Annotated in this window: 50 protein-coding genes (2 of these 50 running past the window's edge); 24 read left to right on the top strand and 26 right to left on the bottom strand. The window is 46.6% G+C overall.

The genetic code is table 11. The annotated features are described in order from the left end of the window. Positions 1-150: the end of a pyruvate kinase gene (gene pyk / locus CLV42_RS14505; RefSeq protein WP_211303457.1), read on the top strand. 1,341 nt of this gene lie to the left of the window's left edge; only the last 150 of its 1,491 coding nucleotides appear in the window; the start codon falls outside the window, past its left edge; it ends in the stop codon at positions 148-150. A gap of 81 nt (positions 151-231) precedes the next feature. On the opposite strand, the gene CLV42_RS14500 is transcribed toward pyk, so the two are convergent. Next, complete coding sequence (locus tag CLV42_RS14500; protein WP_106602645.1) at positions 232-3,078, bottom strand: TonB-dependent receptor; 2,847 nt, start codon at positions 3,076-3,078, stop codon at positions 232-234. A 471-nt stretch (positions 3,079-3,549) separates the two neighbouring features. Between CLV42_RS14500 and CLV42_RS14495 the strand changes: the two genes are divergently transcribed. The 4 genes from CLV42_RS14495 to CLV42_RS14480 all read left to right on the top strand — a co-directional run bounded on the left by CLV42_RS14495 (position 3,550) and on the right by CLV42_RS14480 (position 7,599). After that, a complete protein-coding gene (locus tag CLV42_RS14495; RefSeq protein WP_106602644.1) occupies positions 3,550-4,554 on the top strand; it encodes a helix-turn-helix transcriptional regulator in 1,005 nt (334 codons plus the stop codon). A 105-nt stretch (positions 4,555-4,659) separates the two neighbouring features. Further along, positions 4,660-6,018: an NAD-dependent succinate-semialdehyde dehydrogenase gene (locus CLV42_RS14490; RefSeq protein WP_106602643.1), complete on the top strand. Its 1,359-nt coding sequence runs from the start codon at positions 4,660-4,662 to the stop codon at positions 6,016-6,018. 48 nt (positions 6,019-6,066) lie between these two features. Then, positions 6,067-7,008, top strand: coding sequence for a type I pantothenate kinase (gene coaA / locus CLV42_RS14485; RefSeq protein WP_106602642.1), 942 nt, complete (start codon positions 6,067-6,069; stop codon positions 7,006-7,008). 15 nt (positions 7,009-7,023) lie between these two features. Then, positions 7,024-7,599 (top strand): Crp/Fnr family transcriptional regulator, encoded by a 576-nt coding sequence (locus tag CLV42_RS14480; RefSeq protein WP_106602641.1) that lies wholly within the window; start codon positions 7,024-7,026, stop codon positions 7,597-7,599. On the opposite strand, the gene CLV42_RS14475 is transcribed toward CLV42_RS14480, so the two are convergent. After that, positions 7,592-8,038 (bottom strand): DoxX family protein, encoded by a 447-nt coding sequence (locus CLV42_RS14475; protein ID WP_106602640.1) that lies wholly within the window; start codon positions 8,036-8,038, stop codon positions 7,592-7,594. The two genes, CLV42_RS14480 and CLV42_RS14475, sit on opposite strands and share 8 nt — an antisense overlap. A 174-nt stretch (positions 8,039-8,212) precedes the next feature. Between CLV42_RS14475 and CLV42_RS14470 the strand changes: the two genes are divergently transcribed. Then, positions 8,213-8,746, top strand: a complete 534-nt coding sequence (locus CLV42_RS14470; protein WP_106602881.1) for a YceI family protein — start codon at positions 8,213-8,215, stop codon at positions 8,744-8,746. 8 nt (positions 8,747-8,754) lie between these two features. Continuing rightward, a complete protein-coding gene (locus CLV42_RS14465) occupies positions 8,755-9,141 on the top strand; it encodes a hypothetical protein (RefSeq protein ID WP_106602639.1) in 387 nt (128 codons plus the stop codon). 78 nt (positions 9,142-9,219) lie between these two features. Here the strand turns inward: CLV42_RS14465 and tssD (CLV42_RS14460) are convergent, their stop codons facing one another. From tssD (CLV42_RS14460) to CLV42_RS14440, 5 genes are all read right to left on the bottom strand, one after another. Beyond that, positions 9,220-9,606, bottom strand: coding sequence for a type VI secretion system tube protein TssD (tssD, locus tag CLV42_RS14460; protein ID WP_106602638.1), 387 nt, complete (start codon positions 9,604-9,606; stop codon positions 9,220-9,222). A 115-nt stretch (positions 9,607-9,721) separates the two neighbouring features. Next, positions 9,722-10,234: a type VI secretion system TssO gene (gene tssO, locus CLV42_RS14455; protein ID WP_106602637.1), complete on the bottom strand. Its 513-nt coding sequence runs from the start codon at positions 10,232-10,234 to the stop codon at positions 9,722-9,724. 22 nt (positions 10,235-10,256) lie between these two features. Further along, a complete protein-coding gene (locus CLV42_RS14450; RefSeq protein WP_106602636.1) occupies positions 10,257-11,432 on the bottom strand; it encodes a hypothetical protein in 1,176 nt (391 codons plus the stop codon). 74 nt (positions 11,433-11,506) lie between these two features. Next, the gene (locus tag CLV42_RS14445) at positions 11,507-12,373 is read right to left on the bottom strand and encodes a TssN family type VI secretion system protein (protein WP_106602635.1); all 867 of its coding nucleotides are present in this window, start codon (positions 12,371-12,373) and stop codon (positions 11,507-11,509) included. Between the two features lie 74 nt (positions 12,374-12,447). Continuing rightward, entirely contained in the window at positions 12,448-13,401 is a 954-nt protein-coding gene (locus CLV42_RS14440; protein ID WP_106602634.1) for a type VI secretion system baseplate subunit TssG, read from the bottom strand. 147 nt (positions 13,402-13,548) lie between these two features. Here CLV42_RS14440 and CLV42_RS14435 point away from each other — a divergent pair, with 147 nt between their 5' ends. Genes CLV42_RS14435 through CLV42_RS14425 form a run of 3 tightly spaced genes read left to right on the top strand, consistent with a single transcriptional unit; the run spans position 13,549 to position 16,911 of the window. Beyond that, on the top strand, positions 13,549-14,619 hold the full coding sequence (locus CLV42_RS14435; protein ID WP_106602633.1) for a PKD domain-containing protein: 1,071 nt from the start codon (positions 13,549-13,551) through the stop codon (positions 14,617-14,619). 17 nt (positions 14,620-14,636) lie between these two features. Next, positions 14,637-15,068, top strand: a complete 432-nt coding sequence (locus CLV42_RS14430; RefSeq protein WP_106602632.1) for a GPW/gp25 family protein — start codon at positions 14,637-14,639, stop codon at positions 15,066-15,068. Between the two features lie 10 nt (positions 15,069-15,078). Beyond that, a complete protein-coding gene (locus CLV42_RS14425; protein WP_106602631.1) occupies positions 15,079-16,911 on the top strand; it encodes a type VI secretion system baseplate subunit TssF in 1,833 nt (610 codons plus the stop codon). 77 nt (positions 16,912-16,988) lie between these two features. Here the strand turns inward: CLV42_RS14425 and CLV42_RS14420 are convergent, their stop codons facing one another. The 5 genes from CLV42_RS14420 to CLV42_RS14400 all read right to left on the bottom strand — a co-directional run bounded on the left by CLV42_RS14420 (position 16,989) and on the right by CLV42_RS14400 (position 23,370). Beyond that, positions 16,989-18,041 carry a transglycosylase SLT domain-containing protein gene (locus CLV42_RS14420; RefSeq protein ID WP_146154387.1) on the bottom strand — a complete coding sequence of 351 codons (1,053 nt, stop codon included), beginning with the start codon at positions 18,039-18,041 and terminating at the stop codon, positions 16,989-16,991. Positions 18,042-18,053: 12 nt separating this feature from the next. Next, entirely contained in the window at positions 18,054-18,926 is an 873-nt protein-coding gene (locus CLV42_RS14415; RefSeq protein WP_106602629.1) for a hypothetical protein, read from the bottom strand. Between the two features lie 92 nt (positions 18,927-19,018). Then, a complete protein-coding gene (locus CLV42_RS14410; RefSeq protein ID WP_106602628.1) occupies positions 19,019-20,392 on the bottom strand; it encodes a DUF5458 family protein in 1,374 nt (457 codons plus the stop codon). A gap of 23 nt (positions 20,393-20,415) precedes the next feature. Then, complete coding sequence (locus tag CLV42_RS14405; RefSeq protein WP_106602627.1) at positions 20,416-20,862, bottom strand: hypothetical protein; 447 nt, start codon at positions 20,860-20,862, stop codon at positions 20,416-20,418. Between the two features lie 54 nt (positions 20,863-20,916). Next, complete coding sequence (locus CLV42_RS14400) at positions 20,917-23,370, bottom strand: AAA family ATPase (RefSeq protein WP_106602626.1); 2,454 nt, start codon at positions 23,368-23,370, stop codon at positions 20,917-20,919. Between the two features lie 1,008 nt (positions 23,371-24,378). On the opposite strand from CLV42_RS14400, the gene tssD (CLV42_RS14395) reads away from it, so the two are divergent. The 7 genes from tssD (CLV42_RS14395) to CLV42_RS14365 all read left to right on the top strand — a co-directional run bounded on the left by tssD (CLV42_RS14395) (position 24,379) and on the right by CLV42_RS14365 (position 34,528). Then, positions 24,379-24,771 (top strand): type VI secretion system tube protein TssD, encoded by a 393-nt coding sequence (gene tssD, locus CLV42_RS14395; protein WP_106602880.1) that lies wholly within the window; start codon positions 24,379-24,381, stop codon positions 24,769-24,771. An 84-nt stretch (positions 24,772-24,855) separates the two neighbouring features. Next, positions 24,856-25,353 carry a type VI secretion system amidase effector protein Tae4 gene (locus CLV42_RS14390; protein ID WP_170117515.1) on the top strand — a complete coding sequence of 166 codons (498 nt, stop codon included), beginning with the start codon at positions 24,856-24,858 and terminating at the stop codon, positions 25,351-25,353. Positions 25,354-25,360: 7 nt separating this feature from the next. Continuing rightward, positions 25,361-26,170 carry a hypothetical protein gene (locus CLV42_RS14385; protein WP_106602625.1) on the top strand — a complete coding sequence of 270 codons (810 nt, stop codon included), beginning with the start codon at positions 25,361-25,363 and terminating at the stop codon, positions 26,168-26,170. Positions 26,171-26,243: 73 nt separating this feature from the next. Next, positions 26,244-28,097 (top strand): type VI secretion system Vgr family protein, encoded by a 1,854-nt coding sequence (locus CLV42_RS14380; protein ID WP_106602624.1) that lies wholly within the window; start codon positions 26,244-26,246, stop codon positions 28,095-28,097. Between the two features lie 9 nt (positions 28,098-28,106). Then, positions 28,107-29,489 (top strand): hypothetical protein, encoded by a 1,383-nt coding sequence (locus CLV42_RS14375; RefSeq protein ID WP_106602623.1) that lies wholly within the window; start codon positions 28,107-28,109, stop codon positions 29,487-29,489. A 5-nt stretch (positions 29,490-29,494) separates the two neighbouring features. Beyond that, a complete protein-coding gene (locus CLV42_RS14370) occupies positions 29,495-33,592 on the top strand; it encodes a DUF6531 domain-containing protein (protein ID WP_106602622.1) in 4,098 nt (1,365 codons plus the stop codon). 9 nt (positions 33,593-33,601) lie between these two features. After that, positions 33,602-34,528, top strand: coding sequence for a hypothetical protein (locus tag CLV42_RS14365; RefSeq protein WP_106602621.1), 927 nt, complete (start codon positions 33,602-33,604; stop codon positions 34,526-34,528). Between the two features lie 162 nt (positions 34,529-34,690). On the opposite strand, the gene CLV42_RS14360 is transcribed toward CLV42_RS14365, so the two are convergent. Continuing rightward, on the bottom strand, positions 34,691-35,554 hold the full coding sequence (locus CLV42_RS14360; RefSeq protein ID WP_106602620.1) for a DUF1266 domain-containing protein: 864 nt from the start codon (positions 35,552-35,554) through the stop codon (positions 34,691-34,693). 335 nt (positions 35,555-35,889) lie between these two features. Here CLV42_RS14360 and CLV42_RS14355 point away from each other — a divergent pair, with 335 nt between their 5' ends. Next, the gene (locus tag CLV42_RS14355) at positions 35,890-36,528 is read left to right on the top strand and encodes a peroxiredoxin family protein (RefSeq protein WP_106602619.1); all 639 of its coding nucleotides are present in this window, start codon (positions 35,890-35,892) and stop codon (positions 36,526-36,528) included. Between the two features lie 81 nt (positions 36,529-36,609). Then, positions 36,610-36,903 carry a hypothetical protein gene (locus CLV42_RS14350; protein ID WP_106602618.1) on the top strand — a complete coding sequence of 98 codons (294 nt, stop codon included), beginning with the start codon at positions 36,610-36,612 and terminating at the stop codon, positions 36,901-36,903. Here the strand turns inward: CLV42_RS14350 and CLV42_RS14345 are convergent. The 3 genes from CLV42_RS14345 to dnaK all read right to left on the bottom strand — a co-directional run bounded on the left by CLV42_RS14345 (position 36,875) and on the right by dnaK (position 41,188). Further along, entirely contained in the window at positions 36,875-38,155 is a 1,281-nt protein-coding gene (locus CLV42_RS14345; protein WP_170117514.1) for a DUF6807 domain-containing protein, read from the bottom strand. The genes CLV42_RS14350 and CLV42_RS14345 overlap by 29 nt on opposite strands. A 30-nt stretch (positions 38,156-38,185) precedes the next feature. Beyond that, positions 38,186-39,196, bottom strand: a complete 1,011-nt coding sequence (locus tag CLV42_RS14340; RefSeq protein ID WP_106602616.1) for a dipeptide epimerase — start codon at positions 39,194-39,196, stop codon at positions 38,186-38,188. Between the two features lie 87 nt (positions 39,197-39,283). Then, positions 39,284-41,188, bottom strand: a complete 1,905-nt coding sequence (gene dnaK / locus CLV42_RS14335) for a molecular chaperone DnaK (protein ID WP_106602615.1) — start codon at positions 41,186-41,188, stop codon at positions 39,284-39,286. Positions 41,189-41,469: 281 nt separating this feature from the next. Here dnaK and CLV42_RS14330 point away from each other — a divergent pair, with 281 nt between their 5' ends. Together CLV42_RS14330 and CLV42_RS14325 are read left to right on the top strand one after the other, a co-directional pair. Beyond that, positions 41,470-42,813, top strand: coding sequence for an OmpA family protein (locus tag CLV42_RS14330; RefSeq protein WP_106602614.1), 1,344 nt, complete (start codon positions 41,470-41,472; stop codon positions 42,811-42,813). Positions 42,814-42,954: 141 nt separating this feature from the next. Then, positions 42,955-44,883 carry an arginine--tRNA ligase gene (locus tag CLV42_RS14325; protein ID WP_106602613.1) on the top strand — a complete coding sequence of 643 codons (1,929 nt, stop codon included), beginning with the start codon at positions 42,955-42,957 and terminating at the stop codon, positions 44,881-44,883. 74 nt (positions 44,884-44,957) lie between these two features. Here the strand turns inward: CLV42_RS14325 and CLV42_RS14320 are convergent, their stop codons facing one another. The 5 genes from CLV42_RS14320 to CLV42_RS14300 form a co-directional block, all read right to left on the bottom strand. Further along, entirely contained in the window at positions 44,958-45,590 is a 633-nt protein-coding gene (locus CLV42_RS14320) for a tetratricopeptide repeat protein (RefSeq protein ID WP_170117513.1), read from the bottom strand. A 94-nt stretch (positions 45,591-45,684) separates the two neighbouring features. After that, on the bottom strand, positions 45,685-46,170 hold the full coding sequence (cdd, locus tag CLV42_RS14315; RefSeq protein WP_106602611.1) for a cytidine deaminase: 486 nt from the start codon (positions 46,168-46,170) through the stop codon (positions 45,685-45,687). Positions 46,171-46,302: 132 nt separating this feature from the next. Next, a complete protein-coding gene (lepB, locus tag CLV42_RS14310) occupies positions 46,303-47,484 on the bottom strand; it encodes a signal peptidase I (protein ID WP_106602610.1) in 1,182 nt (393 codons plus the stop codon). Between the two features lie 157 nt (positions 47,485-47,641). Beyond that, positions 47,642-48,298: an alpha/beta fold hydrolase gene (locus CLV42_RS14305; RefSeq protein ID WP_106602609.1), complete on the bottom strand. Its 657-nt coding sequence runs from the start codon at positions 48,296-48,298 to the stop codon at positions 47,642-47,644. A gap of 54 nt (positions 48,299-48,352) precedes the next feature. Further along, positions 48,353-49,537, bottom strand: coding sequence for a sigma-54-dependent transcriptional regulator (locus CLV42_RS14300; protein WP_106602608.1), 1,185 nt, complete (start codon positions 49,535-49,537; stop codon positions 48,353-48,355). 190 nt (positions 49,538-49,727) lie between these two features. Between CLV42_RS14300 and CLV42_RS14295 the strand changes: the two genes are divergently transcribed. Both CLV42_RS14295 and cysM read left to right on the top strand, forming a co-directional pair. Beyond that, positions 49,728-50,543 carry a serine O-acetyltransferase gene (locus CLV42_RS14295; RefSeq protein ID WP_106602607.1) on the top strand — a complete coding sequence of 272 codons (816 nt, stop codon included), beginning with the start codon at positions 49,728-49,730 and terminating at the stop codon, positions 50,541-50,543. Further along, positions 50,544-51,428 (top strand): cysteine synthase CysM, encoded by an 885-nt coding sequence (gene cysM / locus CLV42_RS14290; RefSeq protein WP_106602606.1) that lies wholly within the window; start codon positions 50,544-50,546, stop codon positions 51,426-51,428. Between the two features lie 58 nt (positions 51,429-51,486). Here the strand turns inward: cysM and CLV42_RS14285 are convergent, their stop codons facing one another. Beyond that, positions 51,487-52,470: a pyruvate dehydrogenase complex E1 component subunit beta gene (locus CLV42_RS14285; protein ID WP_106602605.1), complete on the bottom strand. Its 984-nt coding sequence runs from the start codon at positions 52,468-52,470 to the stop codon at positions 51,487-51,489. A 186-nt stretch (positions 52,471-52,656) separates the two neighbouring features. On the opposite strand from CLV42_RS14285, the gene CLV42_RS14280 reads away from it, so the two are divergent. Beyond that, positions 52,657-53,295, top strand: a complete 639-nt coding sequence (locus CLV42_RS14280; protein ID WP_106602604.1) for a hypothetical protein — start codon at positions 52,657-52,659, stop codon at positions 53,293-53,295. 66 nt (positions 53,296-53,361) lie between these two features. On the opposite strand, the gene CLV42_RS14275 is transcribed toward CLV42_RS14280, so the two are convergent. From CLV42_RS14275 to CLV42_RS14260, 4 genes are all read right to left on the bottom strand, one after another. Next, the gene (locus CLV42_RS14275; protein ID WP_106602603.1) at positions 53,362-54,537 is read right to left on the bottom strand and encodes an acetyl-CoA C-acyltransferase; all 1,176 of its coding nucleotides are present in this window, start codon (positions 54,535-54,537) and stop codon (positions 53,362-53,364) included. A gap of 98 nt (positions 54,538-54,635) precedes the next feature. Then, positions 54,636-55,322: a DUF3575 domain-containing protein gene (locus tag CLV42_RS14270; RefSeq protein ID WP_106602602.1), complete on the bottom strand. Its 687-nt coding sequence runs from the start codon at positions 55,320-55,322 to the stop codon at positions 54,636-54,638. Continuing rightward, positions 55,322-56,521 carry a hypothetical protein gene (locus CLV42_RS14265; protein ID WP_106602601.1) on the bottom strand — a complete coding sequence of 400 codons (1,200 nt, stop codon included), beginning with the start codon at positions 56,519-56,521 and terminating at the stop codon, positions 55,322-55,324. The genes CLV42_RS14270 and CLV42_RS14265 overlap by 1 nt, the downstream gene beginning before the upstream one ends. 196 nt (positions 56,522-56,717) lie before the next feature. After that, positions 56,718-57,671: the 3' portion of a RagB/SusD family nutrient uptake outer membrane protein gene (locus tag CLV42_RS14260; protein WP_106602600.1), read on the bottom strand. It continues 627 nt past the right edge of the window; 954 of the gene's 1,581 nt are visible here — the last part of the coding sequence; its start codon lies off the right edge, out of view; its stop codon occupies positions 56,718-56,720.

The following is a 57,671-nucleotide window of genomic DNA, read 5'->3' as shown; positions in this document are numbered from 1 at the left end:
AGCCTGGATGGCATCATCTCTGACCAGATCAACATCCTGAAAGAAAGAGGCTTTGTGAAACCTGCTGACATTGTGGTAAATACCGGCAGCACTCCAGTAGCAGAACACCTGCCTACCAATACGATCAAAATCTCTACCGTTGCTGAATAAGCATGAACGGAACAACATTATAGTATAAATAAAAAGGTCTCGTATTAAACGAGACCTTTTTATTTATACTTACATCATCCATTATAATGTCAACACAAAACGTGTAAAGAGACGGATACCATTGAAGCCCATCTGCACAGCATCCCATGCGCCACCGCTCTCACTGTCGTAAGCTGATAACCTGGCTCCGTTCGCCACTCCGAGTGAAGGGTGTACGTTGAAGATATTATCAGCACCGACGAACCAGTTAAGCTGTTTGGTGATCTTATAATTTACAGCCAGGTCGGTTACTGCCTTGCCTTTATATTTGAATAGTTCAGGCACCAGTTTATCAGGATCGCTGTCCAGGCCTACTACCGGGTTAATACCTGAACCGGCCAGGTCTCCGCTCCAGCCATAACCATACAGTTCTACCTTACCGAAATAGGTCACGTGCGCACTTACACCAAATTTATTGATACCATAATCCAGGTTCAGGCCAATCTTCACCGGAGGTGCAGAAGCCAGTACAAAGCGTTCTTCACGGTCGCTGAAGAAAGACTTTCTATGCAGATAGGAATCATTCAGTCGTTCCGGTACATTGATCTTGTCGATCTTCATGTGCTGGAAATTGGCTGCCAGTAGAGCCCTGAAACGCTGATTGCCCCAACGTTTGTTATAGTCGATCACCACGTCGATACCAGTGTTGGTGGTATTTACGGCGTTAGCGAAGAACTGCGCATTATCGATATGTAATGAGTTCAAAGTATTGTACAGTTCCTGAGACAGGGTGGTATCGCTGGCGCTGAACTGACCGGACAATACGATTCTGTCTTTTACCTTCACCAGGTATCCATCCACAGTGACAGACAGTGCGTTCACTGGTTTCCAGGTGAAGCCCAGACTGGCGTTCACTGACTTCTCCTGCTTCAGATCAGGAATGCCGGCTGCCCTGGTAATACTGTTTGTATTCGGAGCAATCTTCACCTCTGTAATGAGACCTCCCTGTACGTTGGTATACTGGGAGCTAAAGTTGATCTGTTGCAGTGAAGGAGCGCGGAAACCCGTGCTGACAGAACCACGGATGTTAAAATTGGAAGTTACTTTATAGCGGGTGGCAAACTTATAATTGCTGGTGAAACCGAAGTCGCTGTAGTTCTCAGCACGTACTGCTGCACCTATCAACCATTTGCTGGTTACGTCCAGTTCTGCATCCACAAAACCGGCCACATTGGAACGGTTTGCATTTACTTCATCAGAAGGGCGGTAGCCAGGGAAGCCTTGTGCACCTGTGGCCTTAAAGAAGGTAGGATCATAGTTTCTATAGGATGCTTCCTCTCCCGCATAGATCGTGTATTTCTCATACCTGTATTCAGCACCCAGGGCCAGATGCAGGCCTGCGGCCACACCAGTTATCTCCTTACCCACGGTCAGGTTAGCGGTATTCTGCAGGAAAGAGAATCCTCCATCGTCGAAATGAGTAGGCGTGTTGGCCCCCAGAGAAGCGTTGAAGGTTTTATCGCCAAAGAAGTGGAAATTGTTACGGCCCAGGGCATTACTCAGATCCCAGGTCCAGCCGTTGCCAAATTCCCCCTTGATGCCAGCAGCTGCAGACCAGTCATCGATCTTGTTCTGAATATGTGGATCAAACACAGTATCGTTAGCTGCACCACCGGGAGATGTAACCGGGTACATGATATCCTGATAGAAGATCAGCTTCCCGTTCGCATCTGTAGGGAAACGGTCAGGGTGTCCGCTGGAACTTGGATTATTTCCGTTGAAATGCCTGGTGTAGGCATAGGCATCAGAAAATTTATGGTTATACCCGCCAAAGGCATAAAAAGTGGTGCGTCCGTCTGCGAAAGGCAGCTCCAGGTTCAGCATACCACCGCCGGTAGTTTTGGAGGCGTCCCCATATGATCTTCTTACCACGTTAATCGGTAAGGCATCTGCATGGGCCATATTCGTATCCAGCACCTGGCGGAAGGTTTTACCCTGTTTCAGAAAGTTGCCGGAGAAGTTCAGAAAGCCACCGTGTTTGCCCAAAGACACCCCGTAATTCAGTCCCACAGAAACAGCATTACCGTCGATCGCGCCGTTATTCCTGTATTGGTTCAATTCCTTACCGAAGTAAGTATTGTACTTGTGATCATAATATCCGGCATAACCAGCATTTACATACAGGTGATTCACATCTTTCTTAAGAATGATATTGATCACACCTGCGATGGCATCTGAACCATACTGGGCGGAAGCTCCATCACGGAGTATTTCCACACGGTCGATAGCCGCTTCGGGAATGGCGTTCAGGTCAGTGCCGGAGTTACCGCGGCCACGGGTACCATATACCGCTACGAAGGCTGTCTGGTGGCGGCGTTTACCATTTACCAGTACGAGGGTCTGATCTGGTCCCAGTCCACGGAGGGTGGCGAGGTCAATCTGATCGGCGCCATCGCTACCACTCTGTTTGTTATAATTAAAGGAAGGTGCAGATACGTTGAGCAGGGCTGTCAGGTCCATCTTGGCAGTAGGATAAGCCGCCTGGCTGAGGGAGATAACATCTACCGGAACAGGTGTCTCGATCTTTGCCCGGCCTCCGGAACGGGTACCTACCAGCACCACCTGGGTCAGCTCTGATACCGTGGATACCAGCTGGATATCCACGTGTGTACGACCGTTTATAGGAAAAGATAATTGTCTGAAACCAATAGCACTTAGTTCCAGTACATCATCTGTTTTTGCTTCAATGGAAAAGGTACCGTCCTTGCCTGTCAACGTACCGGTACCGCCTTGTTTTACTCTCACAGTAATCCCTTCCAGCGGTACTGCTGTGGTGGCATCGGTGACTTTACCGGTTATTTTTTGCTTCTGAGCATATACCGCCACTAGTGGTACATACAGAAATAGCAATAAGAATACACTACGAATTAGATTCCTGGTTGACTTCATTTGTGTTTGGTTTGGGTTATTGTTAAATATAACCTATTTCAAGCATATAGATAAATTGAGTGTTATTCTACTCAAGTATTATCAACTGAGCGTGACAACATTCATATCTCATCTATTCATTATAAAATATCTCTCAGATATTAACATCTATCCATGTATACTTGTTTAAAACTCGAGCAGATAGAATATTCCGGACCAGATCAACCAATCGTTAACGAGTTATTAACTATTGGCAATAAACAAAAGAATAATTTTAGAATCAGATAGTTATTCATACTATAATGTGAATGTTTACCAAATCAAAATAACAATATCCCTGTCTTGTTATCCTGTTAAGGCTACCGCCGCCTTTACATCACAAGAAGGTTGTTACCTACAGCTGATACATGTTATGTATATCCCGATGATGTTCATACCAGCATAATGCGGGTTAAATGTCGCGCGATTTTATCACCCTAAAACCAACCCAACATGTTTTTGTTTTCAGCAACCTCCGTTGAATTCTTTAAGGACATATTTTTTGTTTCAGATGTCCCCCGGAGATTCTCCGGCGCTATTATCCGACATTCCACTATGACGCTGCATGGCGATGCACAGAAGACTGTTTTCCTTCAGAAAATGGAAGCAGGTTTATTTGAAATATTTGAACACCAGGTAATATGTGAGGCGCTTGAAACAGAGGTATTACCTACTCCGCTGAAGCCATCTCTTCACCTGCATATTTCACTCGACAACAATGATGTGGATGCGTTTGTAAATGGTACAGACAGCGTGGAGCTGAGAAAGGAAGAAGTGAACCTCTTTTACCTGCAATCGATCAATGTTGCGATTATTCCGCAAGGCAAACATTGTTTTTTTCACATCAGTTTCAGGAATGATACCTTATTCCGCCTGTTAAAACAAGCGCCATTCAAACGGCTGTCTTACAATGTCAGAAAGAAGGTACGGGAAGCAATAGAAAACAAGGGAGGCATGATCAACGCGCCCCGCCAGGTAATGTTGAATGCCTATTTCATGATGCTGGTACAGGATATCCGGCATTGCCGTTTTAACGAAGAAGCCACTGCCTGTTACCGGGAGAAAAAGTGTATGTTGATGCTCGAACATTTTATATGGCAGCTGTTACCTCAAAAGGGGAATAAGATAGAACTGACTACTCATGACGTTATTGTACTGGACCGTGTGAAAGAATATATCAAATGGAATATACACAGGCCGCTTACTTTAAAGGCGCTGTGTCAGCAGTTCAACATCAGCACTAACTTTCTCGTCAAGGGCTTTCACCAGTTAAACGCTGTTTCCGTTACTCATTTCATACATCTTTACCGTATGGAAAGCGCTGCTAAATTGCTGGCTGAGGACGACATACCGTTGAACAGTGTCCCACTATTAACCGGATACACCTCTTTCAAATCCTTCACTGCTGCTTTCAGAAAGTACTTTAATTGCAGCCCTTTAGCGTTTTGTCATCCGTAATAATTTCCACACATCATCCATTCAACCGGAGATGCTTTATAAACGTTACATTTACGCTGTTGCATATGGCATATATGTTGTCTGCAATCGTGTAAATTGTTTTATATGAGCACCTTCAGAAGTATCAATCCGTATAATCAGGAAACAATAGCTGAATATGCCGCGCATTCAGAAGCTGATATTGAACAGCGGCTCGCGTGGGGGCACCAGGCATACCAGCATTTATCGCATGCCAGCCTGGAGGAACGTTGTAAATGGATGCTGGCACTGGCGGGTTTACTGAAGACGAATGTAGAAGAGCATGCGGGCATCATTAGCCGGGAAATGGGGAAAACCTTTAAGGAAGCAAAAGCCGAGGTCCTGAAGTGCGCCACATCTGCTGAATATTATGTAGCACATATTGCTGAGATGCTGCAACCCAAACTCATCACTTCGGATGCACAGCAAAGCTATATATCATATGAGCCGAAAGGCATCATTCTGGCTATCATGCCCTGGAATTTCCCCTACTGGCAGGTGTTCCGTTTTGCCATCCCGAACCTGCTGGCCGGTAACAGCGCCCTGCTGAAGCATGCCAGCAATGTAAGTGGCTGTGCCCTGGCGATGGAAGACCTCTTCCTGGCGGCAGGGTTCCCGGAAGGTGCTTTCCAGGCATTACTGGTCAATTCAAAGAATATTGAACCCGTTATAGCAGATCCCCGGGTCCAGGGAGTTACCCTCACAGGCAGTACCGGCGCCGGAATGAGTGTCGGCGCACTGGCAGGGAAATATATTAAAAAATCCGTCCTGGAGCTGGGCGGCAGCGACCCATTTATTGTGCTGAAAGACGCCAACCTGGACGAAGCAGCAAAAATAGCGGTGAAGGCCCGTATGCAGAATGCAGGCCAATCCTGTATTGCCGCCAAGCGCTGGATCGTGGAGGAAGCCATACTCGGCGACTTTACCGACAGGGTAAGCAATATCCTCGGCCATATGCGCCAGGGAGATCCTTTTGACCCCGAGACTGACCTCGGCCCTATGGCGCGGCCTGACCTGGCGGCAGAACTGGCCCAGCAACTGAAGCAGACCGTTTCCCAGGGCGCCAGTTTAGCATTGGGTGGCCAGCACCAGGAAGCCAACTTCATTCCTACCCTGCTCACCGGTGTACAGCCCGGCATGACCGCCTTTGAAGAGGAAACCTTCGGTCCCCTGGCAGTGATCATCAAAGCAGCCAATGAAAACCAAGCCATCCAGCTGGCTAACCAGACACCTTTCGGACTGGGGGCCTCACTCTGGACCACCGATCTTGATAAAGCCAGGCGGCTGGCCCGGCAGATAGAGAGCGGAAATGTATTCATCAATGCCATGGTACGTTCAGACGCCCGTTTGCCCTTTGGAGGGGTGAAACAGTCCGGTTACGGCAGGGAACTGTCCCTTGAAGGCACACATGAATTTTTGAATGTTAAAACGGTTTATATAGCTTAGCAGCCTGAAAAGACAGGTAACAACACGTAAACTGGCAACAAAATCTTCATGACGAGGAATAATTATGCTCCCTATATTACAATCAGCAGGGAAGAATGGGCGAAAAGGAGTGACGATCCCATGTTACACTTACTCAATGACATTGATACGTTGCAGGGGCTGAATGAGCCGCTGACAATGGACGAGATCACCCAGATTTATGTACCGCTTTCCCGCTTGCTGAACCTGTATGTGAGCAGTGCGCAGCGACTCCATGCTGCCACAAACAGCTTTCTGGGCAGTCAGTTCCTGAAGGTACCTTTCATTATCGGCATAGCCGGTAGTGTGGCTGTGGGCAAAAGCACAACAGCCCGCGTGCTGCAACGTTTGTTGTCGGCCTGGCCTAACCATCCCAAAGTTGACCTGGTCACTACGGATGGGTTCCTTTACCCCAACCGGGTACTGGAACAAAGGGGTATTATGAACCGTAAAGGCTTTCCTGAGAGCTATGATATCCGCGGGTTGATACAATTCCTCGCCAATGTTAAATCTGCCAGGGAAAGAGTTTCCGCCCCTGTATACAGTCACCTGGAATACGACATCCTGCCTAACCAGCTGCAATGGATAGAATCTCCTGATATCGTGATCGTTGAAGGCGTGAATGTATTGCAGGTAAGACCAAGACAGCAGCAGCGCGAGCCTATGATCTTCGTTTCTGACTTCTTTGACTTTTCCATCTATGTAGATGCGGAACTGGAGGACCTGCAACAATGGTACATCGCCAGGTTCAAGTCCCTGCGGCAGACCGCTTTCCGGAACCCGGACTCCTATTTCCACCGGTATGCGCATCTATCAGATACAGAATCAGAAGAATTTGCGACCAACATCTGGAATGAGATCAACAAGCCCAACCTGGAACTGAACATTATGCCCACCCGTTTCAGGGCCAGCCTGATACTGGAAAAGGGCAGCCATCACTTTGTACAGTCGCTGAAACTAAGAAGGATCTGATTTAAAATAGAGAAGATGCCAGATATCAACGAGGTAAAACAAGCCATATTACAGCTTGACAAACATTCGGGAGATAACTGGCATTTATTTGAGCCGTTACTGCAGCCTGTGGCGTTCAGTAACGGCTCTTTTCTTGCGCATATGGGCAGGGTCTCTTCTGCCATCTATTTTATTTCGTCGGGTATTGTAAGGGTATTCACGGTACACCAGGACAAGGAAGTATCCCTCGATTTCGCATTTCCAGGGCAGTTTTCGACTGCTTACGCCTCTTTTATTACCCAGCAGCCCTCTATCGTATCTTTACAGGCTATAACGCCTGTAAATGGCTTTGCTTTCTATCATGCCGATCTGCAGGAGCTCTACCAGAGAAGTCATGCAGCAGAACATACCGGCCGTTTGCTGGCGGAATACCAGTACGTTCGTAAATATCAGCGGGAACTGGCCTTTTTGCAATACAGCGCCAAAGAGCGGTATCTTCAGCTGCTGGCAGAACATCCGCAGGTGGTGCAGCTAATTCCAGTGAAATATATAGCCTCTTATTTGGGTATTGAACCCGAAAGCCTGAGCCGTATCAGAAGAGGGCTTACCTAACACACCACCACACCCACGCAACATAAACAGGTTGAAAGGCCAGCCGGCTCCAGGTATACCAGGCTTTTGCCGGTAATCCGCCGGGAGCGGGTAATTGTTTTACCGCCACATAGATATTCGCCGGAAATAGCAGGATCAGTAGTCCAATTAACCCCCATGCAGCATACATGTTGACCCCGGGGATCAATAATCCTATTCCTAACGCTATTTCGAGTACGCCACTGATCAGTACCAGCTCCAGGGCATATGGCAGCCAGCCCTCGATCATATACGTCAGTTTCCGCGGTGTTACAAGGTGCATGACGCCTATCAGTATAAACATGACAGCAGCGGCCACCTGTGCATCGTGCTGCCATTGCTGGAGCCAGGGTACGTTAAATAAGTGGCCAGCCAGTAGTGATAATAATCCTATTGATAAGAGTCCGGAAAGGAATGCCATCGTCTTGATTTTGACACAAAGTTCCCATAAAACCTGTCCCGGCGGACTAACATTTGTTAGCTTTTATTTACCTTCCGGTAGAACTTATTAACATTTATTTATAGGTATCGTTTTTGCAGTAGAGTAATTATCCGATTACTTTTGAACCACACAATCACACTAATGAACACTACAATGAAAAAAGTATTTTACCCGTTTGCAGCTGCCATCATCCTGCTGGCTTCCGCTTTCACATTTGCTTCCTCGCAAAACTGGAAGATAGCAGAGGGGCACTCCATTAAGTTTTCCGGCTCCGGCGCTAACGGTATCTTTAAAGATCTGAAAGGACAGGTGATATTTGATGAAAAGAACCTGGCCACTTCCAAATTTGATGTGACCATCGATGTAACGTCTATCAATACCGGTAATGGCTTAAAGAATACGCATGCAAAAGGCAGTAAATGGCTTGATGCATCAAAATATCCTACCATCCATTTCATTGCATCGAAAGTGAACAAAACCGCCGCAGGTTATGAAGCACAGGGTGAACTGGAATTACATGGTGTAAAGAAACCATTCACCGTTCCATTTACTTTCACAAGAAATGGCAACGGAGGTACTTTTAATGGTAACTTTGATGTAAACCGTGTCGAATTTGGTATCGGTGAAGCTGGCGGCAGGGTTGATGACGTATTCAAATTAAATGTAAGCGTTCCTGTTACCCAATAAGCAATTACATGTTTAAGAAATATTTCCTCAACGGATTGGCAGCAGGCATCTTCTCAGGGCTTGCTGCTTTTTTTTATTACCGCGTCTACGTCGCGGCACTGGAGGTTGCCTACAACAGTATTGTATCACCAGCCAGTATATTCAGTGCATCTCTATTCGCAGGAATGCTGATTGCATTATTCTGTTTTGGTATCGACAAACTATTCAAAAAGGAAATGGAAACGCTGACCAGCCTTCTCCTCACCGGTGGTGTGCTTGTCAGCATTATCATTCCTTTTATGATCAGTCTTCCCTTAGATGTGGACCATCCTGAATTGTTTCCAGGTTTAGTTGTACCCATGCAGTTATTTCCTGTACTCGGCTGGTTTATGTTCAAACCGGTGTTCAGGAATTGATACTATAAAAACCAAAAAGCCCCCGCGTTATCCGCGAGGGCCATGGCATAATTTCGTTTAGCTAACAAATCATACCACTCATACCCATTCATTGATATGGGTGCCACTGCCCATGCTCAACTCCCGGGCAGAAATGGTGAATGCAACGGTCATCGGGCTCTTGTCATCCGCGTCGAAAGACTCTTCAAACTTTACCAGATAACCTTCTTTAAAATTGAGCTTTTTCAACTCTGCATCAGAGTCTCTCTTGAAGAATGTAACGGTGCCATCTTTTCTTTCAAAGTTGTTCACCATCCATTCAAAGAGATCTGTTTCACCAGTTGATTCAACAATGAGACGTATACGACCACCGCGGGTTATTGATGAGGGGCGGCCGGTAGCGTCTACTTCTTGGGTGAGGTCATAGCTGCAATGTTTTACTACCATTTTTTTGCCAGCTACTTCAAAGACTGATTTGAAGGACATGATGGGTTAAATGTTTAAGGTTTGCAATAAAGAACTAATAAATGAAGCTAACTATTTATGTATTTATCTATGTTTCAAATTTAAAGTAATCCCTTAATACAACCAAAAATTTAACTCATCGTGATCTCATTATCTGTCTGTTATAATCAAGTTCATTCCTTGTCGTTTCCAGTTCCCTGTTAAGGTCTGCAATCTTCTCTTTCAGTTCTGCAATAGTCTGTTGTGCATTCTGTAAACCTCTCATTTGTTGTTTACCCTGTTGAATGGACAATAAATTCTGAATAATATTATTGTACAGGCCGTAGTGCGTCACCGTTTCTTTAGGAATTGTATTACGCATATTCACAAGGTCCTGCGCAATGACCTGGTCCATGTAATTGGCATTCTGATTAGGCAGATTAATGGAATCAAGATTATTCTTCACCTTATCCATCTTCTGCAGGAATTCCGCCTGAAAAGCCTGTTCCTGGCGGAAAGAGCTCAGTTGTTTACGCAGTGCAGTGTTCTCTCTTGCAGGTACCTGGAAGTTGAAGAATACGGCCAGTACAAAGAGCCCTACCGTGACAACGAAGAAAAGCAGGAACCATAAAAAGGCGGATGTCCGCTCCTGTTTGTTTAGTACACGCATGTATTATATTATTTGAATGAAATCAATCTGTGAAGAACCATCTCTTTGTTTTGTGTTTACGCAGGTATTCTGCATCTTCGGCCGACTCCTCTTTCACAAAGATGCCACTGTCTGTTTTGCGGCCGATATAATCCAGTCTGCTCAGGCTTTCAAACAGTTTGCTGATTGCACGGACAAACGGGATCATTGGTTGCAGACATTCTCTCACGTCGATATGTCTGTAACGGATATTCGCACAATTTACCATGAGCGTTTCCAGCTCTCCCTGTCGCAATTCACACCATTCTGAGAAGTAGTTCAGCAATTCTTCCTTACCAGTGCCGGCACGCAGATCTACTGCATTTTTGATAGTACGCGCCAGGCCTGCCACTACTTCCAGCATTGCTGCGGGCGACTGATACAACCCTAGCCAGCGGAACTGAGAGATACGTGTGCCCAGGTATTGCACGAGCCTTTCTGTAATATATAGTACTACCTGTGCCAGATCATTATTTTGATTTCTGCCATAGATCTTCTGTACGATCTGGACACCGTGCAGTTCCAGCTGACCGAGGAACTGGTCCAGCTCCTGGTGTAAGTCGGCCAATGCAGGATGCGCAGATACCATACTGGTAGGCGGTATATAATCATCATCCAGTTGAGGCCGTCCATCAGTCACGGAGATACGACCCAGTACCATCTGGTAACTGCCCAGTTGTCCGTTTGGTAACTGTGATACCGGCTGTACGAACAAGTGGTATTCGGGCGTCGCATATGGCAGGCGGGGCGGATCTTCATGCAGCAGCGGTTCTCCGCTGGGCTGGCGGTCAAAGGGATTTACCTGCATCATGATATAATAAGCCCCTTCTGTATGTTGCGGATCCCAGCTGAAAGTTGCTTCCGGGAACGTCGTTGCATATTTCAGTGAATGCACGGTATGTTCAGGGATCTCTATACGGGCGCCACCGGGCGTAACAGCACGGCACTCCGTTAGCTTGATACGCCACTGATGCTGGTTGTCGGTTACGAACCAGCAACGGAGCGATTCTTTGTTCTCTGCTTTAGCGGGCAATAGTCCATAGTTCTGCGCATGCAAACCGCTGGAAATGGCATCCCGGATCTGATCAAGCATCGCATTTTCTGTTTCTACAAAATGCTGCTTTTTTATTTTCATTCCATCCACCCAGTTAACGGGAAAATGTTTGAGCGGCTCTGCCATGGGATGATTGTTTACGTAAGAAATGATTGTTTACATACATATTTAAGGGATCAACTATAGGTCAACTACTACTATTAGTTATTTCTGCTGTTCAACACGATCCTGTTACAAATGATCACACTATTTTCCTGCATGCCATTCATGAATACCGGCTTCTCAGGATCCAGTGTTTTCGCTATTCCCAGCCATCTTGACTTGAGATGGAACACCCATCCATAAGGCTGTCCGTTGGGGTCCATTACATCAATTGGTGTATTGGGATAGCGATCGTTGTAGTCATTTACAAAATGGTAGAACAGGTCACCCAGGTCCATCTTAATGGGGGTACGTGCCCTGAAATAGGTACGGTCAATGTCGCGGCTGTTCTTCTCCAGTTCAAACCCGATTACGATCAGGTCTCTCATATCATCTTCATTCACTTCCGGTTGTTCGTGATAAGCCGGGTACTGCCACCACTTATGTACTTTAGCCGGGATAGCCATCATCTTTTCGAAGGTCTTGTACACAAAGGTCGGCAGTGCAAATGCGAGGAAGCAGGTAAGCATCGGGTAATACAGGAAATCTCCTTTGGTGAAAAGGAACTGTACCAACATAAAACCTACTGCACCAAACAAACAGATCGCCAGGATAAAGGATAGTTCAGAGCCTAGTGTACGTTCATTTGCCCAGAACCGTGTATACATAATATGGCAATGGGCAATGCCAAGACCGAGGAACCATACCTGGTAAAACAGATACTGGCTGACCAGGTTCTGATGTGTGAACAGGAAAGGAATAGAGCTGATAACTGCAAATACGAGCGTGAGTAAAAACAGATACCACAATGCCTTTTTCTTATATAGGGTAAAGTTTTTAATATAACGGCTCAGCAATCCAACGATCAGAGATCCGATCGCTAGTATGGCAGCTAATACAAGATAAATTTTCGCTTTAAGTATCATAGTTTTCCAATTGGGAAAAGGGTTAAAACAGTTTACAGCGCCAACATTACATGCAAAAATAGTTCCATTTAAGGCTACAGGAAAAAATTATATCCCATAATTCCCTCTTTATATCTGCTATCGGCCACAACCACTTGTTTTTCATCCGGATGGGGTTCCAGCAATGTTTCCACCTCCACATCTGCGGGCATCAGGAAGCCCAGACAAGTCTCCAGCAATTTACCATAAGGCTGCCAGGAAAGGAAATCGTATACCCGGTGTTGTTGCAGCGGACCTACTTTAACGAGTACCCGCGGCATATCGGTATAAAACAGGTTGCCAGTCATTGTATCTACTCCCAGCCGGCAGTCTCCCAGACCAGTCTGGTTGCCGGTGGATACGGCTACAGGGCCATTTTCACGGGAGATTTCTACGGGTTCATCTAATATAGCCTCTAAGTATAATTGTACCAGTTGCAGGTTGCCAGCTATACGATGAATATACGGCAATAACCTGATAAGTTTATTCACCGGTCCTTTGGGAAGTCCCTGGGGAATACCCCAGAAAGACAGGAACAATGCATCCGCATCTTTTCCGAAAGCATCAAATAAAAGGTGCTTCTCGCGTTGCTCCAGGAATACCCGCTGCAGAAAGAATTCATGTTCAAGCGGACGGAAGAATTTACGCGCTTCCTGTTCCTCCTGCTGGTGTTTTTTATAGTTTGCCACCATCTCACTTACCTCCTGTTTTTTCTGTGAGGAGAAGGTATGAAAGAGGCCTTCCGGCAAGCGGTCGTACAACCCATCGCGCGAGAGTGTCAGCGTTACAAATGGATGATAAGGTTGTGAGTCATCCAATTGTGCATCTAAAATATCTTTATTAAAAGCTCTTGTAAAAACGTTCTTCATCTGTACGGCCACATCAGCTTCCCGGACATCATTATCCAGCAGTTCACCTACTACAACTTCGGCGCGCACGTCATAATGCAGACGATGGATATGATCAATGACTTCCTCGAGTACTGCGGCTTTTTGGGCATTATTTACCATCAACGGGTTAATTTAGGTTTTTCGATTAATCAGGGTTCAATTTCAGGCTTTCAACAACACAACAGTTATTAAAATTTCAACTACGAATGTAGGTTGTTTAGTCATTTATCTAAAAAAATATTTAAAATTGCAGAAATTGAAAAACCCATGACCCCGCGCAAGACCCAAAATGAGCGAAAGGTGAATTCCTACAAAACCTTTAATAAAATTACAAGCCATATTGACCCGATGGTATTGTATACATTCCTATCGTTACTGGCTATCAGCATCGTGCTGCTGGCATTCCAGGCATCTAACCGGGAAACCTGTAGTGAGGCGGCCATTGTGTTGGCCAGTCAGCAGCACGCCGGCAAAACCACTTCATTTACAGCCGGAGAGGTGATCACGTTCAGAGCAGACCTGAAAGGCAGCAGCAATGATGGCCTGAGCTGGGATTTCGGTGACTCTACCGCCACTGCACCAGGATTACAGGTATATCATGCTTTCAGTAAAGCAGGCAGCTACACTGTTACCCTGCGCAGGGGTAAATGCGACTGGCGCCAGGAAGTGATTGTCCTGAATGCCGCTCCTGAAAAAGCACCCGATACCCGCGGAGATATCTACCCTGTCATTGAAGGTCCGGAAGAAGTATTTGTGGGACGGCCAGCGACTTACTCCAACCATATGCCGAATGCCAGCAAATGGTCCTGGCAATTGTTACAGCCCAATGCAGAAACCCATGGCGGTAACTCGGTTAAATATACTTTCGGCTCTCCGGGAGAACGTATCCTGTCACTGATCGTGAACGGGGATAGCAGTAAAATGGTGACAAAACGTATCACCGTATTCCCTGCTCCTGCCCAGCGCCCCAGAAATGACCATTTTGAGCCCATTCCTTTCCCTGAGGAGCCCAAACCAACTGATCCATCCGCGGGCACTCCTGCGGCGCCAGAAAAGCCTAAAACACCTGCTATTTCGGACGACGAGTTTAAGTTCTTCCTGACACAGGTGATCGACAAACAGAAAAGTGCTTCCGACTTCTCTCCATACCTCTGTGATAATCTTGGTGCCCGGGTGTTACTGAATGATAAAGAGACCGATACTTTTTCACATTTCTGCTCCAGGATCCGTGGTAAGAAACGGTTCAAAATAGAACTGGTGAACCTGATCAAAGATCAGAACGGTTGTGTGAAAGAGATCCGTGTGAGATATGACAAGAAATTCCTCGGTATATTCTGATCATTTACACTGTTTGTATGAAAAGTCAGTATTATAAACTGCCACTGGATTTCTCCCGCATCCTGCAAAAGAAGGACCTTCCTGACTGCAGCCTGGAAGATTCCGTGGCCCAGCATATACACCTGCTCATCACCACCGTACTGGGAGAGAATAAAGATGATCCGCAGTATGGCTGCAAGTTGTGGGATTCGGATTTTGACATCCGGGCTTCCAACAATGAAGTGAAAGAACAGGTAGAGATGGCTGTTAAAGCCTCCATCTCACGGTACGAGCGCCGGTTAACACAGATCAGGGTAATGGCGGTGGTCAGCCAGGAAGAGCTGACAGGCCTCCATACACGTAAGGTCAAGAAGAAGATCAAAGTGACCATCACCGGCACGCTGTCCCGTAATAAAACACCATTCCACTACAGCAGCTTCTTTTATGTGAGCCCGCTGTCTTACGATTAAAGCCATTGCCATGCCCAGAGAACAAAAAGAACGGATTAAAGACCGCATGTTGAAAACAGCTGCCAGGCTTTGGGGTTATCCTGATGCAGAGGTAGAATCTTCTTTCGACCCTATTGTGCAGTTATTGCTGGAAGCCTGCGCCAGTGAACTCGAAAAGATCTCCGGCGAGGTGGATGTATCGCATGCCCGCCTGGTAGAGCGACTGGCTCAGATCATGATGCCGGAGCCCATCACCAGCAGTCAGCCGGCCTATGGCATACTGCATGCGGCCAGCACTGAACCAGCTACCGTTATCACCGCAGAGCACCAGTTCTTCCACACATTGCGGAACGGCTTCAATTCAAAGGACCTCTTCTTCATGCCCCTGACCAGGCATCGCCTGTTCCGCGGACAGATAAAATACATGGCTATCGGTAATAAACTGTTTGAGACCCGGGAACACTGGTTCAAGGAACAGGTATTACAGGGCGCCCTCCAGGCAGACACACCTCCCAATCATTTATGGCTGGGCCTTTCCCTGGAAGGAAGTCCCTCCTCTCTCGAAGAGCTGTCCTTCTTCTTCGATCTCAGGAATGCACATCAGCAGGAAATGTTCTATTACTACCTACCGCTGGCCCGCTTCTTCCTGGGTAATACCGAACTCACTGTAAAAAACGGTTATAGTGATAGCCGCGATGTTGCCTCAGAGGAATTGGACAGTATTATGCAACCTGCCTTCGATACGAATACACAGTATAGTCAGCAGATATTACAACGTTTCCGCCATCATTTTCTCACCATCAGCAAGCCTGCATCACCGGGTTCCCAACCTACAACTCCTGCCGCCCTGCAACAGGTATTCGGACAGGGACTCACAAAGCTGCAGCCGGATATCCAATGGATCAGGGTTGAATTTCCGGAAGCGATCCGGCACACCTTACTGGAAGATCTGTTCTGTAACATCAACTGCTTCCCCGTTGTCAATAAACGTATCAATGAGCAATCGCAGCGACTGAACCGCTATCTCAATATCATGCCGTTGCATACATCAGATATTTACTTCGACATCAAACGAGTACATGATGTTTCAGGGACTGACTATCATGTCCGCAACTTCACTACTACCGGTGAAATGCAGGAAGGAGAGCTGGTAGTACGCAGCAGTGGTATTGGCAGATTTGACTCGCGTGAGGCAAAGGAGATCATTGCTTATCTTATCGAGGTGATAAGAGACGAAAGCTCCCTCTTCGAAGAAGTACGGAATGATTATGTTGCCAGTCGCATAAGAGAATTGCACCAGCTGATCGCCTCTCTTGAAGAACAGTTGCAACCGGGTGTTAACCGGGGTAATATCCCTTATCTGATGATCAAGCCCAGGGAAGATGCTGATTATCTTTTCATCGAGTTTTACACGACCAATGGTAGCATTGCCAATAACATCCGTATGGGCAGCCGCCTCCAGGAATATGGCAGCGTACAGCTGCAGCCTGCCTCTATCACATTATTATCCAATACCCAGGGAGGTAAAGACCGTCTCAGCATAGACGAGAAGGTCAATCTTTACCGCTATCATTTATTGAGCCGCAATCGTATTGTGACGCCGGAAGATATTAAAGCATTATGCCGTTATGTGATCGGTAATGAACTGCGTGAAGTGAGTGTGTCCAAAGGGGTGTCTGTACTGCCTGGTGCAAGTGAGGGATATAGCCGTACACTGGATATCAGGCTAATACTTTCCAAACCTTCCAGTACGTATGCTGCGGGAAATCTCACTTATCTGAAAGATGAGTTGTTGTCACAGCTGACGGAGCATTCTGCGAATAATTATCCTTACAGGATATTTATGAATGAGGTGTTGATGTAGTTTTATTTTTGTTTTGATTCAATGTTGCTTTCGGTTTCAAGTGAGACCGAAAGCTGCCGTCGCTGTTCTATTACTGATTAAATCTTCAACAACCTCACATCCTCTCCCGACTTTAACGATTCCGCCGGCACGCCCTTCTTCCCGCCTGCATCACACAACGTAATCATATTCCCAAAACCAAGATCCACATACACCCGGTCACTCACAATCCATCCCCTACCCGACAATTTCGTATTCTTCCGGATAAACACACCATTCGCCTGCAGGTCATCCAGCAAAAGAATGCTCACCAGCTGCCCGTCTTCAAAGGTGTTGTTCCGCTGCAAGCGGGCAGCAAAAACAGTCGCGACTACCGGAGATGTAGCCCTGGATTTCATATCCACTGTAATACGGATGGATTTAAAATCTTTACTCTTCTCTCCCGGTTGCGCTATCCCTGACGAAGGTTTGGAAAACACAGAAACATTCGCATTCTCTTTATTGAACACATTATAGCCGAAGCCCGGAATATACAATTCAGGGTTTTCGAACAGTTGTTTAATGGCGATGATCTTGTAAATGTATTGTGCCGTCTCACTATTCAGCATGAGCTGATAGTAATCATTACTCCCCTGTTTTTTGACATTATGGGATATGTTGCCTGCACCGGCATTGTAGGCAGCGGCTGCTAGTGTCCAGGAATGCAGCTGACTGTAAAGTTGCTGCAGATAGCGGCAGGCGGCGTGTGTAGATTTCAGCAGGTGATTGCGTTCATCATTATCATATCGCACTTCCAGCCCCATCGCTGCGGCTGTAGCCGGCATAAACTGCCAGACACCCTGTGCGCCTACGGCGGAAGTGGCATTGGTGAAACCACTTTCAACAACCGGCAGGTATTTAAAATCTTCAGGTATATTGTACTGATGTAAGATGGGGATAATGATCGGGAAGTAAATATCCGTCTTTGCTTTCAACACCGGTAAGAAGTTGCGGTATTTCAGATGTCCTTTGATAACATCCATCAGCTTGTAGGAAACGAAGTCGCGCTCCATAGGTACGACCTCTCCGCAGAAATTCACCTGCTGTGCAGTGCCTGTCAATGCAAACAGGCAAAGACAGCCAACAAACAATATGTGAATAATGGTACGCACGTGAATGAATGACTATTTGCTGATCATATACTTTGGCAAGGCACTTACAGGTGTATACAGCACCACCTGGTTTTCACTGGCTTTGTTGTACATCACCAGGATGATCTCATCCTCCTTTTTAAAATCCCGCGCAGCGGTAACGAATACGATATTTTCATCGGCCTTACCAGCAATTGAAGATGCTCCTTTCCTGTAAAGCACCGGCATGGTGAACAAAGCAGCAGTATCTGCCTTCGTCTTGTGCATGAGTGTTATTTTCCTGATCACATAGGCGTTCCCCGAACGGTTCCTGATATGATAGCTGTAATATACCAGGTTGTTGAGGTTCATTGCCTGGGAAAAGCTCACTGTAATACCGTCTGCTGTTGTTTCATACTGGTGACCACCCTTTCGCTGCTTCCGGAAATCTTCTGCGATGTTACCCACTGTTACGGTGTCAATACCTGACGCGGCAACCGCAGCATCGTCGTTCTCTGTGGCATTATCCTCAGGCGGTGCAACAGTGGGATGCTCTCCTGTACCGGTATTGTTAGCACCGGTCTTAGCGGAACCACCTGCAGAAAGATTGTATTTCAACCGGGATAATTCTGCTTTATCACGGAATGCCAGTATCAGGTAATGTATGTTATTTCCTTCCCTGATCACCAGGTTGGTGGCTTTAGGATTAGCTACTGTTGGCCGTATGAATACTACGTTACCATCTACTATGCGATAATCATAATCTGAATTCTTACCATCTCCGATCTGGAATGTAGTGATTGCTGATCCACAGGTAATAAGGGTGACAGCGCCTTTAGTTGTAATAATGCTATCTGTCTGTGATTGTCCAAGCGCATTGCACCATGACAACAGAAAACAGAAGACGCCTGTTAAGACATACTTCATCTGATAATCTTTTCCTTGCTTTTAATTTTAAAAATGATGAAAAAACAGTGAAGCTGAAGACCATGCTTTCATTCAGCTTCACTATTTTCATATCAGGATTTATCCTGTTCATATTCGGTATCCCATTCTGTTGCATCTTCCCCTTTATGACCTTCCATTTTGATCATGAAGTTCTTGGCAGGGAAGTATGGTTTCAGATGTATATTGAGGTGAATACGATCTTTCTGAATAGGATCCTGTTCAAACTTACGGACGTTAAAGTCTTCGATCAGTTTTTCAGGTCCGGTGATGCTGTCGAGGAAACGGATGATCTGTTTCATCAGGTCCTTACGCGTGTTCGCATTGAAGTTCTCGAATGCACGGCGGTTCAGGAAATCCATCAGCACTTTGGTAACGTAGTCGAACACACGCACTACGGAGTAGGTCTGTAAACCGATGTTGTCACCATTGAATAAGGTCTTGGCGCTGAAGGCCATTACCTTGCCGTACTCCTTCACCATAGGGATCAGGCCCATTTTTTCCAGACTGGCAATTTCACTCTTCTTCAGTTCAAACCGCACACCATCCACTTCATTCATTCCACCAAATTTCTTACCAGCGGTTACCTGCGACATCAACGTTTTGTACACCTTACCAGCCAATGCACCAGATGGAGGAACATAGAGGTTGTCCTGTTCATTGATCTCATCAAACTTACCGCGGCCTACCAGCCAGTTACAGGTCATCATGACATTGGAACGATGTATTTCACCACCGGTCAGGTTTGCAATTTCAAACATCTCCATGACGTCATCAGGTGCATCGAGATGAGAGAAATCTGTTACCAGCATCACCTTATTCTCATAAGCGATCTTTGCCCATTTCTCCAGCACCTTGTTGGAGCCGAGATAACCGGGTATTACCAGCAGACTATAGTTATCACGCAGATCGAGACGGTCATAGTTGCTGACCAGCTCCTGGTGAATAGCATCGAAGAAGCGGGTGTTGTCCAGGTCTTTCAGCTGGTCAGGTTCTGCGTTGATGAACGCAATGTTCTTCACTTTATCTGATTCCGTATTCTTGAAGAAGAGGGCCACGTTACGGTAGGATTGTTCGAGTTCGCGGGTAACTTCTACCGCTTCTCCCAGGTTGTTGTTCAACACTCTTTCTGCCTGTTCTGAATGTTCAGTACAGTAGCTGACCATATCTGGCAGGTCCTGTGCTTCCGTCAGTACTTTCTCCCAGATTTCGAGGGTCTTCTTCAGTTTATCTCTCTCTCCTTTTTTGCTGCTTTCTGTTAGAAAGATATTACGGCGTGCCTTACGTTCGGGGCTGAGGTTCTGTACACCTTCTATGGTGCCTTCCAGCAGGTCAAAGCCTCCGTACTTGGCGAGTATATCTATATTTTCCTGCAGGGATGCGGGCTGCTGTTTCGCCGCTGTTTGCAGCGCTTCCGGCTGTTCCTGCTGTTTTTCTAATTCTGCCATAAGAACAAGTTGTCAGTTGTCAATTACTTATTATTCAGGTCTGCTACCAGTGCCCGGATAGATTCCAGTAATGCCTGCCTTGCAGCGGGATCCGCCAGGGCGGCCTTCAGCACTTTGTTTGTCTTCAGATGTTTCATGATCTTGAGGTACTGTTCCTTTTCCGTAGCGAGATTATCGAGGAAAGTACTCTGGGCGGTAATACCCTTCACACCAAAGTCGCCGAGGTTGTGGAACTCCAGGTTTTCGGGAATAGTACGACCTTCTGCGTCATGGAACAGCATGTTCACTGTAGGCTTGTAATGTTCGAATACTGCTTCTACATTAGTTAGTCCCTGCACTATTTCCGGTTTAACAGGTGTTTGCTGGGTTAACTTTTCAGCAAACAGGGTCCGGTTATGAGAGATCTCAACAATGGCCTCATTGGCGTCGAGTTTCACCTCGTTACCACCAATACCGTAATTGTCATTCATATCAATTGGTTTTTACAACAATAAATGTTCTATGGTCCTTTCTTCTGATCTTGCCTAAACTTCCTGAGCGCCGGTATGCCATTGCAGCGTACCCTGCGCGTCTACATCCAGCTTAACAGTCATGTGGGGTTGCAGGCTACCTTCTATGATCATACGAGACAAGGGCTTCCGTAACCTGCTACGGATCACTTCTTTCAATGGACGGGCACCATACAATGGCGAATATCCTTCTGCCGCCAGTTGTTCTCTTGCGGTGGCAGACACCTCCAGTGTGATCTGTTGTTGCGCAAGTAACTGCAGCAGATGTTTCAGATGAATATCAAATATCTTCACTACGTTCTCCTGCTGAATAGGGCCGAATGGTACGATCTCTGTGAGCCTGCCAAGGAATTCGGGTCTGAAATTCCGAGACATGATCTCCATCAACTGTTGGGAAGACGGTATTACTCCCTGTCTGAAAGATTGAGCAATAACATCGCTTCCGATATTGGAAGTGAACAGGACCAGGGCATTTGAAAAATCGCCTGTCTTACCCAGGCGGTCGTGCAATTTACCTTCATCCATTATCTGCAGGAAAATATCAAATACTGATGGATGCGCTTTTTCTATTTCATCAAACAGGACTACGGCATAGGGTTGCTGACGGATCTTGTTTACCAGCAATCCCCCTTCTTCATATCCAACATATCCCGGCGGAGCGCCATATAGTAATGCCGCCGAATGTTCTTCTTTAAATTCGGACATGTCAAACCTGATCATGCACCGTTCATCCTGGAACAAGAAGTCTGCCAAAGATTTTGCCAGCTCCGTTTTACCGGTACCGGTGGGCCCCAGGAAAAAGAATGAACCTATCGGCTGACCTGGTCTGCTGAGACCGGAGCGCGACTCCAGGATAGCCTCAGCAACTGTCTTCAATGCATGGTCCTGCCCTACTACCCTTTTCCGCAATTCGAGGTCCATATTCACCAGGCGTTCCCGTTCTCCCGACTGGATCTTACCCAAAGGAATGCCCGTACTTTCGGCGATCATCGTAGCTAAATCAGTGGCTGTTGCTTCGGTGTGCTGCATTTGCACCAATGGTTCCAGTTGCGAGATGATATTGTTTAATGCAGTGGTTAATGCAGGCACTTCATCGATCTTATATACATCCTGTGCTATCTGTAAACGGGTGGTCAGTAATGCACTGAAACGACGCATGCATTGCTGGTGCCACCACAGTAGCTCTTCTTTATTATCGCCTGCTGCTTCCAGCTTTACCTTCAGGTCTTCCAGCGTCTGTGCAGCAGTATCCTGGGTGGTGCGTATAGCTGCCAGCGTACGGTCCAGCAGGTTAATCGCGCTGTCTGGTAAGCTGCGTTCTTTGAGATAACGACGTGATAGTTTAATAGCTTCTGCAACCACATCTGGCGCTACCTTAAGATTGTAATAGCTTTCATAGTCAGGCATCACCGCCTGTATCATACGTGCAGCTGTTGACTCGTCCGGCTCGGATAATTGTATGATCTCAAAACAGTGACGTAACAGGTCATCGGGTTCTATCAGCTTGCGATATCCTTCCGGTGTACTGGTAGCGATCAGCGTAATATCTCCCTTATTCATGGCAGCCTTTAATACATTGCCGATGCCTCCGGCTGATCCTGGTTGTTTATCCAGCAGCGTATGCAGGTTATCAATAAATAACACATGTTTGCCGGCACCCTGCAACTGTGCAATGATCTGTTGCAGGCGGTCTTCCAGTTCATTCTTATAAGCAGCTCCTGCGATAAATGCGCCATAATCCAGTGCATAAACGTCGGTCTGCAGTAATTGCTGCGGCGCCTGTTTATTGATAATAGCGCGCGCCAGTGCATCTGCCAATGCGGTTTTACCAACCCCTCCTTCACCCGTTACCAGGATACTGGAACGCCCTTTACGTGTCAGTATCTCAAACATGGAACGCACTTCTGCATCTCGTCCGGCAAGGGCATGTTTGGTTTGCAGACGTTGCGGATCCGTAAGACGATAGATATATTTAAAGGCTGTTGTTTTACCTGTAACAACTGTCGTTTTAGGTGCAGCGTTATTATTCTCTTTTTTATTAAAGTGCGTGAGCAGTTGTGCTCTCTGCAGTGGGAATGTCTTTAACTGCTCAAATGAAAAACCTACGCCGGGTGTGCTGAGTGCAGTCAACACGCACCAGGCATCCGTAGTATCCAGATCATATTCCAGCCTTACCGCATCTGCTTCCTGCAACACATTTGCAGCGTAATCATCTGCCTCTGGTTCTTCCGGCGAACGACCTGTTTTGGGTATACTGTCCAACCTCACTTCTGCCCACTCCTCAAGATAGTAGGTATCCACATCCATGACCTGTAATTGTGTAACAAGACCGGTCTCCTTATGCAGACATGCCAATAGTAAATGAGCGGGCGTATAGTTCACGTGGTGATGTTCTTTTGCCAGCGCCTGTGCAATGCGTATTGCAGCCTGCACCTCGGGAGCATATATGGTATACGTAGTCAGGGTCATTTGGGTCGTCCAAGGTTTTTCAGTTAACTGTTTAAGGGTTACATAATATTACATAGATCTGTTACTCAAATGTAATATCGGGTTTTTATTAATTGAAGTAAAGATACAGCGAAAATGTATATGAAATATTTATTACGCACAGGAAAGAGGGATTAATATATTATACCATTTGTAAGTATCGTGTATACATCGTTTATACAGCTGTAACAGGGAATAATTATATAAAAAAAGAAATGAACAGATGATAAAAATAATGCAGGTGTTGATATCGTTTTGAAACGCATTTCATCTGTTTTGAGATCCGTTTGAGATTCGCTTGAGATTCGTTTGAGATTCGCTTATCCTCCCTTAATCTTCCCTTTAAAAGGGAGGATTAAGGGAGGATGAGGCTATCTCAAGCGAATCTCAAGCGAATCTCAAGCGAACATCGGCTATACATTCGAGGGACTCACATGGTTCCCTTGGGCGAAGAAACCGATTTTGTCGGTCGGGCACCTGTTTCATGGACCGGGGGTTGCGCTCCGCGCTACAAACAACACGGCCCCGCTGTGGCGTGACCGATTGAAGTGGATTCACCTGTATTTGATATGCATTAACCATGCCTTTGACATGCCTTTAACGTGGACCTAAACACGCTTTATACACGACGCATACCGGGCGTATACCAGAAGCATACCAGACGCATCGTTGGACTTAAACAAACAGTACCAGCGAACAGGACAATAACTTTATTCTTAATACCTGATTTTTGATAAAATAATTTACAATATGTCTCAGAATATTTATTTTCGTGCTGACCATGTATCTTTAATTGAGTAGTTATATTCGTTAATCCGGCATTTGAATTTAGTAACTATGGAAAAACCTGCCGCTGACAAAAGCAGTTAATCCAAGCGGGACCTACTGATGATGATTATACGTTGTCCCCAATTTCCATATACACCTTCATTTGCTGACATAAATAAATTTGTTAACAATACCATATTTATCAAGCTAAACCTCAAGGGTATGTCATTCAAAGCAGTATTGCGTTTAGATGGTGAAGAAATCAATGTACTGGATTGCCAGTTTTCTTTCGCTCAACATACAGACCACAATGGAAAACCAGCTGCCCGTCCTACGGGAGGAGCACTGACCGTGTTACTGGAATCAGATGGAAATACGAACCTCTTCGACTGGATGATCTCCAACACACAAACCAAGAGTGGCAGTATCGTCTTTTACCGTCGAGACGCTATGTCCAAGATGAAAGAACTGAAATTTACTGATGCCTATTGCGTAGAGTATGCTGAACATTTCAAGGCATCCGGCGATGTTCCCATGCAGATAAGACTTGTCCTATCTGCCCGGGAAGTGCAGCTGGGAAGTTCCACCTATCAGAATCCCTGGCCACAATCGTGATACATTGAGCACATTCCATTGCATTGTGTTCCCTGCGCTGTACGCACCAATGTAAACATGTCATTCTTTTAAAAACATGTATCCATGGCCCTGAAAAAATTTCCTGCTTTCAGCACATTGTGGTCAAGTTATCCACACGATTCCGAGGCGCCCCCCGGTAGTGCACATGCTATGCCTTGTGATGAAAAGGATAAGAATGGTTTCTTTCATTATGAAAACCAGTGCGCCATCCGTATGTCACACTGTCTCATCAAAGCTGGTATTTCATTAGCCAATTACACTGATCCAAAATGTAAACATGGCTATGCACGTGGTGCTGAAAGCCTGGCGACCTGGATCTGGCGCAATTTTGGTGAACCTCTGCGGGTAGATTGTGCCAACACTACACAAAAAAATGCCTTCATCACCAACCAGTATTGGTCAAAGAATGGCATTATTTTCTTCAAAGATTTCTATGGCACCAACAATACAGGCGATCATATTGATCTCCTGTATCATGTCAATACACAGATCAGAACGGCCACGGGTGATTATACGAATGACAGCCGCGTGAAACAGATCTGGTTCTGGGAAGTAAATTAAAAACTGTATGAAGATATTACACATCGTTTGTATCTCACTGTTATGTGCTGCCACCACTGCCTGCGCCCAAACGCAGGCCAGTAAAGTAGCGGTACAGGATGCCGTGTGGATGCCTAAGACCTACCTGGATGCCAGGAAAGTACATCCTCCGCAGGATACATTCTGGAAGACTGTCGACTTTGCGAAATACCTCAGTCCCGTGAGCGCATTGCGGATTGCTAATTCCAGCAAACAGCAGCAGGTCAGTGTGTATACTTATGGTGCAGAGAATTTTCCGATAGCAGTGACAGGCACTAACCACACCGGCACACGCAAGGAATGGCTGCTGGATAAACCCATCTTCACCGGAGGTCAGTCTGCAGTATATGATAGCGTACACTTCAGCCTGATCAGTCATAATAATGACCGGACAGACCTCTGGGTAGGACTGGTATACGAAGATGGTAAAAAGGATTCCATACAGCTGGCACCCGTTCCTAAAGAAGCTGCAGGTGCACCGCTATGGATGCATGCCAATAATTACCTGGCCTACTATTTCAAGGGAAAGCAGTTTGAGATCTATGATGACAAAGGCGCCCTGTTGTACGACAACGTAAAGACTGACTCCAATGGTGCTATCGAAGGATTGCCCGGGTATAAATCATGGAGTATTACGTCGAACAATATCTTCCAGATAACATCCGACAACCAGGGAGATGCCAGCATCTCCAGTTTCAATGTTGCCTTCAGGGGAGAGAATATCGCCTTGCAACCGGAACAGGCGACAGGATCATTGAATAAAGCACTTGTATTAAAAGAAAAAACAAATAAAAATTAAGTAGCAGGAATCAGGAACTTTTTAACACAGCAGGGTACACACTACCCCATTAGTAATTCCTAACATTTTTCCAATGGCACTGAATACAAAGACCTCATTTTCCATAGCCGGACAACAATTCGAGACGTTCAACACGATCGAGTTGAGACAATACATCAACGACCATCACGAGTTTGAAATATATGTGAGCTACGACTGGTTTGAAAAACTGGGCGGCGGCATGTCTGGCGCTGCCAATAAATTCCTGGGTGAAGAAGTAGAGATCACCGTAGCGCCCGCAGAACAATTATCCGGCGTCAAAGATCTCATCTTTAAAGGGCTCGTGACCAATATCACCACAGGTAAAGTTGGTGATGGTACACATGGCCACTGTATCATCCGTGGGCACAGCCCCAGCATTCTGCTGGATGATGACCTGCATATTGCTGCTTATGAGAACAAGTCCTTGTCGGATATTATCTCTGCGACTGTTAAGAGTTATCCGCCGAATGTGTTGAAAACATCCATCAACCCGGAGACAAAGGAAACACAGAAATATGTGGTGCAGTATAAGGAAAGCTCCCAGACCTTTATTACGCGACTGGCAGAACGCCATGGAGAATGGTTCTTCTATGACGGCCAACAACAGATCTTCGGCAAGTTCTCTCCGCAGAAGGTGACACTGACACACCAGGTAGACCTGCTTGATTTCAACATCGCGTTGTCTGTATTGCCTAACAATGCCAAACTGAATGGATATGATTACCGCCAGGATAAAGTTGTGGAAGATACCACTCAATCCAAAGAAACAGGTAAGCTCAACGCCTACTCACAACATGCCAGCGATATCAGTAGTAAGCTGTATAGCCGCGAAGGCTTGTATAAGATGAACTATGCTTTTAACAGCAGTGCGAAATCGCAGATGGACAAACTGGCTACCCTGCAGAAAAAAGGTAAGTTGGCCAAAATGGTGAGCCTCAAGGGCAGCAGCACCAATCCATCTTTCCGTATTGGCGATACAGTGAGTATTAAGGAATCTGCGTTCGGACAGGAACAGCATCATGGTGAATTCATGATCACCAATATCCGTCATTATTGTGGGGCTAATGGTAGCTATCATAATATGTTCGAAGGCATTCCTGCTGATGCAGCCGCCCCTCATGTGAACCTCAGTAACATTCCTTATACAGAGCCGCAATCGGCCGTTGTGACCGACAATAACGACCCTAAAGGACTGGGGCGTATCCGTGTACGCTTCCGCTGGATGCAACAGGGACAGACGCCATGGGTACGTGTAGTATCAGCCTCCGGTGGCGGCGATAAAGGTATGTTCATTATGCCGGAAGTGGGAGAAGAAGTGATTACGGAATTTGAAGGCGGTAACCCCGAACAACCTTTTGTAATAGGCGCTACCTACAATGGCGGTGCCAAAAGCAGTTATGGTAATTCCGGCAATGATATGAAGGCACTGAAAACAAGAAGTGGTAATACCATACTGCTGAATGATGCTACCGGTAGTATTACTGTGACCGATAAAAATGGCAGCAGTATGGCAATGGACGGTGCAGGTAATATTACAGTCAGCTCCCAGACATTGATCACAGTGAAAACAGAAGATCATATTGTGGTGGAAGCTCCGAATAAGATAGAGCTTAAATCCAAAGAGATCCATCTGATAGGGTCGGAGAAAGTATTCATCGGCGAACAGAATGCCAGCATACTGGTGGATAATGCGGCCAACAATATTGAGAGCGGCGCCAAGACCATTACCTCTGCGGCAGACGATGCCAATACGGTTTCCAGCCAATCCAACCTGTACATTGATACAAAAAACCTTTATGCCGCCGGTGAGCAGATAGTGAACATTGACAGCAGTAAAGGGAATGTGAAAATAGATGGAAAGGTAACTACTGATATAGTAGGTGGTATGCTCAATCTGAATTGTTAAACACATCCTATGAACGAGCACAATCCTATAGCACAATTAGTCAATCTCATCCAGCGGCAATGGATGGAGAAAACCGCCAATAAACCAGCACTCCGATTTGTACGGTTTATCATCAAACCGGAAGAAGCACGTGTGTATGAAGGTTTCTGTAAACTCGAATCTTCAGAACACGGCAGCCTGCCGGAAGTATTTGTTACCCAGTTCACAGACTTTGAAGATGAAGATACCTACAGTGCAGCCCTGATCAAAGACTGGCTGAACACGTATGAAAAAAGTATGGCGCTGGTAGAACAGGTGAATCAGCGGGCACTCTTTGCCTGGGATCCCCGCCCTTTTAAACAGCTGCTGGAACGTAACAATGGCGCGCCGATGGATGATGTACTGTTATCCTTGTTGGGCAGCTTCCGGAACACATTACCACAGCAACATAAACAACTGGTACTTGCATTGATACCCCGGCAGGTCAGCAGTACAAAAGCCATGAAAAACTGGATCGCTACCTTGCTGAAGAAAGGTATTCCTGCTGGCGTGAAACTGCTGGTCATCGATCATGTGAATGTGGATCACTTCGCTTTTCAGGAGCGTCAGTTCCCTGACATGATCTGTAGCATCCATGTACCGATGGACCTGCAGGGTGCTATACAGAAACTGGCTACCACCGGCAATCCCAATGACCCGGAGATTATGCTGCGTAAATGTGTGTTTGAAATGGGTGCAGCGCTGAAAGATAAGGACATTAAACGCCTTCACCGCTGGGGACAGCAGGCGTTGGACTCCACACAAAGGAGTGGTAACAAAGGTTTGTTTGCTACGGCCCATATCATGTACGCAGGCATGTTATTTCATTTTAAGAAAGACCCGAAAATACCTGAACTGCTGGAACGCGGACAACGTATTGCCAAACTGGGTGTACAGATGAAAGACGGTGCATGTCTGCCACTCCTCGTGCAGTTCTATGGCTATCATGGCGCCTATGCACAGATACGCCGTCGTTTTACGGAAGCTATCAACTGGTTCATTCAACAGGCGGAATTGGCCGAGCAACATAAATTCTCACAACAGTCGCTGAATGCTTGGTACCAGGCAGCAGAGCTGTGCAGAAGGAAGGACAGCGGCAGGTACTATGACGTGCTGGAAAAGGGGTACAAAGCCGGTCTACATCTATCTGACGAAGAGATCAGCGCATCTATCTATATATACCTGCTGCGTGATTACTATGACTATGCACATGCGCATCGCCAACATGATATCGTGCAGGCCATAGACGAAAAAATGGGCAGAGTGTTTGGTAATGACTGGAAAACAGATGTAGATACTATCCGGAAGAACCGTGAGCCGATGATCCTTCCGCTTGAAATGGAACAAACCGAGACACTTCAGCCTCAAAAATAAAGCTTATGCTGGTCAGCAATAAACATTTTATTCCCGTAATAGGGCTCGACATACATATTGTTATCCTGCTGGGATTTCCCATTCCCCTACCCCATCCTTACATTGGTTTTGTATTGGACCCGATGGATTACATTCCATTTATGGGCGCCAGCACCAAGGTGAATCACGTACCCAGAGGCGTAAGTGATACAAGCGGTATCATTGTGATACTATTCCATTTTCCAATGGGAGGACCGTGGCTGCTGGCGCCAATGATCGGCCACGATTCTGTTAACTTCTTTGGTAGTAAGAAGGTGAAAGCCGAGGGTAGATTACTCAGTCCTACAGGACATATGCTGATGACCTGTAACGATATTGGCATTCCTCTTTCCCTGCAACCAGGTAAGAAGCTGAAGCCTATTCCCAGCATGTACCTGCCCACCTCCTTCACCATTCCACTTTCATTTGGCAAACCGGTGATGGTGGGCGGTCCTTATGTGCCCGACTGGGCAGGTGTATTGATGAACCTTGTGATGTCGTTCGGGTTTGGCGCATTGATGAAAGGACTGGGTAAGCTAGGCAGGAAAGGACTCACCAAATTCAATCATGCGCTGAAAGGAAAATTAGGGAGCAATAAACTGAGTAACGCATTATGTAAAAAAGGGTTTGAACCGGTTGACCTCGTACAGGGTATCGTCATCTATGACGGGACTGATTTTGAATTACCAGGTCCGATCCCCATTAAATGGGACAGATCATGGAATAGCGATAGCCCATTTACCGGTGCACTGGGACACGGCACACACCTTTGTTATGATATGCGTGTGGAGGAATTCCTGCATGACGATGCCGTGGTAGTATTGCTGGGAGATGGTCGCAGCGCAGTGTTTGATGCATTATATGGCAGTGGCGACAGCGATTATAACCGGCATGAAAGGATGACGCTGAAGCGGACAGATATTGACGAATACCAGCTGTATAATCATGAAGAGGGATTGTATTACACCTTCCGTAAAGCATCTCAAGACATCACGCAGTATCATCTTTCTAGTATTCACAATAAAGCGCAGTTCATGATCAGCTTCCACTATAATCATCGTGGAGCGCTCGTACGGATCATAGACAGCGCTGGCAGGCATCTGCATATCAGCAGTGATACTGCAGGGCGTATTACCCGTGTAACAGCCCATCACCGAGGACAGGAAAAACTGCTTATCAGCTATGCCTATAATGAAGCCGGCGATCTTACAGACATTATCGATCCGCTGGGACAGACTACTGCCATCATCTACCGTGATCACCTGATGACAAAAAAGACAGACCGGAACGGGCAATCTTTTTACTGGGAGTATGACAAACAACGCCGTTGTGTGCATACATGGGGCGATGGCGGAATACTAGAGGGACATATTGAGTATTATCCGAAAGAAGGGTACAATCTTGTTACCAATTCACTGGAGCAAACCACTACCTACTATTATACCCCTGATTTTGTTGTATACCAGGAGAAAGATCCACTGGGATATTCTACGTTCACAGAATATACACCGGATTTCGAAATATACAGGGAAATAGATGAGGAAGGCAACGTAACAGGTTATACTTATGATGAAGAAGGCCGCTGCACTTCTATTGTTACGCCAGATGGCAGTATATCCGTATATGCCTACGATGATATGGGTCATCTTTCCTTAGCTACAGACGCACAGGGCAATAGCAGGTCTTATGTATTTCATAAAGACAACGGACTACTGCATTCTCTTACGGAAGCAGACGGTTCCCTTTTATTGTTCGAATACAACGAGCGGCGACTGGTCAGCAAAATAGCAGGATTTAAAGGAGGCACCACCATACTGGCATATGATGAAGACTGCAACTTAACATCGCTTACGCTTCCGGACGGAGGAGAAGCTACCTGGCAATATGATGCATGGGGACGAAGTCTGCGTGCAGCCAATCCGCTGGGCCAGGAAGAATTGTTCCGGTATGATGCATTGGGCCGTGTGATTGAAATCAATACACCGGATGGTAATCGCCTGCAACTGCAATATGACGCATATGATAATGTAGTACGCGCTGTCGATAAACAACGCGATATTAAATATACCTATACTCCGCTCGGAAGTCTGAAAACGCGGGAAGAGAACAATGCCAGGGTACATTTCCTGTATAACACGGAAGAAGAGCTAAATACCGTGATAAATGAGCATGGAGAAGCTTTCAGGATCCATCGCGATATGCGTGGCGACATTATACAGGAAACAGGGTTTGATGGTATTACAAAGCATTACGAGCGGGATGCAGCAGGTAAAGTGATCAAGGTACGCCGGGCAGGAGGTAGATATACCGATGTCGAATATAACGCCAATGGTCTGCCAACCAGGATCGAACATCATGATGGTAGCTGGGAGATATTCAGTTACGACAGCAATGGTCTCCTTGTTGAGGCAGTGAATGAATATAACACCGTCAGGTTTACCCGTGATGCACTTGGCCGTGTGAGGGAAGAGTGGCAGAACGGTCACCTTGTAAGCAGTGTTTACGACAAGCAGGGAAGACGTAAAAGCATCAGCAGCTCACTGGGGGCACAGATTGATCTGCAACGCGACCGCATAGGCGCAATGACAGGTATAACAGCTGTTGCAGAGGGAATAATCAAGCCCTGGTCAGCTCAGATACAACGTAACCTGCTTGGACTTGAAATTGAAAGGACGCTGTCCGGAGGCGTTAAAAGTCACCGTACTTACGATCAGACGGGACTGTTGGCCAGTCATACTGTTACAAGTGGTACACGCACAACACGCAGCCGTCATTATCGCTGGGATGCGAATGAACGCTTACGCCAGATAGTAAATGCACTGGAGAATGGCGCACTTACTAAATATGGACATGATGATTTCGGCAACCTTGCCTGGGCGCAATATGAAAACGGGCAGTTTGATTATCGCCTGCCGGACAAGGCCGGAAATCTGTATCGCAGTACTGAGCGAAATGACAGGAAATATAACGCCGGCGGAAAGTTACAGGAAACAGCCAATGCAAGGTTCAAATATGATGAAGAAGGTAATCTCATTGAAAAGCTCACAAAAGATCTTGCATTGTGGAGATACGAATGGTATGCGAACGGCATGCTCAAAAAAGTGATACGCCCCGACAAACGGGAAGTGAGTTTCGAATATGATGCATTAGGCCGGCGTACAGCCAAAATATACCAGCAGGATATCACCCGCTGGATATGGGATGGAGATGTTCCATTGCATGAATGGAAATATCCCGTTTCCCAACGGCCGGTTACCCTCATTGATGATATGGGAAATGTGATCACTGAACCGGAACCCATGCCTGCTGCATCACTGACCACGTGGGTCTTTGAAGCAGAATCTGCCGTACCCGCGGCAAAGATCGTTGATGGGAATAGTTATTCCATCATTACAGATCATCTTGGTACTCCCTGCGAAGCCTTTGATGAAAATGGAGAGCAGATATGGTCATGCGAATTGGATATTTATGGAAACGTACGTAAGTTAGCAGGCAATAAAACGTTCATACCGTTCAGGTACCAGGGGCAGTATGAAGACATAGAAACGGGGTTATGTTACAATCGGTACAGATATTACAGTCCTGACGAAGGCCTGTATATCAGCCAGGATCCTGCGGCACCTTTAGGCGGTATCAGATTCTACAGTTATGTAAAAGACCCCAATTCCTGGGTTGATATATTTGGCCTGGTAGCAGGTCCCCCAAGCTTGCCTAACGTTCCTGGTATATATATTATTACAAACGGAACAGAATCATATGTAGGCAGCGCGGGTATAGGTGCACAAGGTATGCATCAGCGTGTATCGGATGTAGATCACGCCAATGCACAATACCTGCTGAATAAACCAGGTACCACGGTACATTATGTAAAAGTTGACCTCGGTACTGCCACAAATGGCAGCCAGAGAAATAATATGTTGCGTTATTTTGAGCAGGCGGAGTATGATAAACAGGTGGCAAGAGGATTCACGATGTTAAACGATCCGAATAGCCGTATCCAGGCCATTAAAAAGAAACCATACGCGGAGAGACTGATACAGCGCCATGGCGCCAGAGCATCAAAGAGAAGAATTAAATGTAGGTAAATCGAAAATATGGAGAATAAAGACAGTATCATTTCCACAAGAAAGATCTCTTACTATCCGTCAGGAAAAGAAACGCTTTGTATAGGTAGTAAGGACAGAGCAAGGATATTTGAAGAAGACGGTGCTACAAGGCTATCCTGGGATCAGGAACCAGCAGCAGGTGATTATAAGAAGATCCACGCATTGCGCTTATTACCCAATAAAGCGCAGGCAGGAAAAGGCAAATTCCCGGCATATATAAAAGCGCTGGAACAGCTTTCTTTCCTGGAAATTCCATTACCTTTTCTGTCGGTTATAAAACAGGAAGATCTTCCGGCGGGATTAAAAACGCTGATGATATCGAACACAGAAGAATATGCAGAACTGGTCACAAAACAGTTACCAGAGTGGCCGGGGCTCAAACTGCCAGGGCTGAAGGCGGTGATATTCTTCAATACATTTGGTTCTGCAGAATTACCGTCCCTGTTAAATATTTCGCAGGAGCATGTTCCTTCACTGGAATACCTGGCGTGCCGCATGGATAAAAAAGGAAAGATCCTGAAAGACATAGAACAATTCACGTCCCTGCGACACCTGGAAGTGGAGTTTGCATATGGTTTCGATATTATGTCAAGTATTAACAGCCCATTGGAGGCATTGTCGATAATAGGTGCAGATAAAGGTTTTCCCACAGATAAATTATCACTGCTGAAGAAACTGCAGACCGTATTCCTGAATGGGATATCTGCCGTAATAGATTGTAATGTATTTACAACCTTGCCCGATCTTCAGGAAGTAAATGTGATCAATTCAAAAAAGATCGAACATCCGGAAGCTTTATTGGCCTGTAAGAAACTAAAAAATATCATGTTCGTCAATTGCGGTAAACCATTCAAAAAGATCAGCGACCAGTTCCTGCCCGAACGTTATGACAGACTTAACATCCAGTTTTCATAATTACAGGATCAATGCAGGTAATTGCCCGTAGACGGCATGCCTGTAGCGGGAACTGTAATATACTGGCAACACATCCGCAGTAACAGTAACGAATAATGGCAAGCAAAATAAAAAGCGCCCGAATCAGTAATTGATGCGGGCGCTGTACATTATTACTGTCAATTATTTTACCGGCATGTAAGTATAGATGCTGTACTTACCTTCCAGCATACCCGCTACTTCTTTTCTGAAGCGATCAGTATCGCTTTCACTACCACCCCAGAACTCACGTCCCAACAGAAAATCGTTGAAATAAGCCTTCCAGTCGCTGTATTGCGACTGTACTACCTGCGGTGCCTTCTGTAACCAGGCAGTTGCTTCTCCCCTGTTTAAATAACCTGCCTGATAGGCTACGCAGATGTTGTTGATATAACGGGCAATATCCCAGGCTTTAATACCTGCCTTGCTGAATTCAGTATAATGACCTTTAATAAACTGTATACCTGGAATGTCTGTCTTTGACAGTTTATATTTAGCGAGGTCGATAGTCGCCAGGTCTGCACCGGCACCGCCGTTTTCATCCAGCGCTTTACGGTATTGCGCGTATTGCGCCTGATGTCCTTCATCCAGTAACCAGTCCAGCGATTTCTCCAGTTCTGCAACATTGTGGATATCCCAATAGTCGGCCAGCGTTGCTTTTGCTTCCTTACCCTCTTTATCATCTTCCGGTTTAAACGGGAAGATAAAGTACCTGCTGTAGGCAGCCTGTATGGATTTGGAGAAGGAGTCTGAACCGGGTTCTCCCTGTACTGCCGGTTTGATCAGCGCATCGAAAGTGCGTTCAGGACCGCCGTAACCATGTACGAAGTATACACCTGCCAGCATAAAGGGATATAATTCACCATTCCTGATAATGGGCGCATCGTTGGTGGCAGCTACCTGCACCTGTTTGTCCTTGTCCTGTTTATTGTTATTACTGTTACATCCTGCCATGCTGATAGCCAGTAAACAGATGGCCGGGATGATACTTGACTGAATTCCTTTCATGTAGCGTTATTTTGATGAACATAGAAGCATCAAATATAAAACTTTTCAAATTCTTTAAAATATGACAACTGATTATCAATAACTTAATAAATACCCTACAAAACTTGTAGGGTATTAGAAAAATAGTGCTATATTTGTGTTGTCAATACAGGCAATCACGTAAAATACAAGTTCAAATGCGTCACTTACGAATGCAGTATAAAATAAAGACCTCCGACGTCTGTTGTAGCTGATAACCTCATTGCCGCTGATTATCCGCCGGCAACCGTTTCATAAAAGTCATTACAACCATTCTATTTAATCACTGTTTACCAACCATCCCTTAAATTTATTTTATGTCTAACAACTTCAACAGATACGCAGATCTTTCTCCTGAGTTTGAGCTTGAATACGTGAAGAAAGCCTATAAGACGAGAACGCTCATCAGTCCTTTACATGCAGGAGATACTTTGCCTGCATTCCATATAAATAAGAAGAATATAATTGCCACTTCAGATATCTTAAAGTCTGTACAGGGTTTACAACCTGTTACACAACTGATAGACCGTCCGCTGGTACTGGTTTTCCACTCTATTCACTGGAATGGTTATGGTAAGAAGTTACTGGAAGAGCTGAACGATATATATGCAGACATTCGCGTAATGGGTGGTCAACTGCTGCTGGTAACAACTGATGAAAAGCAGGATTTCGAGGCAGCTACAGCAGGATTGCAACTGCCTTTCGCCAGCATCTGGGATCAGCATAATCTGATTGCAGGGAAAGCAGGTTTGCACTCTGCTACTGACCCTATCTGGGACAGGATATCTGGTGTGAATGAAGATGTACCTGTGCCGGCCATTTATGTACTGACACCTTCGCTGAAGATCGTGTACAGCGCAGTAGATTTGTGGCTGGAAAAGTCCATCGAAAAGAGAGATTTGCTCTCCGCAGTGTATGAGGCAAGTCACCAGAGATCACATGGAATAGCTATATAGAACACATATCAGAAAAAACGAATAAAGCCCTGCCCGCCGGAAGTGGACAGGGCTTTATCTTTTTATTTGTATCTTGTTGACATGCGTACTACCCCTCAACAACCCACTCCTCCCGAAACAGAACCCGCCTCCTGGACTACCGTGATCTGGATGTCTGTAGTAGCCCTGATCGGCTTTAGTTTTGCCATTTACCGCTTCCTGCAGTTTTCACAGGCAGCAGGTGAACTGCAAACCGTCCGCCTGACACGTATAGAGCTTTATATTTACCGCGCTACCGGTCATTGGGGAGTAATAGCCGTTTTTATCATTATGGGCGTTTTCGGGCTGTATAGTGCCATTACTGGCATCAGAGACCTGCGCTCCAGGAAACCGTGATTTGCGGTGGCCTGGCATATGCTTCCCAGGCGTCTTCCGCCTCCTCTTTTGAGATATCGTTGGTGAATACCAGGACCCTGTAACACAGGCGATAGGTTTGCCCGTATTTCAGTTGCCAGGACTTCATTTTGGTAGGGCTGAAATTCATCATGATCTCCCCTCTTTCGCTGTTCTCCGGCCATACACGTACGGGCTGGGGGTAGTCATAGTTGGACGGATGGCTCATGACGAGAATACCAGCTTCTCCTTTCTCTGTACGTCCGGTGATCTTGATCCAGCGGGCACGGGTACTATCAGCGTCCTTACGTGTCTTACCCTCGGAAGTGAGCACCTTGCTGTTGGCCACCTTCCATTCCGCGTTGGTGCGAAGACCAAAGCCACCACCGTAGCGGTATTGCAGGAGGGTGATACCAGCAGTATCAGCGCAGCTCATGGTATTGTCAATGTCCCACATACGGATAGTGTTGCCGTTGCTGTTAAATGCTTTGACATCCCATTCCTCATTGATGGCCACCGTTTCCTGTTTGCCGGTGAAGGCAACATGGTCCTGCAGCGCCTGAAAACCGCATAATACCGGTCCCTGGGTACGGCTGATAAACCCTTTGAAACGGACAGTGCCTTCTTTCTTCTGCAGGTTCCAGAAATCAGTTTCCTTTCCCTTAAAAGAGGTATGCGTCCATGGATTCCAGATGCCCACATGGTGCCAGTGGCCTTCTGCATGTATCTGGGTAATGACTTGTCCGTCGGGCGCCCACAGAGGATGTATAAAACCGCTGCGGCGATAGACGGTATCCACGCCGGCGGGAGGTTCTACGATGTTATAATTGTATTGCAGGAGATGCTGGTTACCTTCTTCCAACACCAGGGCCCCGGCACTATCTTTTGCCTGCATACGGGCCAAAGCAGGAACCGGTGTGCCTTTTACCAGCTCATATGTGCGCACCTTTCCGGGAGTCGTCTTACCATCCAATATCCAATACAGATTCTGGCCACCGGTGATCTGGAAAGGAACGGGGTTACGGCGTCCCTGCAGTATTTCGAACAACTGCAAGGAGTCCTGCCGGGATAATACCTCATCCTTCATCGCCGTGGAAACGGGTAGGTTCACACATTGGCGGGCGCCTGCTTTTACGCTGATACGAGCCAGCATTTGGGCGCTGACCGGGAAGGTGATTGTTAAAAGCAGGAGCAGCTGGACTACGTACAGCGTCCGTTTCACAACAGGAAAGGACAGTAATTGTCTGTTTTTCATAACGGGTAACATTATTTGAGGGTAATAGTTTTATCTCAATACGGCGCCGGTACCGGGTCTGTCGGCATAAATGATACGTCCGTCCACGATCTTTACGCCGTCAGCAGTATCCTCCGCCAGTAACAGCGGGCCATCCATATCCACATAGTCGAGGTAAGGCAACAGGTGGGCAACTGCTGAAGTACCGACGGTACTTTCATTCATGCTGCCGGTCATGACCTGCATACCCAGGCGTTTTGCATGATCGATCATCCGGCGGGCAGGCGTAATACCACCGCATTTGGTCAGTTTGATGTTGATGCCATGAAAGAGCCCTTTGCACCGCTCCACATCTGCTTCTGTGATACAGCTTTCATCGGCGATGAGCGGCAACGCTGATGCCGCATATACTCTTTTCATGCCTTCCACATCTTCGGCCGGCATCGGCTGTTCGATGAATTCCACACCCAATGATTTGAAGGCAGTTGCATTCCGTAAGGTTTCTTCCACTCCCCAGGCACAGTTGGCATCCACCCGGAAGACAGCATTTGTATGCCGGCGCAGTTCTTTTATGATGGCAATATCATCCTGTGTACCCAGTTTGATCTTGTAGATCGGCCAGGGAAATTCTTCCAGTTTACTGACCATGTTTTCCACCGTATCGATACCGATCGTATAGTCGGTCATCGGATTGTGGGAGATATCGAGTCCCCACACCTCATATAATTTCTTATTCAGTTTCTTGGCATAGAGGTCATGTGCGGCCAGGTCAATCGCACAAAGCGCAAAGAGGTTGTCTTTAAACAGGGGGTATAACAATTCCCAGAAGGCCTCGGGAGTCGTTAATGTGTGCCCTTCTATCACAGCCCTGTGTGCATTGATAGCATCTATCAGGTGAGGCACGGTCATATGGTAATAGGAGTTATCGGCAGTTTCTCCCAGGCCGCTGAGCCCATCCTGCTGCAGTTCTACCACCAGCAGTGGCTGAACGTCTTTGGACTTACGCGAGATGGTAAAGGTATGTCTGAACTTTAATTCGAACGGGTGTAGTGTCAGTTGCATAAGCACAAAATATAAAAATAGCCACAAAAAAGAGGGCTGACCTTTTCAGATCTGCCCTCTTACCAAAATATCCCTAAAATGCTTATGTTACTTTACTTCTTCGAATTCAGCATCAGTTACGCCTTCGTTACCGGCAGCGCTTCCCTGTGGCTGTCCCTGATCTGCCGCACCACCGTTAGCCTGTGCTTCCTGTGTTGCTTTGTACAGTTCTTCAGAAGCTGCGGTCCATGCATTGTTCATTTCTGTAACTGCTGCATCTACCTGAGCAACATCGCCGCTCTTATGTGCTTCTTTCAGTTTGTTCAGGGCAGTTTCAATAGTGCCTTTTTTATCAGCAGGGATCTTATCGCCATATTCTTTCAGCTGTTTTTCAGTCTGGAAGATCAGGCTGTCAGCCTGGTTGAGCTTTTCGATCTTTTCACGCTGTTCCTTATCTGATGATTCGTTTGCTTTCGCTTCTGCCTTCATCTTTTCGATCTCTTCTTTGCTCAGACCACTACCTGCTTCGATGCGGATGTTCTGTGTTTTACCAGTGCCTTTATCTTTCGCAGTTACGTGCAGGATACCGTTCGCATCGATATCGAAGATCACTTCGATCTGCGGTACACCGCGCGGTGCTGGTGGAATACCATCCAGGATAAAACGGCCCAGTGTACGGTTCTGGTTAGCCATAGGACGTTCACCCTGCAGTACGTGAATTTCAACACTTGGCTGGTTGTCAGCGGCAGTGGAGAAGGTTTCAGATTTCTTGCTCGGAATGGTCGTGTTTGATTCGATCAGTTTGGTGAATACACCGCCCATAGTTTCGATACCCAGAGAAAGCGGGGTAACGTCCAGCAGCAGTACGTCTTTCACTTCACCGGTCAGTACACCACCCTGGATAGCAGCACCAACGGCTACTACTTCATCCGGGTTTACACCTCTGTTTGGTTTCTTACCGAAGAATTTCTCTACTACTTCCTGGATCTTCGGGATACGGGTAGAACCACCTACCAGTATTACTTCGTCGATTTCAGAAGTGTTCATGCCTGCATCTTTCAGGGCTTTACGGCAAGGTTCCAGTGTTCTTTCCACCAGGGAATCTGCCAGCTGTTCGAATTTCGCGCGGCTCAGTTTCTTTACTAAGTGTTTAGGTACACCGTCTACCGCAGTGATATAAGGCAGGTTGATCTCTGTTTCCTGAGAGGAAGACAGTTCAATTTTCGCCTTTTCAGCTGCTTCTTTCAGACGCTGCCATGCCATTGGATCTTTGTGGAGGTCTACTGCTTCATCTTTCTTGAATTCTTCAGCCAGCCAGTCCATGATCACCTTATCAAAGTCGTCACCACCTAAGTGTGTATCACCGTTAGTAGATTTCACTTCGAATACGCCATCACCCAGTTCGAGGATGGAGATATCGAAAGTACCACCACCAAGGTCAAATACAGCGATCTTGCTATCCGCATGTTTTTTATCCAGTCCATAAGCCAGTGCAGCAGCAGTAGGCTCGTTGATGATACGACGTACGGTCAGACCCGCGATCTCACCTGCTTCTTTGGTAGCCTGGCGCTGAGCGTCATTAAAGTAAGCAGGAACCGTGATCACCGCTTCAGTTACTTCCTGTCCCAGGTAGTCTTCAGCTGTTTTCTTCATTTTCTGAAGAATCATAGCAGAGATCTCCTGAGGAGTATATAATCTGCCGTCAATATCGATACGTGTTGTGTTGTTTTCACCACGCGCTACTTTATAGCTCCAATGAGGTATTTCATTGGATAATTCGTCAAAATGGCGCCCCATGAAACGCTTTACTGACATAATAGTGTTCACTGGGTTAGTGATAGCCTGGCGTTTTGCCGGATCACCTACCTTTCTCTCACCATTCTTTAAGAAACCCACAACGGAGGGCGTAGTTCTGCGTCCTTCATCATTGGCAATCACTACCGGTTCGTTGCCTTCCATTACAGCAACGCATGAGTTGGTAGTTCCTAAGTCAATACCTATTATCTTTCCCATAATTGTTATTATTCTCGCTTGTAGTTGTAGATAGATTTTTTGTCTCCGAGAAAGCAAATGTCAATGATTATGCCAAGGGACGAAGCATGCAAATATGTCAGTCTGTTGTGTCAGGTTTCCGTCAGCCTTAATTTAATGAGGGTTTAATCTGTTTAATAATGAACAATTTAGATGCAATCGGGTTTTTTATGATAAGCGCATGAAAACCGACATGCGAAATGCTACTAATGTAATTAATCACCTGCTAAGTAATTTAAATAACCGAGTAACCCTGAACAATTATGAAAAACACCTCATTCTTACGGGCAGCGTGTATGCTGGCCCTTTTCACTCCACTATGCAGTATTGCTCAGACCACTGTGACCGGCCCTATTTTTACTGATGGCCCTGGCTACAGGCGCTTCTCAGTTGGCGTCAACGGAGGACTGCTGGCTCCTGTCGCTCCTACCGGAGGCAGTAACGATTTTACAAAATGGAAAGCTCAGCCCGGCTATGGTGCCTATGTAAAATGGCAGATTTTACACTCCCTGGGGATCCGGGCAGACTATATAGGTGGCAAGCTGGCAGGCAACAATGACCGCAAATTGGGGAACGAAAAAGAACCCAACCGGCGCTTAAATTCCTTCGAAACCAAACTGAAGTGGTCTGGTAGCCTGAATGCGGTTGTCAATGTGGCGACTATCAACTGGATGTACAGGAAAAATGCCCTTCAGATATACTTGTCTGGCGGTGCCGGGCTGGCGAATTATTCCCCCAAAATAAGCACACAAACATCAGGCGGCCTGTATGAATATAAAAGAGGTGGAAGCATCACAGAGTTCTATGTGCCCATCGGCGCAGGGCTGAAGTTTAAACTCTCTGAAGCCGTGAACCTGGACCTGGGATATACCATGCATTATGTGGACGGGGATAACCTGGACGGATTTCATTTCGGTCCTAATAAAGACAAATACTCCTATGGTTACGCCGGACTTGAATTCCCTCTGGGCCCACGCAATAAACCACAACTGGGCTGGCAGAACCCTGCTAAGGTGATGTATGACGAACTGAAAGCACAAAAAGCCAACCTGCAACGTGAACTCGAAACCAGCCATGCCGAAAATGTCCGCCTGAGTGCCGATGTGAATAAACTGCTGGCCGATGCTGATGGAGATGGCGTATCTGACTACTTTGATAAATGCCCTGGCACTGCAGCTGGTACCAAGGTGGATGGCAGCGGCTGCGAACTGCCGAAAGTGACCGAACCTAAAGCGCCCACCCAGGTGATTATCACCGACGAAGACCGCCGTATCGTTAGAAACGCCATCCAGAACCTGGAGTTTGAAACCGGCAAATCCAGCATCAAAGCTACTTCCTATGCTTCCCTGGACCGTCTGGCAGAAATGCTCAAGACAAGAGGATTCAGCCTGAAACTTGGCGGACATACGGATAACGTAGGTAATGCTACCAAAAATATGGCGCTCTCCAAAGACAGGGCAGAATCAGTAAAACAGTACCTGGTGAGCCAGGGAGCCAATCCATCTAAGATTGAAGCTGTCGGCTATGGTGCCGGACAGCCGATTGCCAGCAATAAAACAAAAGCCGGCAGGCAGAAAAACAGAAGAGTAGAGTTTACTATATATTAATATCCAACATCCGTATAAACCCTGGAAGGGCTGGCAGTGTATTGCCGGCCCTTTTTCTGTATTATATTATTCCGTCTTTCGGGCTGCCCACCGGATTTTTTATACCTTTGACGTTACTTTTGGCATTAACCGTTTATCAGCATGAGTGTTGTACAATCCATCAGATCTGCTGCCGCCGCAGCAATCAAGGCGCTTTACGAACAGACAATTCCTGCAAAGGACATTGCAATCAATACGACCAAACCTGAATTCGAAGGTGAATATACCGTCCTGGTATTCCCCTTCACTAAATTCAGTCGCTTAAAACCGGAAGAAACTGCTGATCAACTGGGTAAATACCTTGTAGCACACAACCCCGATCTCGTGACAGGCTACAACGTGATCAAAGGCTTCCTGAACCTGCAGATCGCAGAACAGTACTGGGCACAGTACCTCCAGCAACACTTCAATAACCGTAACATCGGTAAGAAGCCGTCCAACGGGAAAAAAGTAATGGTGGAATACTCCTCCCCCAATACCAATAAACCTTTGCACCTGGGTCACCTGCGTAATAACTTCCTCGGCTATTCGATTGCAGAGATCCTGAAAGCGAATGGTTATGAAGTGATAAAGGCCAACCTGGTGAATGACCGGGGTATCCATATCTGTAAATCGATGCTGGCATGGCAGCTGTTTGCCCATGGAGATACCCCCGAATCAACCGGTATCAAAGGCGACCACCTGGTAGGCGACTACTATGTGAAGTTTGAAACCATCCTGAAAGAACAGACAGAACCTATCATCGCCCGCGCGCTTGAAAACGACTTTAAAGACTTCCAGGGAACTGACCTGGAACGTATAGAGAAGCTGGTTACCCTGTTCCATAAGCCTGAAATAAAGGCCGACGAGGAGAAACTGGCCAAACTGAATGATGAGATCAAGGAACTGTCCCGTAAGCAAACAGAGATCATGCAGCAGGCGCAGATCATGCTGCAGCAATGGGAAGCCGGCAATCATGAAGTACGCCACCTCTGGTCTACGATGAACAGCTGGGTGTACAAAGGCTTCGATGAAACCTACAAACGCCTGGGCATCGACTTTGACAAAATGTACTACGAAAGCGAGACCTACCTGCTGGGTAAGGACCTGGTAGAGGAAGGACTGGCTAAAGGGGTGCTGTTCAAAAAACCGGATAACTCTATCTGGATAGATCTGACTGCTGACGGTCTCGATGAGAAATTATTATTACGTGGCAATGGTACCTCTGTATATATGACGCAGGACCTGGGTACCGCCCGTCTTAAATATGACGACTACCAGATGGAACAGAGCATCTATGTGGTAGCCGATGAACAAAACTATCACTTCAAGGTGCTGCAGCTGATCCTGAAGAAACTGCAGGAACCTTGTGCTGATGGGATCTTCCATCTTTCTTATGGTATGGTGGAACTCCCTCATGGCCGTATGAAGAGCCGTGAAGGTACCGTTGTCGACGCTGATGATCTGATCGATGAAACTATCGGGGCAGCGGCAGAACAGACGGCTAATTCCGGCAAGCTGAAAGACATGGCAGAAGATGATCTGCAGCAGCTTTATAAGATGCTCGGTATCGGCGCTATGAAATTCTTCCTGCTGCGTGTAGATCCTAAAAAGAGAATGGTATTCGATCCGAAAGAGTCTATCGACCTCCATGGGTTTACCAGTGTATTCGTTCAGTATGCGCATGCCCGTATCAAATCCATTCTGCGTGAGGTAGCACCGGATGCAGATAAACTGGAAGGTTACTGTCATAAGGGCAGCTTACTGCCGCTGGAGAAAGAACTGATCCTGCTGAACGAACAATACGAAAGCGTACTGGAAGAAGCCCTGAAAGAAATGAGCCCTTCCGTGATCGCTAACTATGTGTTCCAGCTCGCACAACAGTTCAACTCTTTCTATGCAGAGAAAGTGGAAGGTAAATATACCTACTCCGTGCAAGATGCAGAAACACCAGAGAAACAGAAACTCCGTACGCAGATCGTTATGCTCACGGCAAGAACAATCGCGAAAAGTATGAAACTGCTGGGTATTGATGTACCTGAAAGAATGTAAGAACGTACTGTTTAATAAAGCGAAAAGCTCCCATATCCGGGAGCTTTTTCTTTTATATCTTTTGTGGGATGATCTTATTGCGTAACGGCCAGTGCCTTGTCACACAGCGCCTCTCCTTTTGCCACTTCCCCCTTACCGATGTATGACTTGCCGAGCATGAACAGTGCAAATGCGTTCTCAGGCTGAATGGTCACCAATCTATCCCAGTAAGCAATAGCAGCGCCATAGTTGCCGGCCAGGTAATAATGGTGGCCCAATGCCTGTATAGGTCGGGGATCATTCTCCCGCAAAGCAAGACAGGATTCAAGATGCTTGATGCCTTTTTCCTCCTGGCGGATATGCAGATAGGCTGTTCCCAGGTGCAGGTAATAATCCGCATCAGCAGGAAGTCCTTTCTTTTGTGCCTTTTCAAAAGCACCTACTGCGTTATGGAAATCTTTGGTATTAAAATATAGTACACCAACGGCATACCAGGATGCGGGCTGTTCTTCATCCAACCGGAGGAAATGCCGATAATAACGGATGCTTTCATGGTATTCCTCTTCCAGCGCCAGGATTTCTGCCATTTGCAGGTAAGCTACTGAGTAGCTGCTATCCTGTTGCAGGATTTCGTTAAAGCATTTCTTTGCTGCCTGAAACCTGCCTTCATTACGGCAGTTCACTCCTTCCCTGTAGAGACCTTTTAATTTATTTCCTGGAAAAGCCATAGCAACTTGCACGAATAAAACCATCCATACTAGCGGACATAAGACACGGACGTTCAACATAGAGTTTCGTAGAGACGCTCCAAAGATAATAAATTTATTGCATATCTTCTGCGGAGAAACCCAATGGCAGCAAGTGTCTGATAGTCTGAATGATGAATACTTTACCTGTCTGTCCGCCCATAATAACACGGATAGACTGCTGCTGACGCCCTTCATATTCTGACAGGGTCTGCCGGCAGATGCCGCAGGGGGAAATAGGAGTATCATTACTCCCCGAAGGATTATGATAGCTGACGGCAATGGTCAATATAGGTACACCTGGATAGAGGGATGCCGCGGTAGACAGGGCCACCCTTTCTGCACAGATGCCGGCAGGGAAAGAAGCGTTCTCCTGGTTTGTTCCTCTCACCACAATACCGTTGGCCAGTAAAATGGCAGCGCCTACATAAAAGTTGGAATAAGGGGCATAGGCCTGGGCGGTCACTTCCCGGGCTTCTTCCAGCAAGCGGAGATCGGCAGTGGGTAAAGCTGCACCGTCCTGGAAGGATTGATATTCAAAAGAGTGTTTACGGATGTCCATATACTAAATTACGAATTACGGATGACGAATTACAAGTTAGTGTTTGTAATTGGATGTCATGCGTAATTCGTAATATAATATTGTTCAGCAGCCGAAGCATGTTGTAACCTTTGTTACAGGGCTCCGGAGCGTTTATTTGATGGTTTTAAACAGCCTGCTCCAGCGGATGCTGCCATGCCCATAACTCATCCAGATCAGCCATGCCTTACCTACAATGTGATCTTCAGGCACAAAACCCCAGAAGCGGGAATCCAGTGAGTTATCACGGTTATCACCCATCATCCAGTAATAGTTCATCTTGAAGGTGTAGGTGCTGGAAGGTTTACCATTGATATAGAACTGTCCGTTTTTAGCCTCCAGTTTATTGCCTTCGTATACGCTGATGATACGATCGTAGAAAGCGATATTCGTGCTGTCCAGGTTGACGGTCACACCTTTCTTCGGAATATACATCGGACCAAAGTTATGTTCTGTCCACCTGTAATGGGCGGTATCATGCGGGAATACCTGTATGTCCTGTCTTGGCGACTTTACATACGGCGTGATATCCCTTACGGCCGGCCATGTTTTCAGCAGGTTGGCCATACCAGCGGTCAGGTCATACCTGAAAGTGCTGGAGTCATCAACACTGCGTGGAGACGGATCGATGTTCAGTTCGTCGAGGCGTGTAGGGTTCAGCGGATCTCCGTTTGTCTTTACCCAGTAGGTACGTTCGCTTTCCGGTGGGATCGGCGCCTGTGCACCATTTATGTAAACAACACCATCTTTGATGCTCAGGGTATCGCCGGCAACACCCATACAGCGCTTGATATAGTTCTCACGTTTATCAACAGGACGGGAAGTTACATGGTTCTGTTCCCATACATTCTCACGTCCATAAAATCTTACCAGCTGGTAATAGCTCTGCTCCTGCTGTTCCAGGGCTACAGTATCTCCTTCGGGGAAGTTAAACACCACTACATCATAACGCTCAACATCTGAGAAACCTGGGAGACGTCTGTACTTCCAATGTACTGCTTCGGAGTAAGCCTTACTATACTTGGTGAATGGCAGGGTATGGTGTGTAAAAGGTACAGCGAGTGGCGTCATGGGAATGCGAGGCCCGTAACTGATCTTACTGACAAACAGAAAATCGTTTACCAGCAATGTCTTTTCCATAGATGGGGTGGGGATGGTGTACGCCTCAAAAATAAAAGTGCGTATCAAGGTAGCAGCGATGATGGCGAAAATAGCGGCATCAAACCACTCTCTAACGGCAGATTTCTTCTTCTTTGGCTGACCCTCTTTATTTCTTCTCCAAAAAGCCAGGTTCATTAAGATTCGTTTAAGATATTTAAAAGATCAAATTATAATATTCTGTATGCTGCAAGCTAATTAATACTGTTCAAAAGTTTTGCTAAAATAAGGGGATTAGGTTGATTTACTAAACTTTTTTACATATAACCCAATTGGTTCGCAGGAGTTTTGCATTTTACAACAGCTCCTTTTGCAGGATTTCATTGATTTCGGTAGCACGGTTATACACCATAAAGTGCCCACCGGTGGGAATTATATAATCAGCTTTGATCAGCTTTGAAGGGAAAGTCCTGTCCTTACCTCCATGGATATGTACCAGTGATGACGGAATGAAATCATTCTGCCAGTTCACTACCATCCGGATGCCCCAGCGAAGGTACCCATAGGCTGTTTTGTTCATATATTCGGCCAGCAGCTCGTGTTCCTCCGCCGTTTCCGCGTTCAGGAACAGTTTCACCAATCCTTTTCTACGTGTGAAAATGATGGAATCCGGAAGCCGCAGCAATTGCAGCATACCCGTTTTTCTTACCCAGGCCAGGTAAGGAGGCTTTTCTCCGGTATTTTTAATACTGCTGATCAGGATAACTTTCTGAATGGACCTTTGTCGGGCTATTTCCAGGGAAAGCATACCGCCGAAGGAGACGCCTATCAATGTAACGTGTTCATGTTCAATTCTGGCGGCCATCCGTGCTGCATAGGCGGGAAAAGTCTCATCAGGGTCGGGCGTTAGCCAATCCAGGTAATGTACCGTATAATCTGCGGGAAAACTGAGGTACCTGAAGATCCGTTCATCTGCTCCCATGCCGCTGAGCAGGTACAGGTGCTTGTTCATGATTGTATAAGACGAAAAAGGGCTGTCACACCTAAGCGGACAGCCCTGATATTATTAAGCGTTTACTTTCTTTTTGTCCCTGGCAGGCAGCACATAATCATACACATCTTCTGCCATGATCGTTTTGCCGGAGAGGATCACAAGGCGGGCTACCACGTTGCCCAGTTCCCGGATATTACCAGACCAGTTATGCTGTTGTAAAGCTTTCATGGCTTCCTTGTCGACCGTCTTCTTCGCCATACCATATTCCTGGCAGGCGCTTTCCAGGAAGTGTTCCACCAGCAGGGGAATATCGTCCCGGCGATCGTTCAGGGAAGGCACATGGATCAGGATCACGCTGAGACGATGGTAAAGGTCAAGACGGAAATTCTTCTCTTCCACTTCCTTCAGCAGGTCTTTATTCGTAGCAGCTACCACACGTACATCCACACTGATCTCCTTATCGCCGCCCACACGGGTGATCTTTCCTTCCTGCAGGGCTCTCAGTACTTTTGCCTGTGCACTGAGGCTCATATCCCCGATCTCGTCCAGGAACAGGGTGCCGCCACTGGCCTGCTCGAACTTACCGATACGTTGTTTTACCGCGGATGTAAAGGAACCTTTCTCATGTCCAAACAGCTCACTCTCAATCAGTTCACTTGGGATAGCCGCGCAATTCACCTCTACGATAGGACCAGCAGCACGGCTGCTGCGTTCATGTATCCAGCGGGCCACCAGCTCCTTTCCTACCCCATTCTCACCTGTTACCAGCACGCGGGCATCTGTCGGTGCTACCTTTTCTATTGTTTCCTTTATTTTCAGGATAGGGGCAGAAGTGCCGATCATTTCCTGCGTTTTGTTCACTTTACGGCGCAGCGTCTTGGTTTCTGTCACCAGCGTGCTTTTATCCATCGCATTACGCAGGGTGATCAGCAATCTATTAAGATCCGGCGGTTTGGAGATATAATCGTAAGCGCCCTTCTTTACTGCTTCTACGGCCGTATCGATATTTCCATGTCCTGACACCATTACAATAGGCACATCCGGATTGGTTTCTTTCGCTTTTTCCAGGAATTCCAGCCCGTCCATCTTGGGCATTTTAATATCACAAAGGATAGCATCGTACTGCTTTTCTTTGAACATTTTAAAGCCTTCCTGCCCGTCTGCTGCCTCGTCTACCTTATACCCTTCATAGCTCAGGATTTCAGACAACGTTTTACGTATGCTTTTTTCGTCATCAATTATCAGAATGTTGGCCATATCATTATTTTAGTGAACAACGAACAAAATTAAGGGAAATTACTTGATACCGCCCCAAGATAACAAAATGGAAACAACAACAAACGCGCCCATCTCCGATATCCGCCATTTGTCTACTAACTTTATGGACTCTCGACATTAATACGTAATTTCATTAATCGTTTCCCTCAATCCTGTAATTCACTTGGATATGCAACAACTTTTAGAAGAATTAAGGCGGAGGCATCAGCTGGCTGCGGCTACTGCTTATCCTCCTACCAGCGCGGTGAACGACTTTGCCAACAATTTTATCAACTGGCTTTTTCCAGAATATACCGGGAAGGTGATGGCCGATCTCGTGTTACTGGAAGAATATGCAAGCGGACTGCAATCCGAGTTGCAGCACCTGTTACAGCCGATGCAACAACAGCTGCCCGCTGCGGCAGAAGCACTAAGCCGTCAGTTTATGGAACAGGCGGAAGTCATTTATGATGCATTAAAAAAAGATGCAGAAGCTATTTACAAGGGAGACCCTGCAGCTACCTGTATGTACGAGGTAATACGCGCCTACCCCGGGTTTTACGCCATCGCTTTTTATCGCATTGCACATGCATTGCATCAGCTGAAGATCCCGCTGCTACCCCGTATGATCACCGAACGTGCACACAGCTGTACCGGTATCGACATACACCCTGCGGCAGTGATAGCGCCCTATTTCTGCATCGACCACGGTACCGGTATAGTGATCGGTGAAACCACTGTTATTGGCGCGAATGTAAAACTCTACCAGGGCGTTACACTGGGTGCATTAAGCGTGGATAAGGATATGGCGCGCAGCAAGCGTCATCCTACCATTGAAGACAATGTTATTATATATGCCGGCGCCACCATCCTGGGCGGCGATACCGTGGTGGGTCATCATAGTATCATCGGCGGAAATGTATGGCTTATCAAAAGCACTGCCCCCTTCAGCCGGATCTATTACCGGGCAGACGGCAGTATTAGTGTAGTAGAAAATAGTTATTAAATGCACTCGATATTAGATCTTGTTGGTAACACCCCCATGGTAGCGCTCAAAAACATCAGCGCCAATCCAGGGGTTACAATTTATGCAAAACTGGAAGGAACGAATCCGGGAGGCAGTGTAAAAGACAGAGCGGCTTACGGTATGATCAAGGGAGCCTTGGACAGAGGTGAGATCAAACCGGGCATTAAACTGATAGAGGCTACCAGCGGTAACACCGGCATCGCACTGGCCATGATTGCCAGCATTTTCGGTGTAGAGATCGAGCTGGTAATGCCGGAAGATGCTACCCGCGAAAGAGTACTGACCATGGAAGCCTTTGGCGCCAAAGTAATACTGACGCCGAAGGAAGCATCCATGGAAGGCTCCATTGACTATGCAAACGCACAGGTAGCCAAGGGAGGTTATTTTATGCTGAACCAATTCGGCAATCCGGACAACTACGGTATGCACTACAAAACTACCGGCCCGGAAATATGGCGGGATACCAATCACGGTGTCACCCACTTCGTCAGCGCTATGGGTACTACCGGTACTATTATGGGCGTATCGAAATTCCTGAAGGAACAGAACAACCAGATACAGATAGTAGGCTGTCAGCCGACAGAAGGCTCCAGGATCCCTGGTATCCGTAAATGGCCGGAGGAATACCTGCCGAAGATCTTCGACAAATCAAGGGTAGATCGTATCATGGATATTTCTGAAGACGAGGCAAGAACAATGACCCGCCGACTGGCTAAAGAGGAAGGCATTTTCTGTGGAATGAGCAGCGGGGGTGCAGTATCTGCTGCGGCAAGGATCTCAAAAGAACTGGATCATGGGGTGCTGGTATGTATTATCTGCGACCGTGGGGATAGATATTTATCGTCGGATCTGTTTGGGAATTAAATAAAAACAAGAAAGCCAGTCTTGAACAGACCGGCTTTCTCTATTTACAGTATGACTGTTACTTCTTCATATACATCACTTCCTTCACCAGTTTCACTGTACGCTCGATATCAGGCAGGTACAGTTTCACCAGGTTCGGAGCGTAGTGCATTGGCGCATCCGCAGCTGTGATACGACGGATCGGAGCATCCAGGTAATCGAAACCTTCTTTCTGGATGCGGTAAGAGATCTCAGAAGAAACGCTGGAGAATGGCCATTGTTCTTCTACGATCACCAGGCGGTTGGTTTTCTTCACAGATTCCAGGATGGTGTGCCAATCCAGCGGACGGATAGTACGCAGGTCGATCACTTCAGCCTCGATACCTTCTTTTGCCAGTTCTTCAGCAGCACCCAGGGCAACTTTCATCATTTTGTTGAAAGAAACGATGGTGACGTCTTTACCAGCACGTTTGATATCAGCTTTACCAATTGGGATAATGTATTCTTCTTCAGGCACTTCTCCCATGTCGCCGTACATCTGCTCACTCTCCATGAAAACAACCGGGTCGTTATCGCGGATAGCCGCTTTTAACAAACCTTTTGCATCGTATGGATTGGAAACGGAGATTACTTTTAAACCTGGGATATTTGCATAATAGCTTTCGAAAGCGGTGGAGTGCTGTGCACCTAGCTGACCGGCAGAACCGTTAGGTCCGCGGAAAACGATAGGACAACCTACCTGTCCGCCACTCATAGCCAGCATTTTAGAAGCGGTGTTCAGGATCTGATCCAGTGCCAGTACAGCAAAGTTCCAGGTCATGAATTCCAGCACAGGACGAAGACCGTTCTGCGCTGCGCCAACACCTATTGCAGTGAAGCCCAGCTCAGCGATCGGCGTATCTATTACCCTCTTAGGGCCAAACTCATCCAGCATTCCCTGGCTAACTTTATAGGCTCCGTTATATTCTGCTACTTCCTCTCCCATCAGGAAAACGCGGTCGTCACGGCGCATTTCTTCCTGCATGGCTTCTCGTAAGGCTTGTCTGAAAGCTATCTGACGCATGCTGTTACTCTTAAAGTTTGAAAGTTAATGCCTCATTTATCTTAAGGCAGGGGCAAAATTATCGTTTGTTGGCGAAAAAAGCAAAGGAAAACTTCAGAGTAAGCGGCCTCAGATTTTAAATACTATATATGAAATATTATATATATTAGCGCATATACTGCCTCTTATAAGTTAATATCCTATCCTATGTTTACCATTACCGTGCTTTTCTTATGCTTTCTGGCGGCCATATCCTGTAAGATTAAAAAGGTGAAAGCCCCGCTGATCACCGGTTTGATCTGGTATTTCCATCTTGCGATGTGTGTATTTTCCGTCCTCTGCCTGATACTGCTCTTTAGTGGCTATGGATTCAAAGGTACCCATACAGAACGGGTGTTCTATACCCTGTATGCAGGTTCCGGCGTCATATTATATGGTCTTACCCAGCAGGAAGTGTCCGGCAAGTGGGTATACCTGTGTGCTTTTTACGGTTTCCCTTTTGTATTGCTCTTTGGATTGCTGCTGCCTCCCCTGCGTACCCTGACGGTTATTGCAGGACTGGGCCTGTTGTCAGATGGGGAAGTAAAACGTTATCCGATTGACGATGATTATTCTCTGCAATCCACCTCAGTAGATATTATTTACCGTTATCCTACCTATAGCCTGGTGCAGGATAAGTACTGGTTCTTTGAAAAGATCTCTGGGGATGTAGTTAAACCTGCAGGACGGCTGCAAGCCTTAAAAATGGAGAAGAGTGGACAGGATAGCATACATCTTTATATGAACCTGGTAAATGAACCAGGCCGGGCATCACGCTTTGATACGACCATCAGCCTGATACAATAAAAACTAAGGATCAGGGATTTACGCGACGATTATCCCATAAATCCCTGATCCTTAATAACAATATTGCTAATTCGCTCTTTCGATAATAATCGCGCTGGCGCCGCCACCACCATTACATATACCAGCTACCCCGTAACGGGCATTATTCTGATGCAGGATGGAGCTGAGTGTCACGACAATACGTGCGCCGCTACAGCCAATAGGATGCCCCATAGAAACAGCGCCTCCCCATACGTTCACCTTATCGGGCGACAGTCCCAGGTCACGCTCATTGGCGATTGGTACACAGGAAAATGCTTCATTGATCTCCACAAAATCCATATCTGCCGCTGTCAGTTTCGCTTTTTCCAACGCTTTGGTGATGGCTTTTACCGGGGTGGTAGTGAACCATTCAGGCGCCTGGGAAGCATCCGCAAAACTGATGATCTTCGCCAGAGGCTTCAGTCCCAGTTCTTTCAGCTTCTCCCCGCTCACCAGCAATACCGCTGCCGCACCATCATTCAGATTGGAGGCATTGGCCGCCGTGATAGTACCATCTTTCTGGAAAGTAGGCTTCAGAGTAGGGATCTTATCGAAGTTCACCTTTTTATAGTCTTCATCCTCTGCGACAGTAACCACCTGTTTACCAGGCACTTCCACGGGGAGGATCTCCTTTTTATAATAGCCGTTTTCTGTAGCCGCAGCCGCTCTTTTATAGCTTTCTATAGCATAGGCATCCTGTTCCTCACGGGAGATTTTATATTCCGTTGCACAGATCTCTGCTGCATTTCCCATGTGAAAGTCCTTATAAGGGTCCCAGAGGCCATCCCTGATGATACCGTCAGTAACAGCGCCATGTCCCAGTCTATATCCATTACGGGCCTTATCCAGGTAGTAAGGTACATTACTCATACTTTCCATTCCGCCGGCAACCACTACGTCATTATCACCCAGCATAATACTTTGTGCGCCCAGCATAATCGCCTTCATACCGGAGGCACATACCTTATTTACAGTAGTACACGGTACATTGGTAGGAATACCGGCATAGATACTGGCCTGGTTGGCAGGCGCCTGGCCCAGGTTGGCACTGAGCACATTACCCATATACACTTCATTCACCGCAGTGGACGGTACACCCACTCTTTCAAGTGCTGCTTTCATTACCTGCGCACCCAGCTGGGTGGCAGAAAAAGCTGATAATGCGCCGTTAAAGGAACCAATGGGGGTACGCACCGCTGAAACTATATATACTTCTTTCATCCGTAGAAATTTTCGTTACGCCGGGGCGCAACTGTTAAGATTGTTTGGTTTCCACCAAATATAACGGAATTTCAGAAACGGTAGCCGGGTGCAAAAGATTAAAAGCGGTATCCTACTTTAATACCCATAGGTACATTGATATTCCATCCTGTCTTGGGTACATCCGCAAGGTAACTACTGTTATCCTCCAGGTAGCTGCCCGCAGGAGGAACCTCGTCCTTAAAGGCGACGTCCCGGTATTTCAGCCCCAGCCCTATGTAAAATTCAATCATGAATTTATGCGACCTGTCAAAGAATAACTGGCAACCTACCTTACCGGCTGTTCCATAGATGTTCTTGACTTTTTCGTAGGCGGATATCTGTTCATAATCAGGACCTGAGTTGGGGTCCGACATCACTGACTTTATCCATTCCTCCCGGTAACTGACGCGCTTATATGAAATTTCCTGCGCGAAGAATAGTTTGTATCCCTGTCCTCTTCCCGGCACATAGTAACGTATTTCGGGACGGATACGGAAACCTTTGGCCATTGGCGTATACCTGCCCCTGATATTGTAATCCGCCTTTTCGTCAATAAAGATCCAGGTACCCTCCATTACTACACTCCAGTTCTTTTTATACCTGTATTCGAGCGCCAGTGATACGCCTCCATCAGGTTCTTTGAGCGTCACAAGATTAGTGCTGATACGCAGTCCTGTAAGCAGCTCATCAGGTGTATTTCTCTGGGCTTTGGATGAAATAGTGGTCAGTAAACAAAGTATAAGGACAATAGATAATTGTTTCATTAGTAAAGCAGTTGAGAGAGTAACTTTGGAGATGCGGGAGAAGTGGCGATGCTATAACAGGCTATCTGCTTGCTGTCCCGGAGGAATAAAAGGTTACCATTGTTCACTATATCTGAATAACCACCAATGAACTGGTCTCCTGCATTCTCAAACTTTCCCCCGGTGATATTTACCACTGACATGCTTTCGCTTGCGGCTACATAAATATAACTGCCTGCTATAACAAAAGCATTTGCCGTACCTACCTGTAAACGGCCTAATTCCGCAGCGCTGGTCGAATCTTTCTTCAACCTGAATTTTATCAGTGTAGAAGACGGACTACCACATAAATTCCTCCGGCTGAAAATAGCATATGCGGTATCGCCCTTTGCCCTTATTTTTAAGCAATGAGACAAGTTATCGTATAAAGAAATGTTATCTAAACTGGTTGTATCGTACCGGCCCAGCTGCGTACTATAGCTCACAGCCAATTCTTTATTCAACAGAAAGAGGCTATCCACTTTTGCCCGTGGTAATGCTTTGCTCCTTGTAAGTACCGGCCGCTCGGGATATGCCAGGGAATACACTGCCAATGCATCGGGGGTCACCAGGTAAAGTTTACGATGGAAAGCAATCATGCCGGCGTTATTGCGGGTACTAAGCACAGTAGGCTCATCATATATATTCTCCGGTCTGCGGCATTGGGGATTATTGAGTTTTGTCTTACGCCATCCCACCACTATTCCCTTTGAAGGATCTACGCATTCAAAATAAACACCCCGTCCTGCAGGATAATTCAGCTGTTTCCAGATGCCAACTACCCTTCCTACCGACATATCCGCAGAAATTGTTTTCAGGCGGATGGCAATCAGGTCATCGTAATTATTCGCGTACAGATAATCACCTTCAATAGCGGCCACCTGGAACCCAGGAATGCGCAGGAAGCCCGTTTTTATAGGATGAGCAGGGTCCTGGTAAGAAATAACATGTAATCCTGAATCAATTTCCTCCTGCAGTACAAGTGTACCTGCAGTAAACAATTTGCCCCCGTTCACTGTCTTGCGGGGCACTTGAAAACTAATCTGTTTCAAAGAAGCTTCAGTACTATAGATGGGGGCATATCCGTCTACCTCTCCACGCGCCCATGGCTGATCATCATGGCAGGAGGCAAGTAAGCTGCAGACAGTAAACAATAAGCTGGCTTGTAAAAGGCGAGTCATATACTATAATAGGTTAGGTATTTTCATTGAAGCGTGCAAAGGTAAGGAGATGTTACACAGCCTGCGTTAAGAAAAAGTTAAAGGGCTATCCTACAGCGAAAGAGGACAATATTGTATAAAAAAAAGAAACCGTCCCAGATAGCTGAGACGGTTCTTTCTTCAAGCATAACCGGTCCTGATGATACCGGAAAATTATTTACCAGCCACTATTATTAGGCAGGGCATTCGGATTCAATGAAGTTTCGCTCTGTGGTACCGGCCAGAGATAATCGCGGCCTGCATTGAAGCTGCGTTGTTCTACCAATACATGCTGTCCATAGTCCTTTCTTGTCTGATCATAGTTATTCAGGATGCCATATACCGCACCCGACATCACTGTTTCAGCAATCTTCCAGCGACGGATATCAAACAGACGATTATCCTCCATCGGAAACTCTACACGTCTTTCACGACGTACTGCATCACGTAAAGCCGTCTGGCTGGCATAATCAACCGCTGTAACTGCAGGCATCATTACACCCGGCCTTTGTCTTACCTGGTTGATAGCGTCGTACACACTTGCATCGATCTGGTTCAGCTCAATCTTCGCTTCTGCATAGGTCAGCAGCACTTCTGCATATCTTAATAATACGAGGTCATTGTAAGAGTTGCTGTCCCAGTTACCCTGAATGTCAGCGGGCACATATTTCTTGTAATAGAACCCTGTGTAGGAAGCATTGTTCTTACTCAATGCATCCAGGCTGGTTTTACTGGTTACATCGATCGTGATACCGTTTACGGTTACACCTGGCACCACTACTGTCAGTTTGAGGCGTGGATCGCGGTTATCATAAGGATGTGCAGGATCGTACAGCGATGATTTGTCTATTGCCTTTCCATCAGTACACTCATACGCATCTACCAGTGACTGCAGTGGTACTACCTGCGACCATCCACCGATAGAAGGCCCTCCTACCCAGGTTGCGAGCGCATTGGGCAGGGTGCTTTTCACGTAACGGGCAGACAGCAGTATCTCTGTGCTGTTCTTATTGGTACCATTGAACAGGCTCACATAATCGTTGTCGATAGCATAAGCATGCAGGTCCATCACTGCCTTTGCCGCTTCTGCAGCTTCCGCATATTTACCTTCATACAGCAACACACGTGCTTT

It is taken from the genome of Chitinophaga ginsengisoli (genome assembly GCF_003014595.1).
GTDB lineage: Bacteria > Bacteroidota > Bacteroidia > Chitinophagales > Chitinophagaceae > Chitinophaga > Chitinophaga ginsengisoli.
This window is presented reverse-complemented; position numbering and strand designations above follow the sequence as displayed.

What these genes read in the sequence shown, in the direction of transcription:
- CLV42_RS14425 (WP_106602631.1), top strand. Translation starts at nt 15,079, where the DNA reads ATGCCCAGAGAACAAAAAGAACGGATTAAAGACCGCATGTTGAAAACA.
- CLV42_RS14490 (WP_106602643.1), top strand. Translation starts at nt 4,660, where the DNA reads ATGAGCACCTTCAGAAGTATCAATCCGTATAATCAGGAAACAATAGCT.
- CLV42_RS14390 (WP_170117515.1), top strand. Translation starts at nt 24,856, where the DNA reads ATGGCCCTGAAAAAATTTCCTGCTTTCAGCACATTGTGGTCAAGTTAT.
- CLV42_RS14385 (WP_106602625.1), top strand. Translation starts at nt 25,361, where the DNA reads ATGAAGATATTACACATCGTTTGTATCTCACTGTTATGTGCTGCCACC.
- CLV42_RS14475 (WP_106602640.1), bottom strand. Translation starts at nt 8,038, where the DNA reads ATGGCATTCCTTTCCGGACTCTTATCAATAGGATTATTATCACTACTG.
- CLV42_RS14405 (WP_106602627.1), bottom strand. Translation starts at nt 20,862, where the DNA reads ATGAATGACAATTACGGTATTGGTGGTAACGAGGTGAAACTCGACGCC.
- CLV42_RS14465 (WP_106602639.1), top strand. Translation starts at nt 8,755, where the DNA reads ATGTTTAAGAAATATTTCCTCAACGGATTGGCAGCAGGCATCTTCTCA.
- CLV42_RS14265 (WP_106602601.1), bottom strand. Translation starts at nt 56,521, where the DNA reads ATGACTCGCCTTTTACAAGCCAGCTTATTGTTTACTGTCTGCAGCTTA.
- CLV42_RS14320 (WP_170117513.1), bottom strand. Translation starts at nt 45,590, where the DNA reads ATGGCTTTTCCAGGAAATAAATTAAAAGGTCTCTACAGGGAAGGAGTG.
- CLV42_RS14280 (WP_106602604.1), top strand. Translation starts at nt 52,657, where the DNA reads ATGTTTACCATTACCGTGCTTTTCTTATGCTTTCTGGCGGCCATATCC.
- CLV42_RS14380 (WP_106602624.1), top strand. Translation starts at nt 26,244, where the DNA reads ATGGCACTGAATACAAAGACCTCATTTTCCATAGCCGGACAACAATTC.
- CLV42_RS14325 (WP_106602613.1), top strand. Translation starts at nt 42,955, where the DNA reads ATGAGTGTTGTACAATCCATCAGATCTGCTGCCGCCGCAGCAATCAAG.
- CLV42_RS14305 (WP_106602609.1), bottom strand. Translation starts at nt 48,298, where the DNA reads ATGAACAAGCACCTGTACCTGCTCAGCGGCATGGGAGCAGATGAACGG.
- CLV42_RS14330 (WP_106602614.1), top strand. Translation starts at nt 41,470, where the DNA reads ATGAAAAACACCTCATTCTTACGGGCAGCGTGTATGCTGGCCCTTTTC.
- CLV42_RS14480 (WP_106602641.1), top strand. Translation starts at nt 7,024, where the DNA reads ATGCCAGATATCAACGAGGTAAAACAAGCCATATTACAGCTTGACAAA.
- CLV42_RS14400 (WP_106602626.1), bottom strand. Translation starts at nt 23,370, where the DNA reads ATGACCCTGACTACGTATACCATATATGCTCCCGAGGTGCAGGCTGCA.
- CLV42_RS14470 (WP_106602881.1), top strand. Translation starts at nt 8,213, where the DNA reads ATGAAAAAAGTATTTTACCCGTTTGCAGCTGCCATCATCCTGCTGGCT.
- CLV42_RS14500 (WP_106602645.1), bottom strand. Translation starts at nt 3,078, where the DNA reads ATGAAGTCAACCAGGAATCTAATTCGTAGTGTATTCTTATTGCTATTT.
- cdd (WP_106602611.1), bottom strand. Translation starts at nt 46,170, where the DNA reads ATGGACATCCGTAAACACTCTTTTGAATATCAATCCTTCCAGGACGGT.
- CLV42_RS14375 (WP_106602623.1), top strand. Translation starts at nt 28,107, where the DNA reads ATGAACGAGCACAATCCTATAGCACAATTAGTCAATCTCATCCAGCGG.
- CLV42_RS14440 (WP_106602634.1), bottom strand. Translation starts at nt 13,401, where the DNA reads ATGGTAAATAATGCCCAAAAAGCCGCAGTACTCGAGGAAGTCATTGAT.
- CLV42_RS14450 (WP_106602636.1), bottom strand. Translation starts at nt 11,432, where the DNA reads ATGGCAGAGCCGCTCAAACATTTTCCCGTTAACTGGGTGGATGGAATG.
- tssO (WP_106602637.1), bottom strand. Translation starts at nt 10,234, where the DNA reads ATGCGTGTACTAAACAAACAGGAGCGGACATCCGCCTTTTTATGGTTC.
- CLV42_RS14360 (WP_106602620.1), bottom strand. Translation starts at nt 35,554, where the DNA reads ATGAAAGGAATTCAGTCAAGTATCATCCCGGCCATCTGTTTACTGGCT.
- CLV42_RS14295 (WP_106602607.1), top strand. Translation starts at nt 49,728, where the DNA reads ATGCAACAACTTTTAGAAGAATTAAGGCGGAGGCATCAGCTGGCTGCG.
- CLV42_RS14350 (WP_106602618.1), top strand. Translation starts at nt 36,610, where the DNA reads ATGCGTACTACCCCTCAACAACCCACTCCTCCCGAAACAGAACCCGCC.
- CLV42_RS14300 (WP_106602608.1), bottom strand. Translation starts at nt 49,537, where the DNA reads ATGGCCAACATTCTGATAATTGATGACGAAAAAAGCATACGTAAAACG.
- CLV42_RS14285 (WP_106602605.1), bottom strand. Translation starts at nt 52,470, where the DNA reads ATGCGTCAGATAGCTTTCAGACAAGCCTTACGAGAAGCCATGCAGGAA.
- CLV42_RS14345 (WP_170117514.1), bottom strand. Translation starts at nt 38,155, where the DNA reads ATGAAAAACAGACAATTACTGTCCTTTCCTGTTGTGAAACGGACGCTG.
- CLV42_RS14445 (WP_106602635.1), bottom strand. Translation starts at nt 12,373, where the DNA reads ATGATACTTAAAGCGAAAATTTATCTTGTATTAGCTGCCATACTAGCG.
- CLV42_RS14270 (WP_106602602.1), bottom strand. Translation starts at nt 55,322, where the DNA reads ATGAAACAATTATCTATTGTCCTTATACTTTGTTTACTGACCACTATT.
- CLV42_RS14365 (WP_106602621.1), top strand. Translation starts at nt 33,602, where the DNA reads ATGGAGAATAAAGACAGTATCATTTCCACAAGAAAGATCTCTTACTAT.
- CLV42_RS14370 (WP_106602622.1), top strand. Translation starts at nt 29,495, where the DNA reads ATGCTGGTCAGCAATAAACATTTTATTCCCGTAATAGGGCTCGACATA.
- tssD (WP_106602880.1), top strand. Translation starts at nt 24,379, where the DNA reads ATGTCATTCAAAGCAGTATTGCGTTTAGATGGTGAAGAAATCAATGTA.
- cysM (WP_106602606.1), top strand. Translation starts at nt 50,544, where the DNA reads ATGCACTCGATATTAGATCTTGTTGGTAACACCCCCATGGTAGCGCTC.
- CLV42_RS14410 (WP_106602628.1), bottom strand. Translation starts at nt 20,392, where the DNA reads ATGGCAGAATTAGAAAAACAGCAGGAACAGCCGGAAGCGCTGCAAACA.
- dnaK (WP_106602615.1), bottom strand. Translation starts at nt 41,188, where the DNA reads ATGGGAAAGATAATAGGTATTGACTTAGGAACTACCAACTCATGCGTT.
- CLV42_RS14430 (WP_106602632.1), top strand. Translation starts at nt 14,637, where the DNA reads ATGAAAAGTCAGTATTATAAACTGCCACTGGATTTCTCCCGCATCCTG.
- CLV42_RS14355 (WP_106602619.1), top strand. Translation starts at nt 35,890, where the DNA reads ATGTCTAACAACTTCAACAGATACGCAGATCTTTCTCCTGAGTTTGAG.
- coaA (WP_106602642.1), top strand. Translation starts at nt 6,067, where the DNA reads ATGACGAGGAATAATTATGCTCCCTATATTACAATCAGCAGGGAAGAA.
- CLV42_RS14415 (WP_106602629.1), bottom strand. Translation starts at nt 18,926, where the DNA reads ATGAAGTATGTCTTAACAGGCGTCTTCTGTTTTCTGTTGTCATGGTGC.
- CLV42_RS14495 (WP_106602644.1), top strand. Translation starts at nt 3,550, where the DNA reads ATGTTTTTGTTTTCAGCAACCTCCGTTGAATTCTTTAAGGACATATTT.
- CLV42_RS14275 (WP_106602603.1), bottom strand. Translation starts at nt 54,537, where the DNA reads ATGAAAGAAGTATATATAGTTTCAGCGGTGCGTACCCCCATTGGTTCC.
- CLV42_RS14340 (WP_106602616.1), bottom strand. Translation starts at nt 39,196, where the DNA reads ATGCAACTGACACTACACCCGTTCGAATTAAAGTTCAGACATACCTTT.
- lepB (WP_106602610.1), bottom strand. Translation starts at nt 47,484, where the DNA reads ATGAACCTGGCTTTTTGGAGAAGAAATAAAGAGGGTCAGCCAAAGAAG.
- CLV42_RS14435 (WP_106602633.1), top strand. Translation starts at nt 13,549, where the DNA reads ATGACCCCGCGCAAGACCCAAAATGAGCGAAAGGTGAATTCCTACAAA.
- tssD (WP_106602638.1), bottom strand. Translation starts at nt 9,606, where the DNA reads ATGTCCTTCAAATCAGTCTTTGAAGTAGCTGGCAAAAAAATGGTAGTA.